We start from the raw sequence: 50,061 nt of genomic DNA, 5'->3' as shown, positions 1-50,061 counted from the left end.
GGATCTGGTACTCCGCCACCTCCTCGCGGATCATCAGTGTCGGGCAGGTCCAGATGCCGCCCCGGTGGGCCTCCTCACGGGTGCCGCGGCTGGCCCGGGTCAGAGCAGCCCCCTCGCCCCAGCGCGGCCCGAGGAAGCCGGTCGTCAGCACGTGCATGCCGTCCAGCGGGCCGACGCGGCGCGCGATGAGCAGCACCTGCTCCGGGGTGGCCGGCGCCTTCGACTTGGCGGCCTGCTTGGCCTGGTTCTTCGCCTTGATCGCCGCCGTGCGTGAACGGCGGCGCCCGGCAAGGGGGTTGGACTCCAGCTTCTTCGCGTCCACCGCACCGGTGAGCATCTGCGACATGATCGTCAGGCACTGAGAGGCAGTGCTGTCGTCGGTAGCCTCTCCCACCCGGTTGGCCCAGTTCTCCGCGTCGAACCAGTTGATCTGCCGCAGCGGCACGTGCTCCCACCGGGGCAGGATGTGGGCATCCAGCCTCTCCCACCGGGTCGTGACGGTACGTCCGCGCGGCGACTTCGCGGCCATCCACTCCCGGGCCCAGGTGCCGAACTGCAGGGTGGCGAGGTTCGGGTCGATCCAGGTGCCGGCCTTGACCTTGGCCTCCTCGGCGTTCCCCCACTCCTTCGCCAGCTTCGCGGTCGCGAAGCCGGGCTTGAAGCCGGGCTTGCCGTCGGGCTTGAGGTAGACGCACCTCCACGTGAACTGCTTGGTCTTCTGGCCGTTCCTGACCTTGTAGATCTTCTCGGCGTACGCCAAGGTGTTGACCCCCTCGGTGGGGGCGGGCGCCCACGACACCGCGAGCACCCGCCAGTTGGGCAGGGTGTGCGGTGTGGGCTACGCGCTGGGGAAGCGATCGACGAGCGTAGTGTCAGCACGCAGGAGCTGCTCAACCCGGACGGCACCCGCCTCGGTCACATGGGCAGCGTTCAGCAAGACGACCGGGTCGAATCCGGGACGTCGGACGACGGCGACAGGGCCGTCGGTGGGCAGCATGATGACGCGCTCGATCCGCATGCGCGGAAGCCCCCTACCTGTGTCGGGATTGCCCCCCTCGCAGGTGGACGAAGTCTCCCACACTCTCACCCAGAGTGCGTGGAATTGTGCCCGGCGTGTCGTCAGAGCGTGCCCTACTGGGCATCCTCCGCGAGGATCTCGCGGGCGGCGGCCTGCAGCTTCGCCCACTTGCGCGCTGCGGCCCTCCGCTGAGCCGGCGTCATGTCCGGCCGCTCGCCCCGCTTCCAGATCAGCACCACCTCGGACGGCTCTTCGCCGCCTTCGTCGTCGAGCTCGACCACGTCGGAGTCGACCACCTTCCCTCCGAGCAGGGCCAGCTTCACCCGCTCCGTGAGGTCGTCGAGGAACTCGTCAGCCTCCGAGCGGCCAGCCGCGGCCGCCGCAGCTGTTGGAGCAGGGGGCATCGGCTGGCCAACTGCGGGAAGCGGCACCGGATCGCCACCGGCGAGGACTGAAGCCACCGAGTTGGCATGCCAGCCAAGGGTGCTGGCGACGCTTCGGTGTGAGAGCTGAGGGGCGTCGAACGCCTTGCCCCGCTCGATGGCCTGCACGGCGCTCCGGCTGAGGCCGGCCGCGTCCGCGAGGTCGACCTGCGACAGTCCCGCAGCGAGGCGCGCGGCCTTCACTGCGCTGCCGAGGCGCGCCCAGTCCAAGTTCATGCCCACATCATGCCTCATCTGATGCAACCCGCAGCATCCAGATCAAGCCTTTTGACCTGCGCTTAAGGCTCACCAAGGGGGCGCACGGGTTGCATGGGGCGCCCCATGCAGACTGAGTGAGCGTGCGCGACTGTAGATTCAGTGTGCATTGATGCTTGCTCAGTGAGCGCCAATGTGGTTCTCTTCTCTCGTGACACCGAACGGCTCCGCAATCCGAAGCCTCCGAGAGGCTCACGGAGTGAGCCTCCGGCAGCTGTCCGCCCTCACGGGCCGAGACCGGGGGTTCCTCTCACGACTTGAGCGGGGCCTGACCGGCGCCAGTGACCAAACCCTTCGCGGCATCGCAGTGGCACTCAACGTGCCCGTCGCCGCCATCAACAGAGAGGAAGCGCCGTGACCGAGCTCGCCAAGCCCCCGGTTCTGACCGCCGTCGACCGGCTCCGGCTCTACACGCCGGAGGAGGTCATCGCGATGAAGCTCCTCGCCTACACAGTCCGCACGCTCAAGGACGCCGCCTACGAGCGCCGCGTCCCACACACCCGCAGCGGGGGCAAGGTGCGGTTCCGCCTGGACCACATCTTGAAGATCCAGCTGGCCGGTGACATCGACCCGGCCGACTACGGCCACCGCGCCGCCTGACGCTCCCCCAGACATGGGTTGGGCCCTCGCAGCGACACCCGGGTCGCACCCCGGACGCCAGCGAAGGCCCAGGCCCACCGAGCTACATCCCGCTTCTCAACGGAAGGAGGTGGGCTGACATGCAGCCTACCCGTTCTCACATCCCCCAGCTCGGCCCGGTGCTGGTGCTCCAGGCCCTGCTCACCGAGCACCGCGAACTCCCGCTCCTGGTCTGGCACCTGGACACCGACGGCCTGCTGAGCGCCGGCCTGAACGAGGGCGTCGACCCGCTCACCGGCCGCGAGATCCGCCAGCTGATGGAGGCCTACGCCCGGGCCCTCGGCGGCCACCTGTCCGAGCCATTCCGGTTCACGAACCGGGGTGAGTCGCGGGTGTCCCAGCGGCTGATCGTGGTGTGGCGGGGCGTGGAGGTTCGAATCGTGTCGTACGCCGGTCTGTCGGCGTACCCGGAGTTGCTGGCGGTGGCGGCGTGATCGCCAACGGCCCCGCCCCGACGCCCGAGCCGCTCCCGGTCCGCGAGAAGTACACCCCCGCCGAGATGGCCGTGTTCGAGCGCTGGTGCCGCCAGCACGGTGACGACCCCTCGGACTGGCCCGACGCGGTTCGGAAGACCTACGCCAACACGATCGCCAACATGCGTGCCGGAGGACAGCTCTGATGAACAACCAGGTGAACCCGGTCGTGCGCCGCGCGACCGCCCTCATCGCCAACACCCCCGGCGGCCCGGCCGAGATCGCGGCCGCCTTGGCGGCCCGCGGGGAGCTGGCCACCCCCGTGCACCAGGTGGCCGGCCCGTACCCGCTCGGCGTCCGCGCCAACGTCACCACCGCCGTCCTCGACCCGCACACCCTGATCGCGGCCCTGTTCCGGGGCCTGGCGCGGGAGTTCGTCGAGGACCCGGACGGCGTCGGCGAGGAGCTGACCGCCCTCGCGGAGGCCTCCGGCCCGGCGGCGGACGAGCTGATGGAGGAGCTGCTGTTGCGGCTCGGGGGGACGGAGATGGTGTTCCCGGCGTCGGCGGTGCGGGTGTTGGCGGAGCGGATGCTCGCGGCGGTCGGCCCGGCGCCGGTCCCGGTGCAGGGGGTGGCCGCGTGAGGTGGGACGTCATCGTGCACCTCCGCGCGGACATGCCCCGCGAGGAGCGCGACAGGGAGATCGGCCGGATCGCGGACGCCGTCCGTTACAGCGACCCGGACATCGACGACGTGGACATCAACTACTCGCCGGAGGACGACTCCTGATGCTGAACCGTCTGCTGAACCTGATCACCGAGTCCGCCGTGGCCCGGGCCACCGCGACCCTGCGGTTCGACCTGGACGCCGTGCTGGAGCACCGCAACGCGCTGGCCGAGCAGTTGGTGGCGGCCCGCCAGCGGATCGACGAGCTGGAGGCGGCCGCCGCCGCGGCCCCGGTCGAGCCGGAGCTGGTGCCGGACCCGTCTTGGGACCGCTTCGTGAAGGCGGGCCACTGAAATGACGATCACCGAGCTGCCGGGGGTCACCGTGCCCCCGGCCGCCGGGCCCCGCCGGAAGACCACCGCCCCCACCGGCCCGGACCGCATCCCCAAGCCGTCCGCAGGCTGGTACCGCGACAAGGTCACCGGCGCCAAGTACCGGCGCGTCACAACCATCCTCAACCTCGGCGGAACCAAGGGCGAAGTCCTCTCCCGCTGGGCCGCCGGCGTCGTCGCCGACTGCGCGTTCGCCAACCTCCCCCAGCTCGTCGCCGCCTCGCTCCGCCCGAACGAGCGCACCGAGAAGCGCGACTGGCTGTCCCGAGCAGCGCTGCGCAAGCGCGACGAACGCGCCGACATCGGCAGCGCGGTGCACCACATCATCGAGGCCCACGTCCTCGGCCAGCCCATCCCGGTCGGCCTGGTCGAGGACCCCGACATGGCCCCGTACCTGCGGCACTTCCTCGCCTTCGTCCGCGACTGGCAGGTGGAGTTCGAGGCGTCCGAGATGGTCGTCGGCAGCCCCGAGTTCGGGTACGCCGGGACCCTCGACTACCTGCTGCGCTCCCCGCTGATCTCCGCCGCCCTCGGCGTCCCCGCCAGCACCGTACTGATCGGCGACACCAAGACCGGCGGCGAGCTGGACGTCAAGGGCGTCTACCCCGAGGCCGCGCTCCAGATGAGCGCCTACCGGCGCGCGGAAATCGCGTGGATGCGCGACGGCTCCACCGTGCCGATGCCCACCGTCCACACCACCGGCGTGGTGCTGCACCTGCGCCCGGAGGGCTACCGGCTGATCCCCGTCGTCTGCGACGACCAGGTGTTCGCCGCGTTCCGCATCACCCAGCAGGCCGCCGAGTGGGTGTCCGGCCTGTCCAAGACCGTCGTCGGCACCGCCCTCACCCCGCCCACCAACTCCCGGAAGGACGCCGACTGATGCCCATCATCGACCTCCAGCGCCGCATGCGGCAGCTCGGCGAGATCCGGATCGGCCACACCGTGGCCACCGGCAACACCGACCGCAACGGCAACCCCGCCAAGCGCCCGGCCAAGCTCGACAAGTTCCGCATCACCTCCGCGTCCCAGCCGATCCTGAAGCAGGTCGCAGAGCTGTACGGCGGCACCGTACAGCCCTGGACCCCGGCCAACGGCGGCCCCGCCGAGTTCGAGGTGTACACCACCGTCGACCGGCTCCCCGTCCTCGTGCCCCCGGCGGACGCCGTCTCGCAGTGGTACGAGCTGTACCAGGGCTCGAAGTGCGTGCGCCGCTGCGACGGCGTCACCGAGCACAAGCTCGACCGGCCGTGCCTGTGCGCCCCGGAGAAGCGCGACTGCAAGATCACCACCCGGGTCAACGTCATGCTCCGCGACCTGCCCGCGCTCGGCCAGTGGCTGCTCATCTCCAAGGGCTACTACGCCGCCGTGGAACTCCCGCCGGCCGCCGAACTGCTGGCCCAGGTCGGCGGGTACGTCGCCGGGTGGCTCGGCATGGAGGCCAAGAGCGTCGTCACGGAGAAGGGCACCAACCGGTTCATGGTGCCCACCCTGGACGTGGAGATCAGCCCGACCGAGCTGATGTCCGGTCAGATTCGGGGGGCGGTCGAGCTCACCGCGGCGGGCCCGGAGCGGGCCGCGATCGAGGCCGCACCGGCGCCGGACTACGTGGCGCTCGCCAGGTTCGCCCGGGACCCGCAGACGGTGCGCGACATCTACAGCACCGCGGTGCGGGCCGGGCACATGAACCCTGCGCTGGAGGCCGCGTTGAAGGCCCGCGTCGAGGTGCTCACCCCGAAGCCGGCCACGCCCACCGCCCCGGCGGAGGAGGAGGTGATCGAGCCGGAGATCGTCGACGACGGGGACCCCACCGAGGTGTGGTTCCAAATCATCGCCGCGGCCGGGTCGCTCGGCTGGACCACCGACGCCACCGAGGCGGCGTTCGCCGAGCGCAACGCGGGCACCATGCCGGGCTCCGCTGACACCGCCCAGCTCCGGGTGTTCCTGGCCTGGCTCAAGGCCGGTGCCCAGTGAGCAAGCACACCTCCTGGCACCTCGGCCCCCTCTGCGCGTTCGACACGGAGAGCTCGGGCGTCGACACCGAGACTGACCGCCTCGTTACCGCCGCCGTCCTCCTCGTCGGCGCCGGCCAGCCCACGCAATCCCACGCCTGGATGGCCAACCCCGGCGTGGAGATCCCCGCCGGCGCCGCAGCAGTGCACGGCATCACCACGGAGCGGGCCCGCGCCGAGGGCCGCCCGCCCGCCGAGGTCCTCACCGAGGTGTCCGCCCTGCTGGCCGAGCAGGTCGTGGCCGGTGTCCCGATCGTGGCGATGAACGCCCGCTTCGACTTCACCCTGTTGGACCGGGAGTTGGGTCGTCACGGTCTGCCGTCACTGCTGGAGCAGGCCGACGGTGTGGAGCCGCTGGTCATCGACCCGTACGTGGTCGACAAGGCCATGGACAAGTGGCGCAAGGGCGGGCGTCGGCTGGTCAACATGGCCGCGCACTACGGCGTGCAGCTGTCCGAGGACGACGCCCACGATGCCCACGCTGATGCCCTCGCGGCCGTGCGGATCGCCTACCGGCAGGCGGTCAAGTACCCGGAGCTTTTGGAGGGTGACCTCGAACTGCTGCACCTTCGGCAGAAGACGTGGGCCCGAGAGCAGGCGATGAGCTTGCAGCGGTACTTCCGGGAGACGAAGGACCCGGACGCCGTGGTGGAGGGTGCTTGGCCGCTGGTGCCGAGGCAGCAGGTGGCCGAGTGAACCAGCTCGCCATCCTGCCCCCCGTCCCGGCTCCGGCCGGGGCGGGCCCGGCCCCCACCGCCTCGGCGCCCCTCGTCATCGCCCTCGACCTCGCCCTCGGCACCACCGGAGTCGCCGGCCTCGGCTGGACCGACTACCTCACCAGCGGCCAGCGCCGCGCCGAGGAGCGCCTCGACTACGTCCTCCACCGAGCCCAGTCCTTCTACCGGCTCGCGGACTTCGTCGTCATCGAGGGCCCCGCCTTCTCCCGCGCCACCCAGGTCGGACACGACGAGATGGCTGCCCTGCGGTGGATGGTCCGCACCGACCTGTGGAAGCGCCGGATCCCGTGCGCGGTCGTCCCTCCGGACAACCGGACGATCTTCGCCACCGGGAAGGCCCGGCACCGCGACGCGGAGACCCGCCGGAGCCTGACGCCGGTTCAGGTGAAGGGCCTCGTCCGGCAGGCCGTTGCCGACCAGTACGGCATCGAGTGCGACGGCCGCGCGAAGTACGACCAGGCCGACGCGTACGTGCTGCTGGCGATGGGCCTGCACCACCTCGGCCACCCCCAAGCGGCACTCCCCGACACCCACACCCGCGCCCTTGCCGGCGTCAACTGGCCCGAGAGGACCGACTCATGACCGACACCTACTGGCGCGAGCAGGCCGAATGCGTCGGCGAAGACCCGGAGCTGTTCTTTCCGGAGAGCCTCCTCTCCACCCAGGGGATGCTCCAGGCCGAAGAGGCGATCGCCGTGTGCCGCCGCTGCCCGGTCATCTCCGAGTGCCTCGCCCGCGTCATGCGCTACGAGGGCAACAAGGGCGCCAAGGCCCGCGACGGCATCGTGGGTGGCCTCATCCCGTCCCAGCGGCGGAAGTTGTACGAGAAGACCGCTGCCCCACACGACAACGCGCAGATCGAGAAGGCCGCGCGGGAGACCGCGCACCAGCTCGGCACCCGGATCGTCCGGCACGTCAACAACGGCAAGCCGTGGGGGCAGATCGCGACGTGGCTGCACAAGCCCACCGAGGTCGTCCGGCGGGCCCACGCGCTGATCCTCTCCGGTCAGGTCATCCCCGCACCGGAGCGGACCGGCCGGCCGGTGCTCGCCGCGTGAGCGTCCGCCAACGGGACCGAGCCGACCCGGTGGGCCGCATCTCCGACCACGAAGTCGTCATCGTCGCACCGCCGCTCTCCGCCGAGGCCCTCAAGGCCGCTGCCCGGTACGTGCGCCGCCACGCCGAGGGGCCCGCCGACGAGCACGAGCTCCTCGACGCCCTCGGCCTCACCCCGACCGCCTGACCCACCCTCAACGCCCAGGAGAACCAGACCACATGACCACCCACGCCCAGCCCAACACCACCACCGAGGCCGCGGAGTTCGCCGCCTTCCTCGTCGGCCACCTCGGCGGCCGCACCCACGAGACCGTCAGCGCCGAGTTCCACAAGCTCGTCGCCGCCGTCACCGAACACGGCAAGAAGGGCTCCCTCGTCCTCGCCATCACCATCGAGCCCAGCAAGGGCCACGTCGACGGCGACCCCCTCGCCATCAGCGTCGACAGCACCCTCAAGGCCCCCAAGGCCACCCCGCCGGCCTCCCTCTACTTCGTCGACGCCAACGGCAACGCCACCCGCGAGGACCCCCGCCAGATCGCCCTCGACTTCCGCACCGTCACCATCAACGAGACCTTCAAGGACGCCTGATCATGACCACCGCCGACAACCTCCAGACCGTCGTCGACACCGCCACCCGCGCCGCCGCCGGCCAGCCCCTGGCGCCCGGCAAGGTCTACGCCTTCAACACCCCCGGCGGCGTCCACAAGGTCGACCTCACCGGGCCCGAGCACACCGGCATCCCCGCCCGGAAGTCCGGCACCACCACCGTCCGCGACGCCGCCAGCTTCCTCACCTACTACGGCAAGCACAGCGACGACGAGTCCGAGGTCTACGCCGACGCCGAGCGGCTCACCGTCACCGCCGTGCTCGACGCCCACACCGCCGACACCCCCCGCTGGTCCGACCACCGCCTCCAGCTCGCCCTCCGCCCCACCAAGTCCTGGCAGGAGTGGACCGCCGCGTCCGGCCGCCTCATGGACCAGGAGGCCTTCGCGAACTTCCTGGAGGACCACCTCGCGGACCTCATGGAGCCCGACGCCGCCACCATGCTGGAGATCGCCCAGTCCATCCAGGCCGCGACCCAGGCGAACTTCCAGTCCGGCACCCGGCTCACCTCCGGCGAACGCCGCTTCGTGTTCACCGAGGAGACCACCGCCAAGGCCGGCCAGCGCGGTGAGCTCACCATCCCCGAAACGTTCGTGATCGGCCTCAAGCCGTTCGAGGGCTCGGAGGGCTTCCGGCTCACCGCCCGGTTCCGGTACCGCATCCACAGCGGCAACCTCCAGCTCGGCTACAAGCTGGAGCGCCCCGAGTACTACCAGGGCCTCGGCTTCGACGGGGTGCTGACGGAGATCGCCGAGGGCATCGGGCAGCCCGTCATGAACGGCTCCCCGCTGCGGGCCTGACGCCCCACAAGCCGCCCGGGCGGGGCCGCACCCTCCCCACGCCCCGCCCGGGCCACCAACCACCCTCCCCGCCACCACAGGAGCACCCCAGCGTGAGCAACGTCCGGCCCTTCCCGGCAGCCACCGACGAGGACGACGGCGAGTTCATCGACCGCCGCGTCCCCGCCGACAAGGCTGCGGAGCAGGCGGTGCTCAGCGCGTGCATGCACGACGGTCACGAGCAGGCCGCCGCCGCCTACACCGCCGCCGGCGCCCTCATCAACCGTGCCGACTTCTACCACCCCGCGCACCAGCTCCTCTGGGACGTCATCGGCAAGCAGATCGCAGCCGAACAGCCCACCAACCCCATCGCCCTCCACGCCGAGGTCGACAAGGTCGGCCAGCTCCGCATGATCCAGGGCGGCGCCTACCTATGGGAGGTGGCCAGCGCCCCGAGCACCGCCGTGGAGTACTTCGCTGGCATCGTCCAAGAGAAGGCCGCGGCCCGCCGCAAGGCCGAACTCGGGATCCGCCTCGCCACCGAGGTCGCCCGCGGCGCCGACCCGCAGTTCCTCGACCAGCTCCTCCGCGAGCACCTCCAGGAAGAGGAGACCCGCGCCGCGGGCGGCCGCACCAGCTCCGTCGACGCCCTCCTCGCCGAGATGCTCGACACCACCGCCCTCGACAACATGCCCGCCCTCGAACCCCTCGTCGGGGACCTCCTCCACCTCGACACCCTCGCCCGCGTCATCGGCCCGTCCGGGCACATGAAGTCCTTCGTCGTCATCGACTTCGCCGGCCACGTCGGCACCGGCAAGCGCTGGCACGGCAAGCACGTCCACCAGGGCACCGTCATCTACCTCGTCGCCGAAGGCGCCCGCGGCATCCGCAAGCGCGTCCGCGCCTGGGAACAGCACCACGGCCTGCGCATGGACAACGTCCTGTTCCTGCCCCGCCCCGTCCAGGCCATGGACCCCGAGTGGCTCACCCTCATCGAGGCCTGCAAGCGGCTCGGCCCGGTGTTCATCATCGTCGACACCCAGGCCCGGGTGTCCGTCGGTGTCGAGGAGAACTCGGCGAAGGAGATGGGCCTGGTCGTCGACCGCATGGAACAGCTCCGGGCGGCCACCGGCGCGTGTGTCCTGGTCATCCACCACACCGGGCACGTCGGCGACCACGGCCGCGGCTCCTCCTCCGCCAAGGGCGCGCTCCAGTCCGAACTCCACGTCTCCAAGCGCGGCGACCGGGCCTCCAACACCATCGTCACGATCAAGACCGGGAAGCAGAAGGACGACGAGCAGGGCGCCGACTTGGAGTTCGGGCTCCGTGTCGTCGACATCGACGGGGAGACCAAGCCCGACGGCTCCCCGCTCACCTCCGTGGTGCTCCGGCCCCTCGACCCGTCCGCGCTGCCGGCCGAACCCGGGACCGCCCGGTACGTCATCGAGGCCCTCGACAAGGCCGGCGTCCCCAACACCTACGGCCGGGACAAGCTCCGCACCGAGTGCAACCGGCTCGAACTCCCGGTCCGGAACGACGTCCTCGCCGAGGTCACCCGGCTCCGCAAGGCCCGAACCGGACAGAACACCCCAAACTACCTGTCCCCAAACCTGTCCCCGGCCTCTCCGGCGAAACCTGTCCCCATCCCCGGGACAGATCCTGACGAAATGCCAGGTCAAACCTGTCCCGGACAGCCCGGGGACAGCTTGGGGCAGGTGGAACCCGGACCTGTCCCCATGTCCCCGAACCTCGGTTCGGGACAGGTGGACGGACCACCCACCCCCACCGAACCCATCTGCACCCTCTGCACCAAGCCCATCAACCCCGACTGGGCAGCACGCGGATACACCACCTGCCTCATCTGCGACACCACCCCCAACGACACCTGACGGCCCGCCAGCGGCCGACCGGTCCACACCCGCCCCGCGCGCCTGCCCGCCCGCACACGACCCCCTGGAGCCCCTCGTGACCACCATCGACATCACCGGCCTCGACAAGGCCGCCGTCCTCGCCGCCCTCTACAACGCCAGCCAGCAGCAGGGCCTCGGGTTCCTCAACCCCCGTGGCGCCGCGCCGATCGCGGTCGAGCAGGCCCAGGAGCTGATCGAACAGGCAGGTGACCGGCTGGAGTTCGATTACGTGCACGGCCGGGCACTGAAGGTCGACATCAGTGGTGACTCCTTCAGTCCGCGGGGGTTCGACCGAGACAACGGGCCGGGTGCGGCTCGGGCAGCGCTGGCCGGCCTGCTGGCAGTAGCGGCGGCAGGGTCGTGATGGCCCGCCAGTTGCCGCCCGGGCGGCTCTGGTCGAACTGCACGCACCGCGACGGCGAGACCGGACCGACCTGCGGCACCCCCGCCACCCAGCAGCGGATCGGCCTGCACCGGTGCGACGCCCACGCCGCGGACCTGTGGCCCTGCACCGCGCCGTACAAGCTCAACGGCCGCCGGTACTGCGGGATCGACCACGAGGCGATGGGTCACATCTACGGCCCGGTGTGCCGGAACCCGGAGCCGGTCGAGGGGGTCGGGTCCTGATGCCGATCCGCCCGGAGAACCGCGACCGCTACCCGAAGGACTGGCCGGAGATCAGCAAGGCGATCCGGTTCGAGCGCGCTGGCGGCCGGTGCGAGTGCACCGGGGAGTGCGGGCGCCTGTCCCACCCCGGCCGGTGCCCGAACCGGCACGGTGAGCCTGCCTACGACTCCCGCAAGATCGTCGTCCTGACGACCGCTCATCTCGACCACACCCCGGAGAACTGCGACCCCGCCAACCTCCGGGCGATGTGCCAGGGCTGCCACAACAACTACGACGCCGCCCACCGCCGCGAAACCCGAGCCCGCACCCGGCGAGCCACGACGGAGGACGCCGGCCAGTTCACCCTCACGTTCGAGTAGCCCACCCCCGCTGACCAGCGTCAACACCCAAGGAAGGACCCCGCCGTGACCCGCCAACACCCCAAGCACAACACCATCGAGACTCTCCTCCGGCAGGGCCTCTCCAACGCCGCCATCAGCCGGCAGACCGGCGCCGACAAGAGCATCCCCGCCCGCCTCCGCGCCGACCTCGGCATCCCGCCCACCGACCCGCAGCCGCTCACCCTGGAGCAGAAGTGGACCGCCAACACGCGCGAGGTCGACGGCGGCCACCTTGAGTGGACCGGCCCCGTCACCTCCACCTCCTCCGCCACTCCCGTGATGCGCTACCGCGACCAGCTGTACACCGCTGGCCGAATCGCCTTCCGCCTCCACCACGGCAGCGACCCCGCCGGCTACGCCAAGCCCGGATGCGGCATGCGGCACTGCGTCGCCCCCGACCACCAGGTCGACACCGCCACCACCCGGCCGGTCCACGGGCCGAAGCTGGTCCACGCGACGCCGGCGTTGAAGCTCGCCGCGCAGGTCGTTGAGGAACCGGGTGGGCACGTGGGCTGGTCCGGGGCGCGGGACAAGGGTGTGCCGTTGCTGCTGCACCGTGACTGGCGTGGTCCGGCGGCGCGTTTCGTGTTCCGGGAGCGCTGGGGTCGGGAGCCGGAGGGTCTGGTGCTGGCGGCGTGTGAGTTCCCGCACTGCCTGAACGGTGACCACCTCGACGACGCTGCAAGCCGGGCAGCGCACCGCCGGGCGTTCGCCGCCCTCGGGCTGTGACCAGCGTCAACCGCCCGGAGGCGGGCACGACGAAGAGCCGCACGGCAGACACCGAGCAGCTCGCGGGGCAGGGCGGGTCAGGGCTGAGGCGGGGCTCCAGCGAGGTGATCGCGGAGAACCTGCGCCGCCCGGTCGGGCCCGCCGACCTGGTCCACCAACTCGCCGAGCTCAACCGGCACCAGCGCGGCGGCCCGCTTGCCGCGGCTGGTGAGGAAGTAGCCGCGGCGCAGGAGCCGGACGCCGGCGAGGAGTTCGCTCAGGTTGGCGCGGGCTTCAGCGATCGGGTGATCGCTCTGGTTTGTGTCCATGGAGCCGAGATTACCAAAGCGGCTTGATGTACATGAAGGCGCTATGTACATTTGAGAAGTAGGCCAAACCCTCCGCCCCACAGCCCGCCTGAAGGAGCCCGCCGTGACTGCCACCGAGATCCTTGCCGCCGGCTTGGTGCACCTCTGCACCCCCGGCCCGCAGACCGGCTGGCCCCACCGCGTGCAGGACCTGCTGGACGAGCGGGAGACCGCCGCCCAGGCCGAGCGGGCCGCCGAGTACGGCACCCCCGCCTGGCTGCACGCCAACGCCGCCCGCATCGCCGCGGAGACCCGCCTCGCCCAGCTGCTGAACGTCCCGCCCCGGCCGGCCGCGCCGCCCGGCCACGACTGGCTCCACACCGCCGCCTGACCGCCCCTCAGCCCCCGGAGACCCACGATGGCCCGCTACACCGTCACTCTCGTCACCAGCGCCAGCACCGTGGTCGAGGTCGACGTCCCCGACGACGTCACCGACCCCGAGGAGATTGCCGCCCTCGCCTTGGAGCAGAACAACGAGCCGGACCTGTGCCGTCAGTGCTCGCACGCCGGCGGCCAGGAGCTGTACCTCGGCGACGAGTGGGAGCCCAACCGCTTCGACGGCGCCCTGACCATCACCAAGATCGGATGAGCGCCGTGACACCGCCCCGCCTGCTGGACGCCTTCTGCTGTGCCGGAGGGGCCGGCCACGGCTACCACCTCGCCGGATGGGACGTCACCGGCATCGACATCGTCGACCGCCCCAACTACCCGCACCGCTTCGTCCAGGCCGACGCCGTCCAGTTCATCGCCGAACACGGCCACGAGTACCAGCTCATCCACACCTCCCCGCCCTGCCAGGCCAAGTGCGCACTCACCGTCGGCACCAACGCCTCCCGCGGCTGGGGCGCCGAGCACGAGGACCTGGTCGCCGCGACCCGGGCCGCGCTCGCCGTGGCGGGCCGGCCGTACGTGATCGAGCAGCCCGACGGTCGCGCCCCGATCCGCAAGGACCTCTCCCTGTGCGGGGAGATGTTCGGCCTCGGCGTGATCCGACACAGGAACTTCGAGCTCGGCGGCTGGTCGATGCCGCAGCCCCCGCACCTCAAGCACCGCGGCCGGGTGCGCGGCTACCGCCACGGCGAGTGGTTCGACGGCCCGTACGTCGCCGCGTACGGCAACGGCGGCGGCAAGGCCACCGTCCCGGAGATGCAGGCCGCGATGGGCATCACGTGGACCGACGTCCGCGAGGAGCTCACCGAGGCGATCCCGCCCGCGTACACAGAGCTGATCGGCCGTCACGCCCTCACCGCCCTCGCCCCGACCGCCGTCGCCGCCTGACCGCCTGGAGCCCGCCATGGACCCGATCCTCATCCACTGGGACCGCACCGTCATCGACCCCAACCCCGCCGACCCCGACGACCCGACCGTCGTGTGCTGCCTCACCAACGACGGCCAGCCCGTAGCCCTCCTCCTCGACAACGAACTGCGCGAGGCACTCGGCCTGCTGCTCGTCGACCCCGACCCCGCCAACTAGCCGCTGGAGCCCCGCCATGAGCGCCGAGACCTACCTCGCCCGCCGCTGCGACCACCGCGACGAGAACGACGAGCGCTGCGACACCGAGTGGGGCCACCCAACCCGCGTCGACACCCAGCGCGAACTCCGCCGGTACCTGAAGGAGCGCGGTTGGACGTTCGGCCGCCGCGGTGACCGCTGCCCCGACCACGTGCCCGCCTGACCGCCTGTCACCCCGCCGGCCGGGCGCCCGCCGCCCGGCACCACCCCCAGGAGACCTCTCGTGCCCCGTAGCCCGCAGGATCGCGACACCGACCACCTCATGACCGACGCCATCGAGCACGGCCTCTGGCAGTCCCTCGCCGACGCCCTCCGGGCCCTGGAGGACTGGGGTCTCACGCCGCTTGGCGCCATCCGCGAGATTGACGCCGGCCCGGTCATCCACGGCGCGGGGGTTCGTCCGCCCGGCGGCTACCTCCTGCGCTACCAGCCCGCGTTCACGCCGGATCCGGACCGGCCCGGCCACGACCTGCCGTCCGGCTGGCAGGTCACCGTCCGCCCCGCCGCCCCGACCCGCTGACTCACCCCCAGGAGACCCACGTGAACACCACCACGCCCGCCGAGCTCGCCACCCTCCGCGACGAGCTGGCCGCCGCCCGCCGCCAGCTCGACGCCGTCAAGACCTGGGCCGGCGCCCACCTGCCCTGCGGCGTCTGCTGCTCGCACGCCCAGGCCAGCGTCCGACGGGTCCTCGCCGACCCCACCTCGTCCACCAAGGAGGTCTGATCGTGACCACCGCACCTTCCGCCAGCATCACCCCGGACCTTCCGCTCTGGACCTCCGACGACCGGCCCCGCACCACCTTCCAGCTCAGCGTCACCGAATCCACCGGCCCCTTCGTGGACGACAACGGCTGGGAGCAGGGCCAGACCTGCCCCGGCTGCGACCTCCGGCCCGCCGACGGCGAGGAGATCCTCCGCTTCGGCGACCAGTGGTGGCACCTCACCTGCACCCGGACCCGGATGCGCACGGGTGGCGCGGACGCGGCGTGGCTGATGCTCGGCGCTGACCTCGCGGCCCGCCCGTCCCGCTACTCGGTGGCGGAGACCCGGGCGATCGTCCGCAACCTGCTCCGCCTGACCGCCGTCCCGTCCGCCCCGGAGGCCTGACCATGCCCCAGCAGCCCGACACTCTGTACACCGACGCCGTCAACCAGGCCCCGGTCACCATCACCCCCGACCAGTCCGGCTGGTGGCTCCTCAACGCCCACGACGTGTTCATCAGCCCCGCCATGGCCGCCGCCCTGGAACAGCTCTTCGCCACCCACGGCCCCGAAGCGCACGCCGTCCAGGCCCTCCAGGACCACGCCGAGCAGATCGGAGACCTCGGATGATCCAGCCCATGGACAGCCGCCCGCTGGACGAGCACGTGAGGGACGTGGTCCGCGCCGCGTCCACCAGGCCGGACACCTACGTTGAGGTCCCCGTCCAGCTGGACGGCGGCGGCGAGTTCACGCTGACCTTCGAGCGGCCGGCGATCGGGACGCCGACGGTGAGCGAGCACCGCGCCGAGCTGCTGGCCGAGGTCCGCCGCCTGCGCGAGCTCGTCCGCGACACCACCGTCTCGCTGGAGACCATCAACGACCGGCTGGTGTTCGAGGAGCCCGACGCCGCCGACGCCATCCAGGCCGTCATCGACCGGCTCAACCACCGCACCGCCGAGGGGGTCTGACCGTGGACCAGCAGCCCGAGCTCCCGGACCGGTGCCCCCGCTGCTGGTGCGACGACTGCGGCGGCACCCTCGCCGAACACACCCCGGCCGGCTGCCAGTGCGAGAACTGCACCGAGTACTCCAGCACCCCGTGCCTCACCTTCGAGCCGTCCGAGCGGATCGCGATCCTCCACCAGCAGCTCGCCCCGCTCCTCTCCGCCCACCTCGACGCCCGCTCGGCCCGCCGCTGCACCGCGATCGCTCACGCCGCGCACCACGCCCTCATCGACTACGACCACCCCGCCCCTGCCGCCCGTCCGGCCGACTGACCAGGAGACCACCCACCATGACCAACCTGCCCTTCCACACCCCCGCCGACCCGGACCCCGACTTCCCCGCCACCTGGCAGGGCGGCCACGCCCTCATCCTCGGCTACGGCGACTGCGAGTTCATCGCCCAGTGCCAGTGCGGCCAGGACCTGGGCACCGGCCGCCCGGACACGCCGCTCGGCCGGTTCGCCACCGCCTGGGAGCGCCACGTGATGGCCCTGCCCGCCGTCTGACCGTCCGTCACGCTGGCCGCCGCACCCCACGGCGGCCGGCCCCAACCCCCGGAGCACCCGATGACCGACCGCACCCCCGCCCAGACCCTCCGAGCCGCCGCCAAGAAGCTCCGCCAGCAGGCCGACGGCGTCACCGCGGGCCCCTGGACGCACGACCCCGACGTCGTCTGGAACGCCCACCCCCACTTCAACCGGGAGTTCGTCGGAGCCCCCGCCGAGTACGGCAACGCCATCGTCGCCTCCACCGGCACCCCTGAGGACCCTCAGGCCCTGGTCGACGCCGACTGGATCGCCCTGATGCACCCCGGCGTCGGCACCGCCCTCGCCGACTGGCTGGACTCCGCCGCCGAGGACGCCGAGCAGGTCGGCCCCGACCACCACGCCCTCGCCGTCGCCCGACAGCTCCTCGCCGAGGTGGCCGAGTGACCCGCCCGCTGATCGTCCGCGTCCGGGGCGGCCACCACGCCCACGCCGCCCAACCCTCCGCCACCATGCCCGGCCGCCTCACCACCCTGTGCGGCAAGACCAAGTGGGCCTTCCGGATGCACCCCGTAGGCGGGCCCGTCACCTGCCCCAACTGCTTGAAGGGCGAGACGAAATGACCCGCGTCCTCGTCACCGGCGCCCGCAACTGGCCCAACCCCACACCCATCCGCCAAGCCCTCGATGCCCAACTCGCCACCCACGGCGACAACCTGATCATCGTCGTCGGCGACTGCCCCACCGGAGCCGACCACCACGCCCGCCAGTGGGCCACCGACCACCGCGTCCCCCTCGACGTCCACATCGCCAACTGGAACGCCCACGGCCCGGCCGCCGGGCCCCTGCGCAACCACGCCATGGTGGCGGCCGGCGCGGACCTGTGCCTCGCGTTCCCCCTCGGCCGCTCACCCGGCACCCGCAACTGCATGCGACGCGCCACAGCCGCCGGCATCCCCGTCCACGAGCCCGCGGAGGTGACCGAGTGAGCCCCTTCGAGCCCGGCACCGGCTGGGGCAACCTCCAGACCCACGACGGCACCAACTGGGTTCCCGTCACCGGCATCAGCGAGATCACCGTCCACGTCGACCAGCCGACCACCACCGAAGACCTGGACTGGCCGATCCGCCACCTCCGCACCCGCAGGCCCGGCCTCCCGCGCCTCGACAAGGCCGCCCGCCTCGCCATCGCCACCCACATCGCCCGCCAGGAGACCAACCGATGAAGCTCCACGACCGCGCACTCCAGAAGGCCACCGACTGGGCCGAGCGCGCCGACGACGCCGCCCGCCACGCCACCAACCACGTCTCGTACAGCCCCGACGACCGGGACCAGCTCCGGTACGCCGCCGAGGCGCGCGACAACGCCCAGGTCGCGGTCGCCCTCGCCCAGGCGTGGGCCGCGATCGCCCTCGCCGCGAAGGGGAACCCGCAGTGACCCGCCGCCGCCCCACCACACCCCCGCTCACCCGCACCGAACGCGAAGTCCTCGACCGCCTCGTCCGCCGCGGCGCCGGATCCATGAACGCCTCCGACGGCAACCACCTCATCCACCTCTGGCAACTCGACCAGGCCGACCGTGAACGGGACCGCCGCAGCGCCGGCGGGGCCGAGCGCGCCAACAGGGAGCTCAAGCACCGGGCCGAGCGCGCCGAGGCGGACGCCGCCCGCTACTGCGCGGCGTGGGCCTCCGCCCGCACCCGGGCGAAGCAGCAACGCAACATCGTCGAGGCCCACCGCGCCGAGTGCCTCGCCCAGCCCACCTGCTGCGAGGTGTACGACGGCGAGCACTGGGTGCCCGCCGTCCCGTGCGCTCCCATGTTCGCCGCTCAGGTCTACAAGGCGATCGGTGCGGCCCCGCCCGAGCCGACGCACAACTCGTACACCTTCGAGGACGACGGCGAGTTGAACGTCAGCTGTGAGGACTGCTCGGCGTACTCCGACAACGTCGGCGACCACGACGACGCTCGCCGTTGGGCTGAGGCGCACAAGGCCGATCCGTACGGGGAGCGGTCGTGAGCGGCTGGTGGACGGCCGGCCTCTGGGGCGGAGGCCTCACCGTGCTGGTCCTGCTCCTGGCCCTCATGCGCGCTGCCGCGCTCGGCGACCGAGACCCCGAGGAGTAGACCGTGGCCACCGAGCACACCCCGCGCCCGGGCCTGACGTGGGGCACCCACTATGCGACCTGGGACTGCGAGCAGGGCCGTATCGAGCGGGTTGTCCCCGACGACGCACCCGAGCCCCGGCCGAACCGCGCCGCACGCCGAGCAGCAGACCGAGCCACCCGCCGCACCAACACCCCGAAGGAGACCACCCCGTGACCACACCCAGACAGCGCTACGAGGCCGCCCTGAACGGCATCCAGGTCATGCTGGGTCAGCTCGCCGCCGACCTCGCCAAACTGGCCTTCCCGCAGCCCGCAGACGGACCCGAGCCTGCCCCGGAGTGCGGCACGTTCACCTCCTGCGACGGCCACTGTTGCGAGAAGCCCGACCCGGCGCCGCACTGCTGCGAGTGCGGCAGCCTCGACCCCGGCCGTCCGACCTTCTACGAGAACTTCCTCGGCCACCTGCTGTGCTGGCCCTGCGCGGACGGCGACAGGCTCTGCGACTGCCACCAGCCCCCCGCCCGACTCAGCCAGCACGTCCAACCGCCCAACGCGGAGGAGCGGTTGAAGGCCGCCGAAGCCACGATCGGCGCGGTCCGTGAGGCGCGCGATCGGTGGCGTGGGCGCGGCGACAGGAACGCCGACTTCGAGGGGCTCTGGACGGCGATCGGGGAGGCACTCGGCCGGTACTCCAAGCAGCCCCCGGTCGGCAGCCTCAAGGCCGAGTGGGTGCCGAACGACCCCTCCGAGAAGTGCCGTTGCAGCCACGCCTCCGCCGCGCACACCCCCGACGCCTGCCGGACCTGCGCGGAAGACGGCCTCGGCACCCTCCACAAGCACCCGTTCATCGCCCGTTGACGCACGTCAGGAGCCCACCATGCCCAGCAGCATCGCCGCCCTCGCCTTCGCCCTCATCGCCCTCGCCACCGTCATCGTCTCCGCCACCCGGACCGCCCGATCCGCCCGCGAGGCCCAGCGGCACCGGGACCAGGTCGAGCGGATCGCGCGCCGAGTCACCGAGATCAACCAGGCGCCCACGCCCGGCCGTTGCGCGGCGCCCCTCCTGCCCCCGCGTGTCGGCATCGGCTGCCTCTACCTGCACGGCCACAGCGGGGCCCACGCCGACAGGAGCGGCACCACCTGGCTCGACCCGGCCAGCTGACGCACGTCCACGCCCCAGGAGACCATCATGCTGAACGCCCCCATCATCATCCCCACCCCCGTCCACACCCCCAGCAACAGCGGCGACATCCCGAACTCGTACGCCATCGCCTACATCGCTGCCGCCTTCCTCGTCTGGATCGGTGTGGCCGTCTTCGCCGCCCGCCACACCGACCAGCAGGGCAAGCCCACCACCGACACCATCGAGGCTGTCCTCATCGGCGCCGGGGCGTGCATTCTCTGGCCGGTGTCCGCCGTCGCCCTCGGTATCTGGTGGGTCGCCAAGCGCGCCACCCGGCCGAAGACCACCGCCGAGAAGACCGGCCCGCGCACCGCCCAGCCCGGTACATACATGGCCTGCGCCGGGTGCACGCAGCCCGTCCACCCCGGCCGCCCCTGCCCCCGCTGACGCACGTCAACGCCCCAGAGAGGCCACCATGACGACCCAGCCCACCTCCGCTGAAGTGATCGCCCGCATTCGCCGCCACCGCCTCGCCGACGGCATGAGCGCACAGGCCCTAGCCGACGCCCTGACCGCCAACGGCCACCCCATCGCCCGCTCGACCATCGCCAAGCAGGAGACCGGCAAGGCAACCGCGATCACCGTCGACCAAGTAGTCGCCACCGCTCAGGTGTTCAAGATCCCGCCCGAGGCTCTGCTCAGCGACATGCCGTGCGCCATCTGCGAGGGCGAGCCGCCTGCTGGCTTCGCCTGCAACCTCTGCGGCGCCGGAACACCGAACCCCCACTGACCCCGGACACGACAGCGGGGCGCCCCCTCAGCCTGCCAGCCAGGGACGCCCCACACGGTGCTCACACCCTACGCCACCAGCACAGGAGTACGACGTGACCACCAGCACCACCCCCCAGGCCAACCTCCGCACCATCGCCGACCGTTGGACCGACCTCCGCGAACTCCTCCAGACCCGCACCCCCCAGACCTGGCCCCCCGCCGGCCGCCTCGCCGACCACCAGGCCGACCTCGACCAGGACGACCCGGACGCCACCGAGCTGCTGCACCAGCAGGCCGCCGTCGAGCGCGCCGAGCGAACCGCCCTCGCCCCCGGCACCCGGCCGGCCCCGCTCCGAGTCGGCGTGCTGGACGCCCTGGTGGAGATGGAGGCCGAACTGCTGGAGCTCGCCGACCAGATCGCGAGCGCCGTCCAGCGCGCCCCGTTCACCCTGCACGCGGCTTCGCCGTTCGACGAGCGGGCCCGCGACATCGCGCTGGCCACCGCCGCGATGGCCGAGCGGGACCGCACCGACGCGCGCCGCTGGCGCTTCAACCTCGGCCCCCGCACCGCCGAGCACGCCGCCGCCTGGCTCGCCGACCGCCTCGACGGCCCGGCCGGCCCGCACCGGGCTCTGACCTACGCCGAGGGTCGGCAGGTGGCGTACGTGGCCCGCGCGGTGCGGCAGCGCCTTGACCGGGCCCTGGGTGAGACCGAGCGCCGGGCGGTCACCAACTTCCCGTGCGGGTGCGGCGGGCAGCTCGACATCGTCGCGGGCGCGGGCGGGGAGGACCGGCTGGAGTGCCAGCAGTGCGGGGCGACCGCGACGATCGCGGGCATGATCGACCAGATCACCGCCGCCTGACGTGCGTCAACGGGCCCGCCAGCGTGGTGCTGGCGGGCCCCACCCCAACACCGCACCGCCACTGCGAGGATGACGACATGAGCAACGACCTGGCGGCGTTTCTGCAGGCCCGCCTCGACGAAGACGAGCAGATCGCGCGAACCGCGAGCAGGAACGCGAGCGCCGCCTGGCATCTGGACGAGGAGTTCGGCGAGACGGTGCTCTGGTGGCCGCCCGAGTTCCACACGCCCTACGAGCGGGATCGGCACTGGCGTGGGCAGGACATCGAGTTCAGCGGGCAGGCCATCGCTCCGCACATCGCCCGCCACGACCCGGCCCGGGTCCTCGCCGAGGTCAAGGCCAAGCAGTACATCCTCACCATGTGCGCGGACATCGCCACCCGCGGGGCGGAGCCAGAACGCCAAGCGCAGGCCGAGCTCACCCTGCGCGCGCTCGCGTTCCCCTACCGCAGCCACCCCGACTGCCACCCCGACTGGGTGCCCGATCTCTGACCACCCCCGCCCCAACACCCCTGCACCGCTGAGAGGATGACGGTATGAGCAACGACGACTTGGTGGCGTTCCTGCGGGCCCGCCTCGACGAGGACCACCTGACCGCCCACACGGCCGAAGGGGCCGAATGGACGATCGAGGACGCGAAGAAGACCCGCGACATCGAGCTGCACAAGAATCCCAGGGCGATCGGCTTCGGCGTCTGGGTCGTGACCGGCGAGAACGGCTCCGACGGCATCGCCGAGACGACCGACACCGCCCATGCCCGGCACATCGCCCGCTGGGACCCGGCATCCGCTCTCGCCGAGGTCGACGCCAAGCGGCGCATCCTCGCCGAGTACGAGCACTGGGCCCGAAGGAACGCCGGACCGTCGCTCCCGGACGGAGTCGATGGCGGCCAGGAGTACGGGCTGGAGCACGCCATCCGGTGCCTCGCCCTGCCGTACGCCCACCACCCCGACTACCGCACCGACTGGGCACCCGGAGCCTGAACCACCGAACCACCCACCCAGCACGACCAGTTCGGACAGGATGACCCCATGGCACGCATCACCCGCGACTTCACCATCGCCGAGCTCCGCGCCCTCGACCTCCCCCCGGACGACCCCGACGAGCCCGACGAGTTCCCCGAACACGTCCTCGCGGACGAGCACCTCGGAAACCTCAAGTACACCGCCAGCCGCCGCGTGATCTTCCAGCACGACGGCCGGACCTGGGCCGTCGAATACGAGGCCCGCATGGACGTCGGTGACCACGAGTTCGGCGACTACGACCCCGACGACCACGGCTGGTGGGGCGACACCGTCACCGCCACCGCCGTCGAGGAACGCGAGGTCACCGTCACCAAGTGGGTTGAGGCCGACGCCTGACCCAACGCGCCCGGCCTGCTGAACTCCGCAGCAGGCCGGGCATGTTGACGCACGCCACCGGTACGATGTCGGCACACACGAAGCGGGCCCACCTGGGAGACTCGAACTCTCCCGGCGGGCCCTAACCACCGGAGACGCAACTCCCATGGCTACCGCACACCCTACGGCCACCCCCGACCGCGCCCGAGCCGCCCTCGGCCTCGCCATCGCCGCAGCCCTCGCCACCATCGGCCTCACCGCCGTCGCCTTCTGGCTCTCCTACGAAGCCCTCCACGACCTCGCGACCGACCACCACCTGAGCGGGCCCCGCGCCTGGGCCTGGCCGGCCACCCTCGACAGCTTCATCGTCGTCGGCGAACTCCTCGTCCTCCGCGCGAGCCTGCTCCGCCGCGTCGACTGGTTCGCGATCGGCCTCGTCGCCCTCGGCTCCGCTGGCTCCATCGTGCTGAACGTCGTCTCGGTGGGGAAGGTCGACCCGATCACCCAGGTCGTCGCCGCGATCCCGCCGACCGCGGCACTGCTGGCGTTCACCGCGCTGATGCGGCAGATCTTCCGGGCGCTCGCCGCGCCCGCGCCGGCCCCTGGGCCGAAGCCCCGCTGGTGGTCCCGCCGGAAGCCCGCCGCGTCACAGCTGGACCCGGCCACCACCGAGTTGACGCAGGCCAGCGCCCCCGCGATCCCCCCGATGCCCGCGCGGAAGCCGATCGCTTACCGGGACGACCGCGCCGCCGTCGTCCGCCCGCTCTACGACAGTGGATACCGGCCCGGCACCGCCGAGATGCGTGCAGCCCTCCAGGCCGCCGGTCACGGCCAGCTGACCGGCGGAACGATCCGAGGCAGGATCCGCGCCGAGGTCGAGGAGCACGAGCCGGAGCTGGCGGACTACCCGGAGCGCCAGTTCGCTATCGCGGGCTGATCAGTTGAAGTCCCGCTGATCATCTCGTACCCTGGCCCCACGTCCCGCGTGCCCGGACACAACCGGGCGGACGACAGACCACAGACCGAGGGCCCCGCAGCTGAGCAGTAGCTGCGGGGCCCTCGCCGTTCCCAGCCTCGGCCCGCCGTCACCCCCCTGCGGCGGGCCGCCCCATGCAGGCGGCGCGGACCAGCTGATGCAGCGTCCGGACAGCGCAGGAGTACGCACCCTGCCCGCGCCGCCACCAACTTCCGGAGGACCGCCGTGCAGCCCACCATCGGACGCACCGTCCACTACACCAGCCACGGCAGCCCGATCCTCCCCGACGGCACCCAGCGCTACCGGCCCCTGCCGCGCGCCGCGATCATCACCGCCGTCCCCGAGTACCTGACCGCCGAGCCCTACGACGGCTGTCCCAACGGCACCCTCGACCACGAGGGCCAGCCGCAGTGGATCGCCAGCCTCGCCGTGCTCAACCCGACCGGCCTGCTCTTCGACGAGGACGTGCCCTACGCCGCCGAGCCCACCCCCGGCCACTGGTCCTGGCCACCGCGCACCTGACCGCACCCCGCCGAGGAGGAACCCGTGGCCGCAGCAACCGGCAGCATCCCGGTCTACCTGCGCGTGGGCAGCGGCGCTGAGCATGAGATCGGCACCATCGAGCTCGAAGCCGACGCCAACGCCAACGCCAACGGCATGATCACCCTGACCACCCTCGACATCGCCGACGCCCTGGAACAGGCAGCCGCCAACCTCCGCGCCAGCTACGAGGGGTGAGGCACCATGTCGCTCCCGCCTGGCGTCGCCACCGTCACCATCACCGGCCACGTCGACCACCCCGCAGGCGCCCCCTGCACCGGCACCGCCTACCTCACCCCCGACGCACCCCTGCTGTCCCTCGTGGACGACACGCTCCTCCTGGCTGGCGGCGTGGCCGCACCACTCGACGCCGACGGCCGGTTCAGCGTGGTCTGGCCCGCGTGCGATCAGCCCGGCATCCAGCCGACCGGGGTGACCACGCACCTCGTCGTCATCCTCGACGGCTGCCAGCTGATCGACCGTCACCTCCTCATCACCGCGGACCTCGCGCCGACGGTGGACATCTGCCAGCTCATCTCGGTGGACCCGGCGACCGGGGACTACGTGTTCGCGCAGGGCCCGCCCGGCGCCACCGGACCGGCCGGCCCGCAGGGACCGGCAGGGGCGACCGGTCCGGCCGGAGCAACGGGGCCCGCAGGTCCGAAGGGCGACACGGGGGCCGCAGGGGCGACCGGCGCGACCGGTGCGCAAGGCCCCCAGGGCAACGCGGGCGCGACCGGCGCCACGGGCGCCCAGGGCCCGAAGGGCGACACCGGCAACACTGGGGCAACCGGCAGTCAGGGGCCGCAGGGCAACCCCGGATCCACAGGCGCGACGGGCGCCACCGGAGCGACCGGTTCGCAGGGCCCGCGCGGCAACGCCGTCCTCAACGGCACCGGCAATCCGGGCTCCGGGACCGGCATCGACGGGGACTGGTACATCGACACCGCGGGCTCCGGGTTCATCGTCATCTGGGGCCCGAAGGCGAGCGGCAGTTGGCCTGGGTCCGGCCTCAAGGTCGCGACCACACCCAAGATCACCGTCGCGTCGTCCGCCCCATCGAGCCCGACCACCGGGGACGTCTGGATCGACACCACGTAGGCGGTGAGCCATGACGGAGGTCCGCGTCTACTCCGGGTTCACCGGCCCCGCCAACTGGGCCAACGACGGCGCCGCCGCCAACGACGGCATCAGCGTGGGCATGGAGTTCCGCGTCAGCACCACCGCCTGGGCCACCAAGCTCTGGTTCTGGCGCGCCAACACCGACGGCGACAACAACGTCCGCCGCGGCGGCATCTACCGCCTCTCCGACGGCGCCCTCCTCACCCCCGACACGAGCTTCGGCGTGGTCGGAACACTCGGCGCATGGAACTCCGTCACCCTCGCTACCCCGCTCGCCCTCACCACCTACGACGGCACCGACGCCACCCGGTACATGGCGGTCATCTACCACCCCGGCGGCGGCTTCACCTTCACCCAGAACACCATGACCGCCGATCGCACGGTGGGGATCATCACCGCACCAGCCAGCGGCAACGCCAAGTACGGCTCGAACACCTACCGCGAGTCGCCGAACACCCTGTCGCTGCCCACCGACACGTTCAACTCCTCGCGGTACTGGCTCGACGTCTCCGTGGACGACACCCCGCCCGCCAGTCCCGGACGGCCCGTCAAGGTCTGGTCCGGCTCGGCCTGGCAGACCAAGACCCTCAAGACCTGGAACGGATCCGCCTGGGTCACCAAGCCGACGAAGGTGTGGGGAGGCAGCTCATGGGCGTAGACGAGCCGGCCAGGCCCGACCGCCACGCCCCACTCACCGAGGCGGAACAGGCCTTGATCCTCGAACTCCACGCTGAGGGTGTCTCCCGGAACGACATCAACCGCCAGACCAAAATCGGCGCTGGCACCATCTCCCGCGTCGTCGCCGACGCTGGCGGGACCTTCGAGCGAGCACCCGAGGTCATCGCCGCCACCCGGGCCATCCAGATCGACCACAAGATCAGACGGCAGGCGATCGTCGACCGGCTGTACCGCCGGTCCGAGGCCGTCCTCGACCGCCTCGAATCCGACACGTACACCTACCACCTGTCCGGCCCCGAAGGGCCCGAGGAAGTCGAGGCGCCGAATCCGCCGGCGCAGGACGAGCGCAACCTCGCCAACTCCATCAGCAGCTACCTCGCCTCCGCCGCGAAGCTGGAGGCCGTTGACGCTGGTGACGGCGCGTCCGAAGCCCGCTCTGTGCTCGGCGCCCTGGCCGAGGGCATCCGCCGGGTTGTGGAGGAGGCCGACGCCGGGGAGGACTGATGCTCGACCAGTTCGTCCTCTCCGCCAAGCAACTCCGCTCGATCGCGCACGCCACCGCCCGCATCAACGTCTGGTCCGGCGCGGTCCGCTCCGGCAAGACCATCGCATCGCTCCTGGCGTTCTTGATCGCCGTCGTCACAGCACCGTCGTCTGGCCTGATCGTCATGGTCGGCAAGTCGTTGCAGACCATCGAGCGCAACGCCCTCGAACCCCTCATGGACGAGGCCCTGTTCGGGCCGATCGCCCGCCAGATCAAGCACACCACCGGCGCCCCCACTGCGGTCATCCTCGGCCGGGTCGTGCACCTCATCGGTGCCAACGACAGCAGGTCCGAGGGCCGACTCCGTGGCCTCACCGCCTCGTTGGCGTATGTGGACGAGGCCACGCTCATCCCGGAAGGGTTCTGGAACCAGCTCCTCGGCCGCCTGAGCGTGCCGGGCGCCCGGCTGTTCGCCACCACCAACCCGGACGGCCCCGGGCACTGGCTGAAGAAGAAGTTCCTCGACCGCGCCGGCGAACTCAACCTGCGGTCCTGGCACTTCACCCTCGACGACAACCCCTCGCTCGCCCCCGACTACGTCGCCTCCCTCAAAGCCGAGTACGTGGGCCTGTGGTACCGCCGTTTCATCGACGGCGCCTGGGTCCAGGCCGAAGGCGCGATCTACGACATGTGGGACCCCGACCACATGGTCGTCGACCTGCTGCCGCAGATCACCCGCTGGATGGCCGTCGGCATCGACTACGGCACCGTCAACCCGCTCTCCGCGCTGCTGCTCGGCGCCGGCGCGGACGGGCGCCTGTACATCACCTCGGAGTACCGGCACGACTCCCGCCTCGCCCGCCAGCAGCTGACCGACGCCCAGTACTCCACACAGGTCCGCCGCTGGCTCAACGAGCAGGCCGCCAGCCCGGAGTGGGTGTTCGTCGACCCGTCGGCCGCGTCGTTCTCCACCCAGCTGTGGGCGGATGGGGTGCCCGGGGTCGCGCCGGCCGTCAACGACGTGCTGGACGGGATCCGCTCGGTGTCCGTGGCGTTGGCCTCGGGGCTGGTGTCGGTCCACCGTTCCTGTGCCGGTCTGCTGGACGAGCTGCCGGGCTACGCGTGGGATGACGCGGCGGCCGAGCGGGGCGAGGACAAGCCATTGAAGATCAACGATCACTCATGTGACGCACTTCGATACGCCCTGCATTCAACCTCGCACACCTGGCGCGGCCTCATCCCCAACGACCTGGAGGCCGCCGCATGACCGCCCAGTCCTACGAGGAGTTCAGGAGCTCCTACGCGCGCACCTACGGTGAGGATCAGGCCCTGGCCCAGTGCCCTCCGTTCATGCGGCGGGTGGCTGCTGGCCTTAGGCAGATGGCGGCCACCGAGCCTGATCCCGAGAACGTCGCAGCGCTGACCCGGCGCGCGGACCGGATGGACCCCGACCTGCGTCAGGAGGTGCCCGGTGCCGCTGCCTGACCGCGACCAGCACTGGCCGCCGACCGACCCGGTCATCCTCAACTCCTACGCCGACTGGGCCGCCTGGTACTCCTCCAACCCCGACCTGATCGCCGACCGCTACACCAACCGCGCGGTCAAGGGCGCCGTCAACCGGCCCTCGCAGTACCGCGGTGGGATCGTCGGCCGCTTCTCCCGCTGGTTCTGGGGCCAGCCCACCGCCGCCGGCGAGCGCCGCGCCAAGCTCCACATCCCCCTCGCCGCCGACATCGCCCGCACCTCCTCCGACCTGCTGTTCTCCGAACCGCCGAAGCTCACCGCCACCGCCACCGCCACCCAACAGGCGCTCGACGACCTGATGGACGGCAGCCTGTTCCCCACCCTGGTGGAGGGCGGCGAGCGCTCGGCCGCGATGGGCAACAAGTACTACCGCGTGGTCTGGAACCAGGCCGTCCGCCCCACGCCCTGGATCAGCGTCGTCGGTGGGGACTGCGCCATCCCCGAGTTCACCTTCGGCGTCCTGACCGCCGCCACGTTCTGGCAGGTCGTCGCCGTCGAGGGCCAGACCGTGTGGCGCCACCTGGAGCGGCACGAATCCGGCGTGATCCTGCACGGCCTGTACGAGGGCACGGAGGATCACCTCGGCATGCCCCAGCCGCTCACTGCCCAGCCGGCCACCAAGGACCTCGCCCGCGAAGTGGCCACCGGGACGAAGCTCCTGACGGCCGCTCACGTCCCCAACTGCCGCCCCGCCAGGGGCTGGCCCGGGATCCCGCAGGCGGAGTACCTCGGCCAGTCCGACTATCAGGGCATCGAAGGGATCTTCGACCAGCTCGACGAGACCTGGTCCAGCTGGATGCGGGACATCCGCCTCGGCAAGGGCCGGATCCTGTTGGACCAGCAGTACCTCACCAGCAACGGCCCAGGGCGGGGCGTCAGCGCGGATCTGGACCGCGAGGTCTACGCCGAGCTGAACATCCCGCCCACGGCTGGCGCTGGCATCACCCTGTCCCAGTTCGCGATCCGGGTGGCTGAGCACGAACGGACCGCGCAGGCTCTCACCGAGCAGGCGGTCCGTCAGGCCGGCTACTCGGCGGCGACGTTCGGACAGGTCAGCGACGGGCAGGCGGTCACCGCCACCGAGATCAAGGCCCGTCAGGGACGCTCGATGTCGACCCGGGCCCGCAAGGCCCTGTACGAGCAGTACGGCCTCGCGCAGATCACCGCGGCGTGGCTCGGCGTGATGGCCGGCGACCAGTTCAAGGTCGCCGGCCTGTCGCTGGAACCGCCGACGGTGACGTTCGAGGACTCCGTGCAGGAGGACCCGAAGGTCGTGGCGGAGACGCTGAGCCTGCTGGAGCAGGCCCGGGCGGCATCGACGCAGGTCAAGGTGCAGATGCTGCACCCGGACTGGGACGACACCGCCGTCAAGGAGGAGACCGACCGGATCACCGCCGAGCAGGGCCTCGGCCCGGAAGCGGACCCGGTCCTCCTCGGCGCTGGCGGCGCTGGCCTGACCTGACCGACAGGGGGTGGCCGGCGTGCCGATCTCCCCGGCTGACGGTGAGGACCTCGCGCGCGAGGTCGGCGAGCTGTACGCGGAGGCCGAACGGTCGCTGCTGGAGCGCCTCGCGACCGCGCTGGCGGCCGGGATCGGCTTGCCCGGGTGGGCCGAGGCCAAGCTCCGCACCCTCGGCGCCCTGCGGGCCGCAGTTGGCCGGACCGTCGACGCGCTCCAGCGGGACGCCGACGGGGCGATCCGCGACGCCGTCACCGAGGCCTACCGGCGCGGTGACCGGGCGGCGGTGGCCGACATGATGCTCCCGGAGGGTCAGCGCGCGGCGGCCCTCCGGGACCTGCCAAACGCCGCAGCCGCCGACCGGCTCGCCAACGCGGCGGTGGCCGAGCAGCAGCCGGTGTACCGCAGGATCCTGCGGGCGGTCCCGGACATCTACCGGGCCGTCATCACGCGGGCGTCCGGCACGGTGCTGCTGGGCACACAGACCCGCCGCCAGGCCGCCCAGCGGGCCCTGAACGGGTTCGCCGCGCGCGGGGTCACCGGGTTCACCGACCGGGCCGGCCGGAACTGGGGCATGGCGTCGTACGCGGAGATGGCGGTCCGCTCGGCGACTGGCCGGGCTGCGATCGAGGGTCACACGGACCGGCTGCGGGCCCTTGGCCAGCGTCTGGTGATCGTGTCGGATGCGCCGCTGGAGTGCCCGCTGTGTGCGCCGTGGGAGGGCAAGGTCCTCACGCTGGATGGGCCGGACGGCCCGCACACGGTGACGGTTGAGCACGCGATCGAGGACGGCCGCCAGGTGACCGTCACGGTGGCCGGCTCCCTCGCCGAGGCGCGCGCGGCTGGGCTGCTGCACCCGAACTGCCGCCACAACATCAGCCTGTACCTGCCCGGGGTCACGAAGCCTCCGGCTCGGGTGTCGCACCCAGGCGGTGCGACGTACGAGGACACCCAGCGTCAGCGGTATCTGGAGCGGCAGGTCCGGTCCTGGAAGCTGCGGCAGGCAGCCGCGCTGGACGATGACGCCCGCCGCGCGGCCGGCGCCCGGGTGCGCGCGTACCAGGCGCGGATCCGGGAGCTGACGGCGGCGAAGCAGCTGCGGCGCAAGCCCGCGCGCGAGCAGATCGGCGCTGCCCGCTAGCCCGGGTCCCGGGTGTGCGTTCCTGGGTCAACGATCTCGTCGAGAGCCATCGCTATCGCGCCGTACGCCAATCCCACCAGAGCGCCACTGAAGCGGCTGCTGGGATCTGCCGCAGCTGGGCCCTGGCTGGCTTCCTGCTCCGCATGGTCCGCCATGGCTCTCGCCCAGCCACGAGCCTTCCGGATGCGTTCCAACAGCTCTTCTGCGCTGATCTCGCTCATGTCTCGACGGTAGGCCCGTCGTCTCCAACTCGCCCGCCGGGTGCGGGCGTTCCCTGCGACCGACCCCAGGAGGGCCGATCATGCATGCCCCTTTCCGCCACCCGCTCGCCCGGCACGCTGCCGGGACGGTGCTCGGCTTCCGTGCCGACGGCCGTCCCATCTACCCGATCGCGGGTGGCAACGGCGAGGGCGAAGGCGCCGCCGCTGGCACCCCCGCCGCGCCGGCCGCTGAGCCGCAGACGCCGGCCGCCCCGGTGGCCGAGCCGCCGAAGCCCGGCCCGCCGCCCGCGTCCCCGGCCGCACCCGCGGGCGAGTCCGACGCCGACAAGATCGCCCGCCTGGAGCGGGACCTCACCGCCGCCCGCGGCGAGGCCGCCAAGGACCGCACCACCGCGAAGGCCAACGCCGCCCAGGAGGCGCGCAACACCCTCGCCCAGGAGATCGGCAAGGCGCTCGGCCTCGTCAAGGACGACACCCCGCCCGACCCGGCGAAGCTCGCCGAGCAGATCAGCACTCAGACCGGCCGCATCGGCGAACTGGAGACCGCGCTCAGGCAGCGCGACGTCGAACTCGCCGTCCACACCGCCGCAGAGAAGCACGGCGCGAAGACCGCGGCCCTGCTCGACTCCCGCGCGTTCGCCAAGGCCATCAGCGCCCTGGACCCGGCCGCCAAGAACTTCGCCACCGAGCTCGACACCGCCATCAAGACCGCGGTCGAGGCCAACCCCAACTTCCGCACCGTGCCCCAGGCGGGCCGCAGCGGCACCGACCTCTCCGGCGGGACCGGCGAGGCCACCACGAAGCAGCGCCCCACCTCCCTCGGGGCCGCACTCAAGAGCCACTACGGCACAACCTGACAGGAGGGCACCCATGCCCGTCACGCTCGCTCAGGCGGCGGTCAACACCCAGTCCGACGTGGACTACGCCGTCATCGACAACCTCCGCCGCTACAGCTGGTTCCTGGACCAGATCGTCTGGGACGACACCGTCACCCCGGGCACTGGCGGCGGAACCCTGACCTACGGCTACACCCGGCTCACCGCCGCCCGGCCGGCCCAGTTCCGCAAGTTCAACGAGGAGTACCCGGCCGCGCAGGCGACCCGGGCCCGCTACACCGTCGACCTCAAGCCCCTCGGCGGCTCGTTCAACATCGACCGGGCCCTGGCCCGCCTCGGCGACGCCGCCACCAACGAGATCAACTTCCAGACCCAGCAGCTCCTCACCTCGATCCGCACCCGCGCCCAGGAGCAGTTCATCTCCGGGGACACCTCCACGGACGACGGCTTCGACGGCCTCGACAAGCTGCTGACTGGCCAGTCCACCGAGTACCTGCCGCTGAACAACGGCACCACCTCGGGCTACCTGGACTGGACGCCGGGCACCATCAACTCCCAGCCGCTGGCCATGCAGGCCCTCGACCAGCTCGACGGCTGGCTGTCCAGCATCGTCCCGTCCCACACCGGCGGCGGCGACGCGGGCATGCCCGGTGCCCTCCCGCCCGGGGTGAAGGCGATCTGTGGCAACACCACCAGCATCACCCGCGTGCGCGCCCTCGCCCGCTGGGCGGGGATGTACACCGCCACCCAGGACGATCTCGGCCGCAAGATCGAGCAGTACGGCCAGTGGTTCCTCTACGACATGGGCGACAAGTCGACCGGCTCCGGCCCGATCATCCCGATCAGCACCCGGGACCCCGACGGCGCGGGCGGCGGCGGCAACATCACTGGCCTCACCGACCTGTACGCGGTGAGCTTCGGCCTGGACGCGCTGCACGGCGCCGCCGTGGCCGGCCAGCCGCTGATCAACGCCTACATGCCCGACCTCCAGGCCCCGGGCGCGGTCAAGACCGGCGAGATCGAGATGGGCCCGGTGGCGGGCGTGGTCCGCAACACCCGCGCGTGCGGCGTGATGCGCAACCTGAAGGTGAGCTGACCATGGCCGAGTTCACCGTGACCCACCCCGATCCGGGCTTCAAGGGCGACATCGTCGGGATCACCTTCACCGCCGGGTCGGCCAGCGTCGACACCGGGGCGGAGGGTGGCCTGGCCGCCTACTCGTACTTCCAGCGCGCCGGCTACGGCCTCACCGAGGTGGCCGCGCCGGAGCCGGAGCCCGCCGAGTTCACCGAGTTCGACCCCACCGCCCACGGCGTCAAGGACGTCCTCGCCTACCTCGCCAGCCTCGACGACGAGGACGAGCGGGCACGGGTGCTTGCGGCCGAGGCCGCCGGCCAGGCCCGCAAGGGCGTCCTCGGCGACCAGCAGACGACCAGCACCGAGACCGGCGGCCCGGCCGCCAACGACCAGAAGGAGGAAGGGCAGTGACCGTTCTCGGCGCGTTCCGCGGCAACGTCCGCGACGACCTGTCCTGGCTGAACACCGCCGGCCGCCCGGACCCGACCCAGACGTTCTACCGGGCGAACCTGGCCCGGGTCGGCCTGGACGACACCGCGGCGCTGACCACCCAGGTCATGACGTCGGTGCCGGTCTACCTCTACGAGGGCGACCTGGTCACCAACCTGACCTTCATCTCCGGCGGCACCGCGGCGGGCACCCCCACCAACTACTGGGCGGCGCTCTACAGTCCGGCCGGCGCGCTGCTGTCGCAGTCCGCCGACAAGACCTCGACCGCATGGGCCGCGGACACTGCGGTGACCTTCGCCCTGGGCACCGCCCAGCGGATCACCAAGTCCGGGATCTACTACGCCGCGATCCAGGTCAAGGCCACCACCGTCCCCACCCTGGTCGGCACCCAGACCGCCAAGCCCGTGCTCTCCGGCGAGGGCAACCTCGCCCAGACGTCCGGCTCGTCCCTGACCGCCACCGCACCCGCCACGATCGCCACCCCGGCGTTCCAGCGCGCGTGCCCGCTGGTCATCGTCACCTGAGAGGAGGGGCAGCATGCCGCTCATCGGTACCCAGCTCAGCGTCAGCCTGAGCACCCTGCTGACCGGCGTCGCCGCGCTGACCGGGCAGGCCCCGCGTCAGCCGGTCGCCTACCAGCAGACCCTCAACCTGGGCTCCGGCACCGGCGCCGGGCAGGTCGACAAGCTGTGGGTCGCCACCCGCACGATCGCGGCGTCCGGCACGGACGACCTCGACCTGGCCGGCACCCTCACCGACGCTTTCGGCGCCGTCTTCACTCTGGCCCGGGTGAAGGGCATCATCGTGGCCGCCTCGTCGGCGAACACGAATGTCGTGCAGGTCGGCGGCGCCGCGTCCAACGCGTTCGTCAACTGGGTCGCGGACGCCACCGACAAGGTGGTGCTGCGGCCTGGCGGGTTCATGGCCGTCGCCGCGCCGGACGCCACCGGCTATCCGGTCACCGCCGGCACCGGCGACCTCCTGCGGATCACCAACGGCGGCGCCGGCACCTCGGTGACCTACGACATCTGCGTTCTCGGCGCGTCCGCGTAGGAGGTCCCATGTCCCGCGTGTACGCCACCTCGGCGGACCTGGTCGCGTACACCGGCCAGGCCGCACCCGGGAACGCCGACAGTCTCCTCACCAAGGCGAGCAAGTTCCTCGACTCGCAGATCCTGCGGGCCTGTTGGTACGCCGTGGACGAGGACGGCATGCCCACCGACCCGCTGGTGATCGCCGCGTTCCGCGACGCGACCTGTGCCCAGGTCCAGTGGCGGGACGAGGTCGGCGACACCACCGGGGCGGCCGGCGTCGGCTGGGGCTCGGTGGAGATCGGGTCGGTGCGGCTGGGGCGGTCGGTGACGGCCGTCAGCGGTGCCGACAGTCCGGCCCGGCAGGTCGCGCCGGAGGTCTGGGACGCGCTCCAGTCCCCGGACCTGACGCCCGATCGGTTCGTCCTCGGGGCGGTGTGCTCCTGATGGGCACCGTCCCGGGCTGGCTGCTCCGGCACCAGATCACCATCGAGCCGTACCTCGGCGATGCGGCGTACGGGCCGGTCTACGGGCCGCCCGTCACCGTGCGGTGCCTGCTGGAGGAGAAGACCCGCGAGGTCCGCTCGTCCACTGGCGAGCAGGTCATCTCCAGCTCGACGGCGTACTGCCCCCCGGGCACCACGGGCCCGCCCAGCAGCAGGGTGACCCTGCCCGACGGGCGTCTGACCAGCGTCATCGCCAAGCTCGACCGCTCCGCACCGGGCCTGCCGACGCCGGACCACGTAGAGCTCCAACTGACCTGACGCGGGGGTGATCTGGTGGCGCCTCAGCGCATGCGCGTCAGCCTGCGGTTCGCAGCGGTCCGGGCCGAGCTCCACCGGGCCGCCGCGCGGGGGTTGGAACTCGGGATGGAGCACGTCCTGACCGAGGCCAACAAGACCGTCCCTCTCGACGAGTCGACACTGGAGCGCTCCGTCGTCTCCTCCACCGACGACATCGCCCTCAAGGGGGCGGTCAGCTACGACACCCCGTACGCGGTGCGCCAGCACGAAGAGCTGACCTACCGGCACGCGCCCGGCCGGCGCGCGAAGTGGCTGGAGCTCGCGGCGATCGAGGAAGCGCCAGTGGTGCTGGCGCTGATCGCGGCCGAGCTCCGCCGGGCCACGCGCGGGGGCCGAGGTGGCTGACCTCCTCGACGGCCTCGCCCTCCTCCTCCAGGACAACGGCCTCGCCGACTACCGGCCCACGGGCCTGGGCGGTGACCTGTTCCTGGAGGCCATGCCGCCCAAGCCCGACGCGTGCACTGTCCTCACCGGCTACGGCGGGCCCGAGCCGGACGCCCAACTGCCCTACGAGGAACGCCGCGTCCAGGTCCGCTGCCGCGGCACCCAGGACCCCCGCGTCTCCCGCGCCCGCGCGCAGGACGTCTACAGCCTGCTGCACGGCATGGTCGCCACCACCTTGCCGGACGGCACCTACATCGTCCTCGCCGTCGCCTTGGCCCCACCGGCCTCCATGGGCCTCGATGACCAGCGTCGACACGAGCACTTCTTCAACCTCCGCCTCGACATCGGGGCCCCCACCACCCACCGCCCCGCAGAGTAGGAGGCACCCATGGCCGTCCGTCCGATTGACGCACGTCGCTGGCTGTTCGAGATCGAGGACCTGACCGGCACCTGGCTGCCGATCAAGGGCAAGACCTCGTTCACCCTCAACCCCGGTGAGAACCGCGAGAACACCGAGATCACGGACTTCGACTCGGGAGGCTTCTACGAGGAGGACGTCATGCAGGTCGGCGCCTCGCTGGCGCTGGAGGGCCGGTACGAGGCCGACCCGGTCACCGGGGCCCAGGACCCGGGGCAGGCGTACGTCGCCGCGATGGCCCTGCGGATGTCCACCGACTCCCACAACCGCATCCGCTACCGCCACGAGACCGTGCTGACCTGGGCGGTGTGGGACGCCACCGTGAACCCGGGTGAGCAGGGCGGCGGCAACAACGACAAGACGAGCTGGTCGGCGACGTTCACGCGCAACGGCCCCGCGACCTCGATGGCGGTGTGAGCATGACCCACGACACCACCGAGCTCGCCGACTTCGACGAGTTCTTCGCCGAGCGCAAGGCCCAGCGCGGGCCCGGCCAGCCCCTGCGCCTGGCCGGCCGGACCTACAGACTGCCCACCCAGACGCCTCTCGCGTACACCCTGCTGCTGGAGGCGAACGACGACCGCTCGGACGCCCAAGCCATCCGCGAGGTCCTCACCCCGCTGTTCGGGGAGAGTGCGCTCGACGACTGGGTGAAGGCCGGGATGGGCGACGAGGACTTCGAGATCGTCCTCGCGTGGTCCATCGCGAACATGCGCAACCCCGGGTCGATGAGCATGGCCGAGGCCGCCCGGCGGGTCACGGAGGCGGAGGCGGGAAAAGCCCAGGCGCCGAGGAACCGGGCCGAGCGGCGCGCCAAGCCGAAGCACGGGACTTCTGGCAAGCGGTCCTGATCAACTGGGGCCCGCTGGAGGCGGATTTCCGCCGCGAGTACCACATTGACGCAGGTCAACTGTGGGATCTGACGACCCGCGAGTTCATGAGTCTGCTGGCCGGGTTGAGTGCCGAGTCGCTGTGGCGACGCGCCTACGAGCGAACCCCCCGTGAGGCGATCGGCGACGCCGAGATCAACCGACTGATGGGGCTGCCCGCCTCCTCCTGACCAACTACGGGACGGGGGTGGTCTCGTGGCGCTCCGGGTTGGCGAGATCGTCGCGGAGTTCGATGTCGAGACCGGCGACGGACTCGACCGGGCCGAGCGCCTGGTGGAGGGCTTCACCCGGAGTGCGGACGGCCGGATCCGTGACCTGCGGGGCCGGTTCGCGTCCGAGTCGCAGGCCATCGCCCGCGAGTTGGGCGATGGGTTCGAGCACGGTGCCGAGCGCGCGGGCTCCGCCCTGGATGGGTTCTGGCGGGACGCGAACGGCAGGTGGAGGGACCAGCGCGGACGGTTCGTCACCGCCGGTGAGCTGGCCGCCCTCGGCCTCTCGAACGGTCTCCAGCGGGGTACCGACCGGGGCCTGTCGCGGTGGATCGACGGCATGCTCGGCCGCCTGCGGCGCCTGGGCTCCGTCGTGGGCCCGGCGCTTGGGAGCGTCGCGGTGTCGGCGGCCGGGATCGGTACGGCGCTGGGTGCTGCCCTGCCTGCTGCGGCGGGTCTGGCGGCGGCGCTGGCCAACGTCGCGCCGGCTGCGGGGCTGGGTGCGACGGCGGTGTTCGCGCTGGGGCAGGCTGTGGCCTCGATCAAGCTGGGCACCAGCGGGATCGGCGACGCGCTTAAGGCGGCGTTCGCCGGAGGCGGCGGTGGCGGTGGCGGGGGCGGCGGTGCTGCGAAGGCGGCTGCTGCGGCACGTCAGGCCATCGCGGACGCGACCGAGCAGGCCGCGCGCGCCAACGAGCGCGCGATCAGGGCGGTTGCGGACGCGGAGCGGAACCTCGCGGACGCCCAGAAGGACGCCCTGCGGGCTCAGAACGACCTCAACGAGGCCAGGGGTCAGGCGTCGGAGGACCTGGAGGACCTCAACAACCGGCTCGCCGACGCGGAGCTGGACCAGCGCGACGCCGTCCTCGATGTGGCGCGGGCCCAGGAGCGCCTCGACGAGGTCCGCAAGGAGGGCGCGAAGTCCACCGAGCGGGACGTTGCCGAGGCGGAGCTCGGGTACGAGCGTGCGGTTCAGCGCCTCAAGGAGCAGACGACCACCACGGGTCGGCTTCGGGCTGAGACGGCGGCCGCGAACCGGGCCGGCGTGGAGGGCTCGCGGCTGGTGACGGACGCTCAGGAGCGCCTGGCCGAGGCTCAGCGGACCGTTGGTGACCGGACCCGGGATGTCCAGGACGCGCAGACGGAGCAGGCCCGCACCGCGCGTGAGGGCCTGGAGCAGATCAAGCGGGCTCAGGACGCCCTCAACGACTCCGTCAGCTCGGGTGCGGGTGGGGTCGACAAGTTCGCCGAGGCGATGGCCAAGCTCAGCCCGGCCGCGCGGGCGTTCGTGCAGGAGGTCATCCGCCTCAAGCTGGCCTGGGACTCGTTGAAGCTCGACGTTCAGGAGCGCCTGTTCCAGGGCCTCGCGGGTGAACTCCGGTCCACCGCCACTGCGGTGATGCCGACCCTGCGGGCCAACCTGGTGGGTACCGCCGGAGCCTTCAATGACATGGCGAAGGGCGTCGGCTTGGCGGCGCGCGAGCTCGCCGCGTCCGGCACGCTCGGTGCCGCGATGGGCTCGGCCACCAAGGGCCTGGAGAACCTGCGCCGGATCCCGGGGCAGATCGTGGACGGCCTCGGCAAGGTCGCGGCGGCCGCCGGACCCTCGTTCGACCGGCTGACGGACCGTGCGGGCGGGGCAGTTGACCGCCTCGCAGGCCGGCTGGCGGGTGCGTTCGCGTCCGGCGGCATGCAGCGGGCCATCGAGCGGGCGATCAGCCTGATCGGTGACCTGGTCGACGTCGCCAGGAACGTCGGCGACATCTTCGGGTCGGTGTTCGACGCGGTGCAGCTCGGTGGTGGCGGCTCGGTCAGCGTCCTCAAGGACATCACCGCCCAGATGGCGGCCGCGTTCGCGAGCCCGCAGATCCAACTGGGCCTGCGGGCCCTGTCGGAGACCGTGGGTGTCCTCGGTCGCACGGCCGGGCCCCTGCTCGCCGAGGCCCTCAAGGGCATCGGCCGGTCGCTGGACATCATCGCCCCATCCGTCCAGCTCCTGATCGAGAAGCTCGGCGAGGCGCTGATGCCGATCGTGGAGGCCCTCGGTCGGGACGTGCTCCCGGTCGTGTCCGACGCGTTCGCCAAGGTCGTCGCCGAAGTCGCGCCGCTGCTCCCGCAGTTGGGGCAGCTCGTCGCCGACATCCTCACGAAGCTGACGCCGGTGCTGGCTGAGCTCGCCCGGGTCATGACCACCGAACTGGCCAAGCAGGTCCGGGACATCGCGATCCCGGCGCTCCAGCTCCTCGCCGGGATCTTGAATGGTGACGCCCGCCAAGCGGTCGAGGGGTTCAAGGGCCTGTTCGTCGGGTTGGCGAAGACGGTCGTACGCGAGCTCTTCATGCTGCCGGGCGAGATCGGTAAGGCGGTTGGCCCCCTCGGAATCGAGCTCTTCAAGTTCGGCGAACAGCTGATCTGGGAGCTGCTCAGGGGCATCGGCCAGGCCATCGACCGGGCCGACGACTGGATGTGGGACGCAGGCGCCAACCTGCTCGACTCCCTGATCGACGGCGTTATGTCCAAAGTGCCCGACTTCAAGGGCAGTCTCCAGTGGCTCACGGGGATGATCCCGGAGTGGAAGGGCCCCCGCGAGCGTGACCGGGTGCTCCTGCGGCCGGCCGGGCGGATGCTCATGGACGGCCTGATGGGCGGCATCTCCGACCGGGTCCCGGACCTGCGCGGCCAACTCGGCGGTCTGACGGCGGAGATCGGCGGGATGCAGTTCGCCGGAGCTGCGGGCGGTGGTGGGTTCGGGTCGCCGTTCGGCGGCCCGGGCGGCGCTGCGCTGCACGTCGAGAACTACTACGAGGCCCCGACCGGCTCCGCGCGGTCCACCGCCGAGGAACTGGCGTGGATGGCCAAGGGGAGGGGGTGACCTGATGGCGGGTGAGCTCGTCACCGGCCCCGGCCTCATCCAGTGGGGCACCCTCCTCCTCGGCCGCTCGCGCGCCGGCGGGGTGGCCACCACCTCCTACCGCTGGTCCAGCATCAGCGGCTGGGAGGACACCCCGTCCCTGGACTCCGGCACCCAGCTCCGCGCGCAACAGCACGGAGCCTGGCCCGGCCGGCAGTTGGCCCAGACCCGGATCATCACCCTGGACGGGCTGATGGTCCGGGTCCCGGCCGGCCAGATCGGCACCGCGGTGCAGGCGCTGTCCGCGGCAACGCCGATCGGCGTGGACGACGAGGCTCCGCTCGTAGTGCAGCTGGATGAGCGGGGGCCACTGCTGGTCTACGCCCGTGTGATCCGCCGTCAGCTCCCGGTCGACCCGCGCTGGCAGCTCGGCCACTCCGCCGGGGGCGCGATCCAGTTCGAGTGCACCGACCCGCGCCGCTACAGCCTGACCGAGCAGGTCGCCACGACCGCCCTCCCGCAGCCCGAATCCGGCCTGTCGTGGGGCTCCCCGTCGGAAACCGGCCTGGCCTGGGGGTCACCGTCGGAAACCGGCCTGGTGTGGGGCACGCCCGGCTCGACCGGGGACCTACTCTGCCTCAACTCCGGTGACGCGCCGGTACATCCGGTGATCGAGATTCGGGGGCCGGTGACAACTCCGGCGCTCACCCTGCTCGGCACCGAGGTCGTGCTGGAGTACGACCTCGTCCTCGGCGCGAGCGATGTCCTGGTTGTCGACACGTGGGCGCCGTCGGTGCTGCTCGGCGGCCAGTCCCGGATCGGCTACGCGACCAGCCGCTCCCAGCCGGAGGGATCCCTCACTCTGCCACCCGGCACCAGCACGGTGACGTTCCGCTCCGCCGACCCGATCCCCGACCCCGCCGCCAGCGCCACCGTGCGCTGGCGCTCCGCCTACTGGTGACCAGGAGGACCCTGTGACCATTCGCACCGCCTGGCACCCCAACCCCGGGCAGACCAGGGCCGACACCCGGCTCGCGCCGATCGGCCTGATGACCCCCACCGGGCAGCTCACCGTCCGCTCCGGGGTCATCCCCGGCGGTACCCCGCTGCTGCTGACCGGGACCGGCATGTCGGGCAGCATCTCCACCGGCCGTGCAGTGATCCAGGGGTCCGGGTCGCAGGGCGCGTACCCGGTGGCGGTCACGGCCGCCGAGGCGATCACCGTGGCCAACGGGCATGCGAGCCTGCCGCGCATCGACAGCGTGTTCCTCGTCGTCAACGACCAGCTGTACGACACCTCCGGGGCGACCAGCGCGGTCGTTACTTACGTGCAGGGCACCGCCAACGCCTCCCCGGTGGCGCCGTCCGCGCCGGCCACCACCAACTCGGCGCTGCGCCTGTGGGACATCCTGGTGCCGGCCGGTGCGTCGGCGGGTGCGCCGATCAACTGGGGCACGGCGTTGACGGACCGTCGGGTGTACACGGTCCCGGCGGGCGGCATCACCCCGGACGGCACCACCGCCGGGTCGTACGCCGGGCAGTGGCGAGACGGCGGCGGCCAGTTCGGGATCCTGGAGCGCTACACCGGCGCGTTCTGGGAGTCGGTGATGCGCCTGGGCACCGCCGGCAAATTCGAGCTCGGCGACACGTCGCTGACTCGCTCGGCCACCAGCACCATGCAGGTCAACGGGAACCTGACGGTAACCGGTATCGGCGGCACCGTCTTCGCCCGCCGCACCTCGGACCTATCCAGCTCGACCACCACCATGGCCGATGACGACCAGATCCAGCTCGCGGTGGCCGCGAACGCCGTCTACGAGGTGTCGGGCCTGCTGGTGTACAGCGCGCACCAGGACGCGGACATCCGCATGGGCTGGTCCGCCCCGGCCGGCGTCACCTACACGTGGATCGTCCACGCCCAGCTCACCACTGTGGCCAGCACGGTCTCCTCCGGCGGTGTCGTCTTGGACCGCCAGGACATCACCAGCACGAGTTTCCCGCTGGGCGGCGCCGCAGCGAACAACACCACCGTCATGACCGGCACCCTGCGCGGCCTGCTCGTGACCAGCGGCACCGCCGGGACACTCACCCTCCGCTGGGCCCAGTACGTCGCCAACGGCACCGCGAGCATCATGAGGGCGGGCACGTACGTAGTCCTGCGGCGGCTCGCCTGATGCCCTCTCAGGACGCCTACCAGCTGCGGGTGTGCGACCTTCGGACAGACGCGACCCTCGCGATCCTCCCCGTCGAGGGCGCCTCGTACGACGACTACATCGGCCGCACCGGCTCCCTGTCCGCGACGGTGCCGATCCCGACCGAGGACCTCGCCCGCGAGGCCCGCGAGTCGCTCATCCCGGGCCGCACCATGCTGCACCTGGAGCGGGCGGGGCAGATCGCGTGGGCTGGCCCGCTGTGGACGATCACGCCTGCCCTGAATCAGCGCACCGGGCCCCAGCTCCAGATCCAGGCCGCCTGTCTGGAGTCCATCTACCGGTCTCACCGCTACTTCGACATCACCGCCGGGTACACCGACGCCGACCAGTTCGAGATAGCCCGCAGCATCATGTACTACGCGCAACTCGGCGCCCCGGGCGGCGATCTGGGCCTGGAGGCCGACTTCTTCCTGATGTCCGGCGTCCTCCGTGACCGTACCTACGAGGCGACCGACCTCAACTACATCGGTGTCCTCCTGGACCAACTCGCCGCCGTTCAGAACGGGTTCGAGTGGCGAATTCAGGTGTACGCGGACTCGGCCGGGGTCCGCCACCGCTACTTCCGGCTCGGCTACCCCAAGCTGACGACCAGCAGCGAGACGGTCCTCTCGCTGCCGGGCCCGGTGCTGGCGTACGCGCTGCCGCAGGACGCCACCACGTTCGCCACCAAGTGGCAGAGCCGCGGGGCGTCTGTCAACGACGACCAGACCCAGCGGTCCTACCCCATGCTGACCGACCCGGTGACCCGGGACGACCTCATCGCGCTGGGCTGGCCACTCCTGGACGGCTCGTCGGACTACAGCTCGGTCGAGGACCCGGCGGTACTGCTGGAGCACGCGACGGCGGATCTCGCCCGGGCCTCGACCCCTTTGACGATCCCGTCCGTGACGATCCGCACCGACCCCGGCCAACAGCCCGCGCTGGGCAGCTCCGTGCGGCTGCGGATCACCGACACCTGGAACCCCGCCCCCGGCCTCAACTCCCGCTACCGGGTGGTGGGCTACCGGGTCTCACCCGAGGAGCGCGGCCGTCCTGAGACCGCCGAGCTCTACCTGGAGGCCGCCTGATGCCACCCAACGTCCCCACCGACCTGCTCGATCGGATCCGCGCGCTGGAGGACCGCCTCCGACTGGTCGAGGGCCGCTCACAGACCCGGCCCGCCCTGTCGGCGATCACGGGGGACGTCACGATCACTGACGGCGGCCAACTGATCGTCAGGACGCCCGGGGGCCAGAACATCCTGTTCATCGGCCGCGTCGCACCCGACCACCCCGACACCAGCCCCCAACAGGGGCTCCTCGTCCGTCGGGAAGACGGCACCCTGGCCCTCTCGGTCTGGTCCGCGTCAGGCTCCGGGGCACAACCGGTGCAGGTGTTCGACAAGAACGGACAGATCCTCTTCGCCGACGACATCACCGCCGGCGGACTGGCCCGGCCCTACCTGTCGACCGACGCCTGGTTCAGCGCCACCGCCGCCCCGACCGACACCACCTCAAGCGGCAGCTTCGTGACGCTCCAGCACCTGATGTGGAAGCGCCACCACCCGCGCGTGACCGCCGGCTACCTGGTGCAGACGAGTGTCGGGACGACCGGGGAGATCCGCCTGACGGACGACGCCGCGAACGTGGTGGCCGGTCCCATATCGATCAGCTCGGGCACCTTCACCTGGAGCAGTGTCACGGGCACGCTGCCCGGGACGTTCCTGATGGACACCAACCTGCACTGGCAGGCCCGCGTCACAGGTGGCGCCGGGACGATCGGTGTCCGTGGCCTGTCTACGTGGGGCGTTCAGTCCTGAGCCGACGGCGACGGCGACGGCGACGGGCTTGCGCTCGGAGGAGTGTTGGCCTCCTTGTTGGGCGGGCCGGTGGGCGCGTTCGGGTCGGCCGGCCCGCGGCTCGGGTAGGGGCCGTTGTCTGCGGTGCCGTGGCCGCCGTTGTACTGGCCTGCGGTGGCGGGGTCGGTGTTGGTCGGGTCCTGCGTGTGGGTGGGCTCCGCCGGGGTGGTCGGTGTGGTGGGTGTGCTCACGGTGCTGGCCTTCGTCGGAGTGGGCGCGGAGCTGGCGGAACTTGCCTCGGTGGTCGGTGTGGTCGGGGTGGCGGTCGGGCTGCTGCTCGGTTGTGGCGCGCTCGGGCTGGTCGAGGGCGTGGTGCTGGGCTCCAGCGTCGTGCTCGCGCTCGCCGCCGTGCCCTGCTGGTTCGTGATGGGCGTTCGGGGGCTGGCGTTGCTGAGTGCCCAGGCGCCCATGCTGCCCCCGAGGACGACGGCCACGGCTGCCCCGATCGAGGCGACCTGCTTTCTGATCTTCAACTCTTCATCCCCCCAGGCTCATTGGTGCCCACCACGGTACCGCCACAGCCCGACACGTACTCGCCTCCGCGCCTACTGGCCCGGGGGCTTTCTCATGCCCAGGAGGCGCCATGGACCTCGTCCGACGCAGCAACTGGGGTGCAGCCGAGCCCAAGCGGCCGCTCACCCCGCTCACCGACCGTCCCAAGGGCGTCAAGATCCACTACGAGGGGACCGCCGTCCCCGCCGACCTTGCCGGACCCGACCAGCACCACCGATGCGCCGCCCGGGTCCGCGCCATCCAGGCCAGCCACATGGCCAACACCGCCGAGGGCTACGTAGACGGGGCCTACACCGCCATCGTGTGCCCGCACTCGGCCGTCTACGAGATGCGCGGCGCCGGGATGCAGTGCGCCGCCAACGGCAACGGTGCCCTCAACAAGGCGCACTACGCGGTGTGCGCGATGCTCGGCGACTCCGGGCTGACCGAGCCCACCGAGGCCATGCTGAACGGCTTGGTCGACGCGATCGAGTGGCTGCGGCGCGACGGCGGCGCCGGCCCGGAGGTCCGCGGGCACCGCGACGGCTACGCCACCTCCTGCCCCGGCGAGCCGCTGTACCGGTGGGTGCAGCAGGGTGCGCCGCGCCCGGCTGGCCAGACCCCGCCGCCGGTGGTCCAGCCGCCGCAACCCCCGGCCCCGCCGCAGCAGCCGAACGTCCTCAAGGCCTACCCGGGCCACGTCATGGGCTACGCGCCGAACCGGCGTGACCCCGATGTCCAGGCCTTCCAGCAGCGGATGCGGGACCGCGGCTGGGGCGGGATCGGCTCCGCCGACGGCTACTTCGGTCAGAAGACCCTCGACACCGTCCGCGCCTTCCAGGCCGAGAAGGGCCTCGACCGGGATGGCCTGATCGGGCCCGCCACCTGGACCGCCGCCTTCCGTACCGACAACATCACCTGATCGGAGATCACTATGACCGACGCTCGTCGCAGAACCATCCGCACCTCCGTTCAGGGCCTCCTCGGCCTCCTGGCCGCGATGCCCCTGATCGTCAACGCCTCCGGCATCCCCGAGGCCACTCCCGGGGTCGGCGTGTTCCTGGCCGTCGCCGCCGGCGTCACGAGGGTGATGGCCCTCCCGTCCGTGGACCGTCTGCTGCCGTCGTGGCTGCGGGCCCAGGCGGACCCGGACGCGGAGGCCTGGCGTCGGGCGGCCACCGAGTGATGGGGCCGGAGCCGGGGTCGGCTACCGCGCTCGAACTGGAGAAGCTGAGGGGCGAGCTGAGTACGGGTTTTGCCGAAATCAAGGGCAGCCTGCAACTGCTGGTGCAGCGCTCGGATCAGACCGACCGCTCTCTCGGTGAGCACCGGGTGGAGCTGGTCGACCTGGACAAGCGGCTCGCGGCACTGGAGCAGGCCCGGGCCGCTGATGCCGAGCTGGGGCAGGAGTCCCGCCTCCGGTCGTTGGAGGCCTCCCGATGGCCGCTCGCATCGGCGGGCGGGCTGGTGGGTCTGGCTGGTTTGGCGCTCGGCGTCTACTCAAACTTCAGCCGCTGAACCGCGCCCCCGCTCGGCCTTCGGGCCGGGCGGGGGCGGTTTCGTGCTGTCGGGGGTCCGCGACGGTCGGCTCGTGGCAGTACGGCAGCGTCTACTGGTGGCCGTTAGGAGTCGTCCTTGCCGTCGTTCGGCAGTTCGGTCGGGGCGGGCGCCTTCGCCGGCGGCCGCGCGCTCGGCACCGAGGAGGTGGACGTGAAGGCCGGGAACCACGAGGGCTGGTCCCCCAGCAGACCGTCAAGAGCGCTTCCCAGCTCGGCCGCCCGGCCGCGGCCAACGACCCGCATCGTCAGGTTCGCCACGTGCCCCTGGATCACGATCTCGTCAGTGCCGTTGGAGTACCGAGTCATCATCTCCACCACCCGCAGCAAGCCCGCCCCCCTGAGTGCCTCGCGGGCGCCGGGGTCGAGAAGGGCACGGCGCAGGGCCAAGGCGTCGGCAACGCGCCGCCACTCGGCGTTGGTGCTGCGCTGGAGGACGGCCAGAGCGTCGGAGAGCTCCGGCAGGTGGCCAAGTCGCTCGTCCGCTTCGAGGCGGTCCGAGAGCCAGCGGGCCACGATGATGTTCGCCAGCCGGGCGGAGTACTGGATTTCGCTCATGGCGCCGGGGCGCCCGTGATCGGCGGTCAGGGACCAGGCGGTGCGGGCCATGCCCCAACGTCCCTGCATGCGCCGCTGCGCACTGCGGTGGTGGATGGCGTGCGACAGCAGGGTGTAGAGCTGGCCCCCGTGCAGGGGCTGGAGGCGTTTGGCGAGGCAGGCCTCAGGGTCGAGGAGACTCGGGGTGAGCACGCGTTGGAGCGCGGCCCATGCCTGTTCGTGCGTCCCGCCGGTGATTGCAGGGTCGGTCTCGGTAGCCGCGTTCATGTGGCGGGGCCCCCTTCAGCAGCGAGCTGGTGGATCAGACTGTCGACGCTGTCCTGAAGTTCGTCGATCGGCGGCTCGGCCTCGTCGTCAGCGGTGGGCTGCTGCAGCGGCGCCAGGAAGTACCTCTCAATGCTGCCGCTGCCGTACAGGGTCGGCGGCTTTCGAGTGAAGAGACACACCACCATCCCGGAACCAAGGTGATCGAGAGCCCGGGCCGACAACAGCGCGGCCAGCAGCTCACGGACCAGCCGGCCCCGGATGAGAACCGGATCGCTGGAGGTGGTGAATGATGCGGCGGTCTTGACGACGTCGTAAATGCCAGCGTCGCGCAGGTCACGCTCTGCGGAGTCCAGCAGCTTGCGCAACGTCCGGGCTGCCTGGAACCGGTCAGAGGGGAAGTGCATGGCCTTGAGCCGTTTGTAGAACTCCTCGTCCTTCGGCCCGTCGTAGAGGTGGTGCGCGCAAACTGCCTCGATGCTGCTCCGGAACGACCAGTTCTTGTGCAGCCAAGGGTGCCGCTCCGCCAGGGTGAGGTGCAGGGCCACGAAGCCGGCACGTGCGACGTGGGATGCCAGATCAGCCCGGCGCTTCCGATCAGAGCCCTCCTCGACGTACGTCCGGCTCCGAAGCCAGTTGGCCAACTGGAACTCGTTCCGCCCGGTGAGACGGGCCGCCCCCTGAAGGCCGGTCACCAACGCCAGCTCCACATCACCCCCGTACAACGGGATCTCGCGCACAATGCGCTGGAGGTGAACCAGCGCCGCCCTGTGGGCGGGGTAGACCTCGTCTTCCTCGAACGGCCACAGGTCGGGCAGAAAGTCGGTGGTGCGGCTCACGCGGTCCACTCCTTCGGGTCCGGCAGGACGGGGACGGTGCCGTGGGTACGCAGGTGCAGGTAGGCGTCCGCAACGGCCCGCTGGACCCGGGCGGCCAGCTGGGCGGCGGCCCGCTCGGGCCCGTCCAGGCTCGGGGCGTCGGTGCCTTCGGCGGCGGCCCTGCGCAGCATGACGATCTGCGCGGCGATCCAGGCGTCGGGGCCGGACTCCCACGCCAGCGGGTCGGGGGTGCCCGGGTCGGGCTGCGGGGCGGAGTCGTCGCCCACGCAGGCCTCGACCCACTCCTCAGTGGTGGCGTAGTCCTCGCGGCGGGGGGCGGGCGGGGCGAGCGCACCGGGGGCGCAGTTGCGGGTGAACGACTCCGCGGCGAACGACCACAGCCGCTGGGTGAGGATGTCGACTCCGGGGTTCGCTTCGAGGGTCTGCACGTAGGCGTGCAGGGCCCGGGCGGTGTCCTCCAACGTGTCGAGCAGCAGGTCGACGTCGACCCCCACCGTGATCGGCTCGGCGGGGGCGAGGCGGGCGATCACCTCCGGGGCGATGCCGGTGCGGCGCCAGATCGCCTCAGGACTCAGGCCGGCCGCGAGCGCGCCGAGGACCAGCTGGTCGCGCCGGTCGGCGAGGTCCTGTGCGGCGAGGGCGTACATCCGCAGTTCGCCGTCGGCCTGGTCGACGTTGCGGAAGAACAGGGCGGGCTGCTGCTGGGGCTGGCCATCGGCTGCCTCGGCCGAGCGGCCCTCGCGGGCGGCCAGGCGCTTCCTGACGGCCTGCGGCGTGACGCCGATCTCGCGGGCGGCGGCGGACTGGTTCCCGCCGTGGGCGTCGACGAGCGCCTGCAGGGCGTCGGTCTGGGCGGCCGCGAAGTAGGCGGCGGCGGTCCCGGCGGCCTGGTAGCGGCGGAGCGGGTCGCGGCTGACGAGCGCGGTCGTGATCGCGTCGGGAGCGGGCGGCGAGGTCAGGTCGGGGGACATCGTCGGGGCCTCCGGTAGCTGGTGCGGACGGGGCGCGGGGGCGGAGTACGAGCCCGCCCCCGCGGTGGGCGGCGGGTCAGTTGCTGGCCTGGCGCTGCTCCTCGGCGTAGTCCTCCTCCATCCGCTGCTCCCAGCGCTCGCGCTCCGCGTGGTCGGCGGCCTGGAGGTCGGCGACGAACTCGGCGACGTCCTGGTCGGTCACCTCGGGGGCCTCCAGCTCGGTGGTGGCCTCGGCCTCCTGGCGGCCGTCCACGACGATGCGCACGCGCACCCACCGGCCGGTGCCCGGGTCGAGCTGGGGCACGCCGGCGCGGCGGCACAGCTCGGCGAGGCGGTTGGCCTCGCTGACCGGGTCGGTGGCGATGTCGAGCAGGGTCTGGGCCGCGTCCTGGTAGCTGGCCACGGTCAGGTCGTTGTCGTCGAGGCGGTGCTCGGTGGACTCGATCGCGGTCCAGCCGAGAGCGGGGTCCTCGGTGCGCTCGATGTGGGCGGCGTAGTGGGCGAGGGTGAGGCCGTTGACGTCGGTCTCGTCCCAGCCGGCGCTCTCGTCCATCTCGCGGGCGGTCTTCTCGTAGTAGGCGGTGGCCTCCGCCTCGTCGTCGGTGTCGAGGAGGTCCTCGCCGTCGCCGTCGGTGCAGGCCACGGCGTGCCGGGTGGTGCCGTCGGGGGCGGCGTAGGTGGTGAGGGTGAGCTCGCGGGTGGTGCGGCCCCACTGGTCGGTGTCGCGGCTGACGCGGTCCGCTCCGGCGGCCTTCACGGCGGCGGTGAGGGCCTCCGCCGCGTCGGTGTCGACGGTGGCCGTGCTCCAGCTGCTGTGGATGGTGCGCATGTGGGATCCTCCCCTGGTGGGCCCCGGTGGTTCGGGGTCCGTGGTGTCGGGGTGGCTGCCCCGACACCACAATTACAACCCAGGGTTGGGCATGATCACAACCCTGGGTTGTAATTTCACTCGCAGGGGTGACGCGGCCTGACGGTTGGCCAGATCGCACGCACGTTCGATACTGGCGACGTGAGCACCACCCCACCCCTCCCCACCTACGCCCGCTGCACCCCCGGCTACACCTCCAGCTGGCTCGACGCCCGGCCAGTCGACCCGAGGGACCTGGAGCGCGCCGGCGCCCTGGTCGAGCGATTCCGTCCGGTGTGGGTCCGGCGGTGGGGCTGCTGGCACCCAGCACTCCTACGAGGCTGGCGACGCCTCCCCCGCGGCGGGTGGGCAGCGTGGCTGCGGATCTCGGTCTGGGATGACGTGTGGGTGCACTACCAGGACACCTGCCTCCGCCCGATCCGCCCGCTCACCGCCGACCGGCACGCCGCCGCCTACCG

General features: G+C 71.8%; 88 protein-coding genes (2 of these 88 running past the window's edge). 78 read left to right on the top strand and 10 right to left on the bottom strand.

Annotated elements, in window-relative coordinates; all coding sequences use genetic code 11:
• The 3 genes from ACWEPF_RS16325 to ACWEPF_RS16315 all read right to left on the bottom strand — a co-directional run.
• Positions 1-799, bottom strand: partial view of a phage integrase central domain-containing protein gene (locus tag ACWEPF_RS16325; RefSeq protein ID WP_452173067.1) — the 5' portion only. The gene continues 512 nt to the left of window position 1, outside the view; 799 of the gene's 1,311 nt are visible here — the first part of the coding sequence; its start codon is at positions 797-799; the stop codon falls past the left edge of the window.
• 39 nt (positions 800-838) lie between these two features.
• Positions 839-1,018 carry a hypothetical protein gene (locus tag ACWEPF_RS16320; RefSeq protein ID WP_452173066.1) on the bottom strand — a complete coding sequence of 60 codons (180 nt, stop codon included), beginning with the start codon at positions 1,016-1,018 and terminating at the stop codon, positions 839-841.
• Between the two features lie 113 nt (positions 1,019-1,131).
• Positions 1,132-1,677 (bottom strand): helix-turn-helix transcriptional regulator, encoded by a 546-nt coding sequence (locus tag ACWEPF_RS16315; protein WP_452173065.1) that lies wholly within the window; start codon positions 1,675-1,677, stop codon positions 1,132-1,134.
• A 172-nt stretch (positions 1,678-1,849) separates the two neighbouring features.
• On the opposite strand from ACWEPF_RS16315, the gene ACWEPF_RS16310 reads away from it, so the two are divergent.
• The 20 genes from ACWEPF_RS16310 to ACWEPF_RS16215 all read left to right on the top strand — a co-directional run bounded on the left by ACWEPF_RS16310 (position 1,850) and on the right by ACWEPF_RS16215 (position 12,659).
• Positions 1,850-2,074, top strand: coding sequence for a helix-turn-helix domain-containing protein (locus ACWEPF_RS16310; RefSeq protein WP_452173064.1), 225 nt, complete (start codon positions 1,850-1,852; stop codon positions 2,072-2,074).
• On the top strand, positions 2,071-2,316 hold the full coding sequence (locus tag ACWEPF_RS16305) for a hypothetical protein (protein ID WP_452173063.1): 246 nt from the start codon (positions 2,071-2,073) through the stop codon (positions 2,314-2,316). Before ACWEPF_RS16310 ends, ACWEPF_RS16305 begins: the two co-directional genes overlap by 4 nt.
• 119 nt (positions 2,317-2,435) lie before the next feature.
• Entirely contained in the window at positions 2,436-2,789 is a 354-nt protein-coding gene (locus ACWEPF_RS16300; protein ID WP_452173062.1) for a hypothetical protein, read from the top strand.
• A complete protein-coding gene (locus ACWEPF_RS16295; protein WP_452173061.1) occupies positions 2,786-2,974 on the top strand; it encodes a hypothetical protein in 189 nt (62 codons plus the stop codon). The genes ACWEPF_RS16300 and ACWEPF_RS16295 overlap by 4 nt, the downstream gene beginning before the upstream one ends.
• Complete coding sequence (locus tag ACWEPF_RS16290; protein ID WP_452173060.1) at positions 2,974-3,411, top strand: hypothetical protein; 438 nt, start codon at positions 2,974-2,976, stop codon at positions 3,409-3,411. The genes ACWEPF_RS16295 and ACWEPF_RS16290 overlap by 1 nt, the downstream gene beginning before the upstream one ends.
• A complete protein-coding gene (locus ACWEPF_RS16285) occupies positions 3,408-3,557 on the top strand; it encodes a hypothetical protein (RefSeq protein ID WP_452173059.1) in 150 nt (49 codons plus the stop codon). The genes ACWEPF_RS16290 and ACWEPF_RS16285 overlap by 4 nt, the downstream gene beginning before the upstream one ends.
• Positions 3,557-3,787 (top strand): hypothetical protein, encoded by a 231-nt coding sequence (locus ACWEPF_RS16280; protein WP_452173058.1) that lies wholly within the window; start codon positions 3,557-3,559, stop codon positions 3,785-3,787. Before ACWEPF_RS16285 ends, ACWEPF_RS16280 begins: the two co-directional genes overlap by 1 nt.
• Before the next feature lies 1 nt (position 3,788).
• Entirely contained in the window at positions 3,789-4,706 is a 918-nt protein-coding gene (locus ACWEPF_RS16275; protein ID WP_452173057.1) for a hypothetical protein, read from the top strand.
• Positions 4,706-5,797, top strand: a complete 1,092-nt coding sequence (locus tag ACWEPF_RS16270; RefSeq protein WP_452173056.1) for a recombination directionality factor — start codon at positions 4,706-4,708, stop codon at positions 5,795-5,797. The genes ACWEPF_RS16275 and ACWEPF_RS16270 overlap by 1 nt, the downstream gene beginning before the upstream one ends.
• On the top strand, positions 5,794-6,531 hold the full coding sequence (locus ACWEPF_RS16265; RefSeq protein WP_452173055.1) for an exonuclease domain-containing protein: 738 nt from the start codon (positions 5,794-5,796) through the stop codon (positions 6,529-6,531). The genes ACWEPF_RS16270 and ACWEPF_RS16265 overlap by 4 nt, the downstream gene beginning before the upstream one ends.
• Entirely contained in the window at positions 6,528-7,154 is a 627-nt protein-coding gene (locus ACWEPF_RS16260; protein ID WP_452173054.1) for a hypothetical protein, read from the top strand. Before ACWEPF_RS16265 ends, ACWEPF_RS16260 begins: the two co-directional genes overlap by 4 nt.
• Positions 7,151-7,630: a WhiB family transcriptional regulator gene (locus ACWEPF_RS16255; RefSeq protein ID WP_452173053.1), complete on the top strand. Its 480-nt coding sequence runs from the start codon at positions 7,151-7,153 to the stop codon at positions 7,628-7,630. The genes ACWEPF_RS16260 and ACWEPF_RS16255 overlap by 4 nt, the downstream gene beginning before the upstream one ends.
• A complete protein-coding gene (locus ACWEPF_RS16250; protein ID WP_452173052.1) occupies positions 7,627-7,815 on the top strand; it encodes a hypothetical protein in 189 nt (62 codons plus the stop codon). The genes ACWEPF_RS16255 and ACWEPF_RS16250 overlap by 4 nt, the downstream gene beginning before the upstream one ends.
• A 32-nt stretch (positions 7,816-7,847) precedes the next feature.
• On the top strand, positions 7,848-8,216 hold the full coding sequence (locus ACWEPF_RS16245; RefSeq protein WP_452173051.1) for a hypothetical protein: 369 nt from the start codon (positions 7,848-7,850) through the stop codon (positions 8,214-8,216).
• A gap of 2 nt (positions 8,217-8,218) precedes the next feature.
• The gene (locus ACWEPF_RS16240; protein ID WP_452173050.1) at positions 8,219-9,034 is read left to right on the top strand and encodes a DUF2303 family protein; all 816 of its coding nucleotides are present in this window, start codon (positions 8,219-8,221) and stop codon (positions 9,032-9,034) included.
• A gap of 92 nt (positions 9,035-9,126) precedes the next feature.
• Entirely contained in the window at positions 9,127-10,902 is a 1,776-nt protein-coding gene (locus tag ACWEPF_RS16235) for an AAA family ATPase (RefSeq protein WP_452173049.1), read from the top strand.
• 76 nt (positions 10,903-10,978) lie between these two features.
• Complete coding sequence (locus ACWEPF_RS16230) at positions 10,979-11,287, top strand: hypothetical protein (protein ID WP_452173048.1); 309 nt, start codon at positions 10,979-10,981, stop codon at positions 11,285-11,287.
• Positions 11,287-11,550, top strand: coding sequence for a hypothetical protein (locus ACWEPF_RS16225; protein WP_452173047.1), 264 nt, complete (start codon positions 11,287-11,289; stop codon positions 11,548-11,550). Before ACWEPF_RS16230 ends, ACWEPF_RS16225 begins: the two co-directional genes overlap by 1 nt.
• Positions 11,550-11,909: a hypothetical protein gene (locus ACWEPF_RS16220; protein ID WP_452173046.1), complete on the top strand. Its 360-nt coding sequence runs from the start codon at positions 11,550-11,552 to the stop codon at positions 11,907-11,909. Before ACWEPF_RS16225 ends, ACWEPF_RS16220 begins: the two co-directional genes overlap by 1 nt.
• A gap of 45 nt (positions 11,910-11,954) precedes the next feature.
• Positions 11,955-12,659: a hypothetical protein gene (locus ACWEPF_RS16215; protein ID WP_452173045.1), complete on the top strand. Its 705-nt coding sequence runs from the start codon at positions 11,955-11,957 to the stop codon at positions 12,657-12,659.
• Between the two features lie 77 nt (positions 12,660-12,736).
• On the opposite strand, the gene ACWEPF_RS16210 is transcribed toward ACWEPF_RS16215, so the two are convergent.
• Entirely contained in the window at positions 12,737-12,967 is a 231-nt protein-coding gene (locus ACWEPF_RS16210; RefSeq protein WP_452173044.1) for a type II toxin-antitoxin system prevent-host-death family antitoxin, read from the bottom strand.
• A 103-nt stretch (positions 12,968-13,070) separates the two neighbouring features.
• Here ACWEPF_RS16210 and ACWEPF_RS16205 point away from each other — a divergent pair, with 103 nt between their 5' ends.
• The 37 genes from ACWEPF_RS16205 (at position 13,071) to ACWEPF_RS16025 (ending at position 30,835) form a co-directional block, all read left to right on the top strand.
• On the top strand, positions 13,071-13,337 hold the full coding sequence (locus tag ACWEPF_RS16205; protein ID WP_452173043.1) for a hypothetical protein: 267 nt from the start codon (positions 13,071-13,073) through the stop codon (positions 13,335-13,337).
• 27 nt (positions 13,338-13,364) lie between these two features.
• Positions 13,365-13,595, top strand: a complete 231-nt coding sequence (locus ACWEPF_RS16200; RefSeq protein ID WP_452173042.1) for a hypothetical protein — start codon at positions 13,365-13,367, stop codon at positions 13,593-13,595.
• The gene (locus ACWEPF_RS16195) at positions 13,592-14,284 is read left to right on the top strand and encodes a DNA methylase (RefSeq protein ID WP_452173041.1); all 693 of its coding nucleotides are present in this window, start codon (positions 13,592-13,594) and stop codon (positions 14,282-14,284) included. Before ACWEPF_RS16200 ends, ACWEPF_RS16195 begins: the two co-directional genes overlap by 4 nt.
• 16 nt (positions 14,285-14,300) lie before the next feature.
• Positions 14,301-14,480, top strand: a complete 180-nt coding sequence (locus ACWEPF_RS16190) for a hypothetical protein (RefSeq protein ID WP_452173040.1) — start codon at positions 14,301-14,303, stop codon at positions 14,478-14,480.
• Between the two features lie 16 nt (positions 14,481-14,496).
• Entirely contained in the window at positions 14,497-14,682 is a 186-nt protein-coding gene (locus ACWEPF_RS16185; RefSeq protein ID WP_452173039.1) for a hypothetical protein, read from the top strand.
• Positions 14,683-14,781: 99 nt separating this feature from the next.
• The gene (locus tag ACWEPF_RS16180) at positions 14,782-15,039 is read left to right on the top strand and encodes a hypothetical protein (protein WP_452173038.1); all 258 of its coding nucleotides are present in this window, start codon (positions 14,782-14,784) and stop codon (positions 15,037-15,039) included.
• 20 nt (positions 15,040-15,059) lie between these two features.
• Positions 15,060-15,245 carry a hypothetical protein gene (locus ACWEPF_RS16175; RefSeq protein ID WP_452173037.1) on the top strand — a complete coding sequence of 62 codons (186 nt, stop codon included), beginning with the start codon at positions 15,060-15,062 and terminating at the stop codon, positions 15,243-15,245.
• A 2-nt stretch (positions 15,246-15,247) separates the two neighbouring features.
• Positions 15,248-15,628 carry a hypothetical protein gene (locus ACWEPF_RS16170; protein WP_452173036.1) on the top strand — a complete coding sequence of 127 codons (381 nt, stop codon included), beginning with the start codon at positions 15,248-15,250 and terminating at the stop codon, positions 15,626-15,628.
• A gap of 2 nt (positions 15,629-15,630) precedes the next feature.
• On the top strand, positions 15,631-15,852 hold the full coding sequence (locus tag ACWEPF_RS16165) for a hypothetical protein (RefSeq protein WP_452173035.1): 222 nt from the start codon (positions 15,631-15,633) through the stop codon (positions 15,850-15,852).
• Positions 15,849-16,190, top strand: coding sequence for a hypothetical protein (locus tag ACWEPF_RS16160; protein ID WP_452173034.1), 342 nt, complete (start codon positions 15,849-15,851; stop codon positions 16,188-16,190). Before ACWEPF_RS16165 ends, ACWEPF_RS16160 begins: the two co-directional genes overlap by 4 nt.
• Before the next feature lie 2 nt (positions 16,191-16,192).
• A complete protein-coding gene (locus ACWEPF_RS16155; RefSeq protein WP_452173033.1) occupies positions 16,193-16,498 on the top strand; it encodes a hypothetical protein in 306 nt (101 codons plus the stop codon).
• A 17-nt stretch (positions 16,499-16,515) separates the two neighbouring features.
• On the top strand, positions 16,516-16,731 hold the full coding sequence (locus ACWEPF_RS16150; RefSeq protein ID WP_452173032.1) for a hypothetical protein: 216 nt from the start codon (positions 16,516-16,518) through the stop codon (positions 16,729-16,731).
• 60 nt (positions 16,732-16,791) lie between these two features.
• The gene (locus ACWEPF_RS16145) at positions 16,792-17,157 is read left to right on the top strand and encodes a hypothetical protein (RefSeq protein ID WP_452173031.1); all 366 of its coding nucleotides are present in this window, start codon (positions 16,792-16,794) and stop codon (positions 17,155-17,157) included.
• On the top strand, positions 17,154-17,333 hold the full coding sequence (locus ACWEPF_RS16140; RefSeq protein ID WP_452173030.1) for a hypothetical protein: 180 nt from the start codon (positions 17,154-17,156) through the stop codon (positions 17,331-17,333). The genes ACWEPF_RS16145 and ACWEPF_RS16140 overlap by 4 nt, the downstream gene beginning before the upstream one ends.
• Positions 17,330-17,698, top strand: coding sequence for a DUF2493 domain-containing protein (locus ACWEPF_RS16135; RefSeq protein WP_452173029.1), 369 nt, complete (start codon positions 17,330-17,332; stop codon positions 17,696-17,698). Before ACWEPF_RS16140 ends, ACWEPF_RS16135 begins: the two co-directional genes overlap by 4 nt.
• Positions 17,695-17,934: a hypothetical protein gene (locus ACWEPF_RS16130; RefSeq protein ID WP_452173028.1), complete on the top strand. Its 240-nt coding sequence runs from the start codon at positions 17,695-17,697 to the stop codon at positions 17,932-17,934. Before ACWEPF_RS16135 ends, ACWEPF_RS16130 begins: the two co-directional genes overlap by 4 nt.
• Positions 17,931-18,146 (top strand): hypothetical protein, encoded by a 216-nt coding sequence (locus ACWEPF_RS16125; RefSeq protein ID WP_452173027.1) that lies wholly within the window; start codon positions 17,931-17,933, stop codon positions 18,144-18,146. The genes ACWEPF_RS16130 and ACWEPF_RS16125 overlap by 4 nt, the downstream gene beginning before the upstream one ends.
• Positions 18,143-18,727, top strand: a complete 585-nt coding sequence (locus ACWEPF_RS16120; RefSeq protein WP_452173026.1) for a hypothetical protein — start codon at positions 18,143-18,145, stop codon at positions 18,725-18,727. Before ACWEPF_RS16125 ends, ACWEPF_RS16120 begins: the two co-directional genes overlap by 4 nt.
• 110 nt (positions 18,728-18,837) lie before the next feature.
• Positions 18,838-19,029, top strand: coding sequence for a hypothetical protein (locus ACWEPF_RS16115; protein ID WP_452173025.1), 192 nt, complete (start codon positions 18,838-18,840; stop codon positions 19,027-19,029).
• Positions 19,026-19,673, top strand: a complete 648-nt coding sequence (locus ACWEPF_RS16110; protein ID WP_452173024.1) for a hypothetical protein — start codon at positions 19,026-19,028, stop codon at positions 19,671-19,673. Before ACWEPF_RS16115 ends, ACWEPF_RS16110 begins: the two co-directional genes overlap by 4 nt.
• A 19-nt stretch (positions 19,674-19,692) precedes the next feature.
• The gene (locus ACWEPF_RS16105; protein WP_452173023.1) at positions 19,693-19,977 is read left to right on the top strand and encodes a hypothetical protein; all 285 of its coding nucleotides are present in this window, start codon (positions 19,693-19,695) and stop codon (positions 19,975-19,977) included.
• A 27-nt stretch (positions 19,978-20,004) separates the two neighbouring features.
• Positions 20,005-20,385 (top strand): hypothetical protein, encoded by a 381-nt coding sequence (locus tag ACWEPF_RS16100; RefSeq protein ID WP_452173022.1) that lies wholly within the window; start codon positions 20,005-20,007, stop codon positions 20,383-20,385.
• 28 nt (positions 20,386-20,413) lie between these two features.
• Complete coding sequence (locus ACWEPF_RS16095; protein ID WP_452173021.1) at positions 20,414-20,728, top strand: helix-turn-helix domain-containing protein; 315 nt, start codon at positions 20,414-20,416, stop codon at positions 20,726-20,728.
• 94 nt (positions 20,729-20,822) lie between these two features.
• Positions 20,823-21,572 carry a hypothetical protein gene (locus tag ACWEPF_RS16090; RefSeq protein WP_452173020.1) on the top strand — a complete coding sequence of 250 codons (750 nt, stop codon included), beginning with the start codon at positions 20,823-20,825 and terminating at the stop codon, positions 21,570-21,572.
• A gap of 77 nt (positions 21,573-21,649) precedes the next feature.
• The gene (locus tag ACWEPF_RS16085; RefSeq protein WP_452173019.1) at positions 21,650-22,063 is read left to right on the top strand and encodes a DUF6221 family protein; all 414 of its coding nucleotides are present in this window, start codon (positions 21,650-21,652) and stop codon (positions 22,061-22,063) included.
• 44 nt (positions 22,064-22,107) lie between these two features.
• On the top strand, positions 22,108-22,554 hold the full coding sequence (locus tag ACWEPF_RS16080) for a DUF6221 family protein (RefSeq protein ID WP_452173018.1): 447 nt from the start codon (positions 22,108-22,110) through the stop codon (positions 22,552-22,554).
• A 48-nt stretch (positions 22,555-22,602) separates the two neighbouring features.
• The gene (locus ACWEPF_RS16075) at positions 22,603-22,932 is read left to right on the top strand and encodes a hypothetical protein (RefSeq protein WP_452173017.1); all 330 of its coding nucleotides are present in this window, start codon (positions 22,603-22,605) and stop codon (positions 22,930-22,932) included.
• A 145-nt stretch (positions 22,933-23,077) separates the two neighbouring features.
• On the top strand, positions 23,078-23,848 hold the full coding sequence (locus tag ACWEPF_RS16070; protein WP_452173016.1) for a DUF2637 domain-containing protein: 771 nt from the start codon (positions 23,078-23,080) through the stop codon (positions 23,846-23,848).
• 264 nt (positions 23,849-24,112) lie between these two features.
• Complete coding sequence (locus tag ACWEPF_RS16065; RefSeq protein ID WP_452173015.1) at positions 24,113-24,409, top strand: hypothetical protein; 297 nt, start codon at positions 24,113-24,115, stop codon at positions 24,407-24,409.
• 24 nt (positions 24,410-24,433) lie between these two features.
• Positions 24,434-24,625: a hypothetical protein gene (locus ACWEPF_RS16060; protein ID WP_452173014.1), complete on the top strand. Its 192-nt coding sequence runs from the start codon at positions 24,434-24,436 to the stop codon at positions 24,623-24,625.
• Between the two features lie 6 nt (positions 24,626-24,631).
• Complete coding sequence (locus ACWEPF_RS16055; protein ID WP_452173013.1) at positions 24,632-25,528, top strand: hypothetical protein; 897 nt, start codon at positions 24,632-24,634, stop codon at positions 25,526-25,528.
• Positions 25,529-25,538: 10 nt separating this feature from the next.
• On the top strand, positions 25,539-26,207 hold the full coding sequence (locus ACWEPF_RS16050; RefSeq protein ID WP_452173012.1) for a DUF4082 domain-containing protein: 669 nt from the start codon (positions 25,539-25,541) through the stop codon (positions 26,205-26,207).
• Positions 26,198-26,731 carry a helix-turn-helix domain-containing protein gene (locus tag ACWEPF_RS16045; RefSeq protein ID WP_452173011.1) on the top strand — a complete coding sequence of 178 codons (534 nt, stop codon included), beginning with the start codon at positions 26,198-26,200 and terminating at the stop codon, positions 26,729-26,731. Before ACWEPF_RS16050 ends, ACWEPF_RS16045 begins: the two co-directional genes overlap by 10 nt.
• Positions 26,731-27,978 (top strand): PBSX family phage terminase large subunit, encoded by a 1,248-nt coding sequence (locus tag ACWEPF_RS16040; RefSeq protein WP_452173010.1) that lies wholly within the window; start codon positions 26,731-26,733, stop codon positions 27,976-27,978. Before ACWEPF_RS16045 ends, ACWEPF_RS16040 begins: the two co-directional genes overlap by 1 nt.
• Positions 27,975-28,196 carry a hypothetical protein gene (locus ACWEPF_RS16035; RefSeq protein ID WP_452173009.1) on the top strand — a complete coding sequence of 74 codons (222 nt, stop codon included), beginning with the start codon at positions 27,975-27,977 and terminating at the stop codon, positions 28,194-28,196. The genes ACWEPF_RS16040 and ACWEPF_RS16035 overlap by 4 nt, the downstream gene beginning before the upstream one ends.
• Positions 28,183-29,697 carry a phage portal protein gene (locus ACWEPF_RS16030; protein WP_452173008.1) on the top strand — a complete coding sequence of 505 codons (1,515 nt, stop codon included), beginning with the start codon at positions 28,183-28,185 and terminating at the stop codon, positions 29,695-29,697. Before ACWEPF_RS16035 ends, ACWEPF_RS16030 begins: the two co-directional genes overlap by 14 nt.
• Positions 29,698-29,716: 19 nt before the next feature.
• Positions 29,717-30,835, top strand: a complete 1,119-nt coding sequence (locus ACWEPF_RS16025) for a phage minor capsid protein (RefSeq protein ID WP_452173007.1) — start codon at positions 29,717-29,719, stop codon at positions 30,833-30,835.
• Here ACWEPF_RS16025 and ACWEPF_RS16020 read toward each other — a convergent pair.
• Complete coding sequence (locus ACWEPF_RS16020) at positions 30,832-31,056, bottom strand: hypothetical protein (protein WP_452173006.1); 225 nt, start codon at positions 31,054-31,056, stop codon at positions 30,832-30,834. The two genes, ACWEPF_RS16025 and ACWEPF_RS16020, sit on opposite strands and share 4 nt — an antisense overlap.
• 80 nt (positions 31,057-31,136) lie before the next feature.
• Between ACWEPF_RS16020 and ACWEPF_RS16015 the strand changes: the two genes are divergently transcribed.
• The 17 genes from ACWEPF_RS16015 to ACWEPF_RS15935 all read left to right on the top strand — a co-directional run bounded on the left by ACWEPF_RS16015 (position 31,137) and on the right by ACWEPF_RS15935 (position 44,016).
• Entirely contained in the window at positions 31,137-31,913 is a 777-nt protein-coding gene (locus ACWEPF_RS16015; protein WP_452173005.1) for a hypothetical protein, read from the top strand.
• 13 nt (positions 31,914-31,926) lie between these two features.
• Positions 31,927-32,988, top strand: coding sequence for a major capsid protein (locus ACWEPF_RS16010; protein WP_452173004.1), 1,062 nt, complete (start codon positions 31,927-31,929; stop codon positions 32,986-32,988).
• 2 nt (positions 32,989-32,990) lie between these two features.
• Complete coding sequence (locus tag ACWEPF_RS16005) at positions 32,991-33,380, top strand: hypothetical protein (RefSeq protein ID WP_452173003.1); 390 nt, start codon at positions 32,991-32,993, stop codon at positions 33,378-33,380.
• Positions 33,377-33,943 (top strand): hypothetical protein, encoded by a 567-nt coding sequence (locus ACWEPF_RS16000; RefSeq protein ID WP_452173002.1) that lies wholly within the window; start codon positions 33,377-33,379, stop codon positions 33,941-33,943. Before ACWEPF_RS16005 ends, ACWEPF_RS16000 begins: the two co-directional genes overlap by 4 nt.
• Positions 33,944-33,956: 13 nt before the next feature.
• Complete coding sequence (locus ACWEPF_RS15995; protein WP_452173001.1) at positions 33,957-34,472, top strand: hypothetical protein; 516 nt, start codon at positions 33,957-33,959, stop codon at positions 34,470-34,472.
• A gap of 8 nt (positions 34,473-34,480) precedes the next feature.
• The gene (locus ACWEPF_RS15990) at positions 34,481-34,897 is read left to right on the top strand and encodes a hypothetical protein (RefSeq protein WP_452173000.1); all 417 of its coding nucleotides are present in this window, start codon (positions 34,481-34,483) and stop codon (positions 34,895-34,897) included.
• Positions 34,897-35,214, top strand: a complete 318-nt coding sequence (locus ACWEPF_RS15985; RefSeq protein WP_452172999.1) for a hypothetical protein — start codon at positions 34,897-34,899, stop codon at positions 35,212-35,214. The genes ACWEPF_RS15990 and ACWEPF_RS15985 overlap by 1 nt, the downstream gene beginning before the upstream one ends.
• A 30-nt stretch (positions 35,215-35,244) precedes the next feature.
• Complete coding sequence (locus tag ACWEPF_RS15980) at positions 35,245-35,598, top strand: hypothetical protein (protein ID WP_452172998.1); 354 nt, start codon at positions 35,245-35,247, stop codon at positions 35,596-35,598.
• Positions 35,591-36,016 carry a minor capsid protein gene (locus tag ACWEPF_RS15975; RefSeq protein ID WP_452172997.1) on the top strand — a complete coding sequence of 142 codons (426 nt, stop codon included), beginning with the start codon at positions 35,591-35,593 and terminating at the stop codon, positions 36,014-36,016. The genes ACWEPF_RS15980 and ACWEPF_RS15975 overlap by 8 nt, the downstream gene beginning before the upstream one ends.
• Positions 36,017-36,025: 9 nt before the next feature.
• Positions 36,026-36,472, top strand: a complete 447-nt coding sequence (locus ACWEPF_RS15970) for a phage tail tube protein (protein ID WP_452172996.1) — start codon at positions 36,026-36,028, stop codon at positions 36,470-36,472.
• Between the two features lie 2 nt (positions 36,473-36,474).
• Positions 36,475-36,906, top strand: coding sequence for a hypothetical protein (locus tag ACWEPF_RS15965; RefSeq protein ID WP_452172995.1), 432 nt, complete (start codon positions 36,475-36,477; stop codon positions 36,904-36,906).
• A gap of 86 nt (positions 36,907-36,992) precedes the next feature.
• Positions 36,993-37,115, top strand: coding sequence for a hypothetical protein (locus tag ACWEPF_RS15960; protein WP_452172994.1), 123 nt, complete (start codon positions 36,993-36,995; stop codon positions 37,113-37,115).
• 25 nt (positions 37,116-37,140) lie between these two features.
• Complete coding sequence (locus ACWEPF_RS15955) at positions 37,141-40,026, top strand: phage tail protein (RefSeq protein ID WP_452172993.1); 2,886 nt, start codon at positions 37,141-37,143, stop codon at positions 40,024-40,026.
• A 4-nt stretch (positions 40,027-40,030) separates the two neighbouring features.
• On the top strand, positions 40,031-40,966 hold the full coding sequence (locus ACWEPF_RS15950; RefSeq protein WP_452172992.1) for a phage distal tail protein: 936 nt from the start codon (positions 40,031-40,033) through the stop codon (positions 40,964-40,966).
• Between the two features lie 13 nt (positions 40,967-40,979).
• Positions 40,980-42,179: a hypothetical protein gene (locus ACWEPF_RS15945; RefSeq protein ID WP_452172991.1), complete on the top strand. Its 1,200-nt coding sequence runs from the start codon at positions 40,980-40,982 to the stop codon at positions 42,177-42,179.
• Positions 42,179-43,285, top strand: coding sequence for a hypothetical protein (locus ACWEPF_RS15940; RefSeq protein ID WP_452172990.1), 1,107 nt, complete (start codon positions 42,179-42,181; stop codon positions 43,283-43,285). The genes ACWEPF_RS15945 and ACWEPF_RS15940 overlap by 1 nt, the downstream gene beginning before the upstream one ends.
• Positions 43,285-44,016: a hypothetical protein gene (locus ACWEPF_RS15935; RefSeq protein ID WP_452172989.1), complete on the top strand. Its 732-nt coding sequence runs from the start codon at positions 43,285-43,287 to the stop codon at positions 44,014-44,016. Before ACWEPF_RS15940 ends, ACWEPF_RS15935 begins: the two co-directional genes overlap by 1 nt.
• Here the strand turns inward: ACWEPF_RS15935 and ACWEPF_RS15930 are convergent.
• On the bottom strand, positions 44,007-44,528 hold the full coding sequence (locus ACWEPF_RS15930; RefSeq protein ID WP_452172988.1) for a hypothetical protein: 522 nt from the start codon (positions 44,526-44,528) through the stop codon (positions 44,007-44,009). The two genes, ACWEPF_RS15935 and ACWEPF_RS15930, sit on opposite strands and share 10 nt — an antisense overlap.
• A 110-nt stretch (positions 44,529-44,638) precedes the next feature.
• Here ACWEPF_RS15930 and ACWEPF_RS15925 point away from each other — a divergent pair, with 110 nt between their 5' ends.
• The 3 genes from ACWEPF_RS15925 to ACWEPF_RS15915 are packed head-to-tail and all read left to right on the top strand — an operon-like array spanning position 44,639 to position 46,065.
• Positions 44,639-45,469, top strand: a complete 831-nt coding sequence (locus tag ACWEPF_RS15925) for a peptidoglycan recognition protein family protein (RefSeq protein ID WP_452172987.1) — start codon at positions 44,639-44,641, stop codon at positions 45,467-45,469.
• 12 nt (positions 45,470-45,481) lie between these two features.
• On the top strand, positions 45,482-45,733 hold the full coding sequence (locus tag ACWEPF_RS15920; protein ID WP_452172986.1) for a hypothetical protein: 252 nt from the start codon (positions 45,482-45,484) through the stop codon (positions 45,731-45,733).
• Positions 45,733-46,065, top strand: coding sequence for a hypothetical protein (locus tag ACWEPF_RS15915; protein ID WP_452173088.1), 333 nt, complete (start codon positions 45,733-45,735; stop codon positions 46,063-46,065). The genes ACWEPF_RS15920 and ACWEPF_RS15915 overlap by 1 nt, the downstream gene beginning before the upstream one ends.
• A 104-nt stretch (positions 46,066-46,169) precedes the next feature.
• Here ACWEPF_RS15915 and ACWEPF_RS15910 read toward each other — a convergent pair whose 3' ends face one another.
• The 4 genes from ACWEPF_RS15910 to ACWEPF_RS15895 all read right to left on the bottom strand — a co-directional run bounded on the left by ACWEPF_RS15910 (position 46,170) and on the right by ACWEPF_RS15895 (position 49,564).
• Positions 46,170-46,928 carry a hypothetical protein gene (locus ACWEPF_RS15910; protein ID WP_452172985.1) on the bottom strand — a complete coding sequence of 253 codons (759 nt, stop codon included), beginning with the start codon at positions 46,926-46,928 and terminating at the stop codon, positions 46,170-46,172.
• On the bottom strand, positions 46,925-47,764 hold the full coding sequence (locus ACWEPF_RS15905; RefSeq protein WP_452172984.1) for a hypothetical protein: 840 nt from the start codon (positions 47,762-47,764) through the stop codon (positions 46,925-46,927). The genes ACWEPF_RS15910 and ACWEPF_RS15905 overlap by 4 nt, the downstream gene beginning before the upstream one ends.
• A complete protein-coding gene (locus ACWEPF_RS15900; RefSeq protein WP_452172983.1) occupies positions 47,761-48,735 on the bottom strand; it encodes a helix-turn-helix domain-containing protein in 975 nt (324 codons plus the stop codon). Before ACWEPF_RS15900 ends, ACWEPF_RS15905 begins: the two co-directional genes overlap by 4 nt.
• A 76-nt stretch (positions 48,736-48,811) precedes the next feature.
• Complete coding sequence (locus tag ACWEPF_RS15895) at positions 48,812-49,564, bottom strand: hypothetical protein (protein WP_452172982.1); 753 nt, start codon at positions 49,562-49,564, stop codon at positions 48,812-48,814.
• Positions 49,565-49,744: 180 nt separating this feature from the next.
• On the opposite strand from ACWEPF_RS15895, the gene ACWEPF_RS15890 reads away from it, so the two are divergent.
• Positions 49,745-50,061 carry the 5' portion of a hypothetical protein gene (locus ACWEPF_RS15890; protein ID WP_452172981.1) on the top strand. 7 nt of this gene lie beyond the right edge of the window, so the window shows 317 of its 324 coding nt (coding positions 1-317); its start codon is at positions 49,745-49,747; its stop codon lies beyond the right edge, outside the window.

This window comes from Kitasatospora sp. NPDC004289 (genome assembly GCF_053602875.1).
This window is presented reverse-complemented; position numbering and strand designations above follow the sequence as displayed.

Coding starts and splice junctions, on each gene's coding strand:
- ACWEPF_RS16320 (WP_452173066.1), bottom strand. CDS start 1,018: ATGCGGATCGAGCGCGTCATCATGCTGCCCACCGACGGCCCTGTCGCC.
- ACWEPF_RS16315 (WP_452173065.1), bottom strand. CDS start 1,677: ATGAACTTGGACTGGGCGCGCCTCGGCAGCGCAGTGAAGGCCGCGCGC.
- ACWEPF_RS16310 (WP_452173064.1), top strand. CDS start 1,850: ATGTGGTTCTCTTCTCTCGTGACACCGAACGGCTCCGCAATCCGAAGC.
- ACWEPF_RS16300 (WP_452173062.1), top strand. CDS start 2,436: ATGCAGCCTACCCGTTCTCACATCCCCCAGCTCGGCCCGGTGCTGGTG.
- ACWEPF_RS16290 (WP_452173060.1), top strand. CDS start 2,974: ATGAACAACCAGGTGAACCCGGTCGTGCGCCGCGCGACCGCCCTCATC.
- ACWEPF_RS16280 (WP_452173058.1), top strand. CDS start 3,557: ATGCTGAACCGTCTGCTGAACCTGATCACCGAGTCCGCCGTGGCCCGG.
- ACWEPF_RS16275 (WP_452173057.1), top strand. CDS start 3,789: ATGACGATCACCGAGCTGCCGGGGGTCACCGTGCCCCCGGCCGCCGGG.
- ACWEPF_RS16270 (WP_452173056.1), top strand. CDS start 4,706: ATGCCCATCATCGACCTCCAGCGCCGCATGCGGCAGCTCGGCGAGATC.
- ACWEPF_RS16255 (WP_452173053.1), top strand. CDS start 7,151: ATGACCGACACCTACTGGCGCGAGCAGGCCGAATGCGTCGGCGAAGAC.
- ACWEPF_RS16245 (WP_452173051.1), top strand. CDS start 7,848: ATGACCACCCACGCCCAGCCCAACACCACCACCGAGGCCGCGGAGTTC.
- ACWEPF_RS16240 (WP_452173050.1), top strand. CDS start 8,219: ATGACCACCGCCGACAACCTCCAGACCGTCGTCGACACCGCCACCCGC.
- ACWEPF_RS16225 (WP_452173047.1), top strand. CDS start 11,287: ATGGCCCGCCAGTTGCCGCCCGGGCGGCTCTGGTCGAACTGCACGCAC.
- ACWEPF_RS16220 (WP_452173046.1), top strand. CDS start 11,550: ATGCCGATCCGCCCGGAGAACCGCGACCGCTACCCGAAGGACTGGCCG.
- ACWEPF_RS16210 (WP_452173044.1), bottom strand. CDS start 12,967: ATGGACACAAACCAGAGCGATCACCCGATCGCTGAAGCCCGCGCCAAC.
- ACWEPF_RS16200 (WP_452173042.1), top strand. CDS start 13,365: ATGGCCCGCTACACCGTCACTCTCGTCACCAGCGCCAGCACCGTGGTC.
- ACWEPF_RS16195 (WP_452173041.1), top strand. CDS start 13,592: ATGAGCGCCGTGACACCGCCCCGCCTGCTGGACGCCTTCTGCTGTGCC.
- ACWEPF_RS16190 (WP_452173040.1), top strand. CDS start 14,301: ATGGACCCGATCCTCATCCACTGGGACCGCACCGTCATCGACCCCAAC.
- ACWEPF_RS16185 (WP_452173039.1), top strand. CDS start 14,497: ATGAGCGCCGAGACCTACCTCGCCCGCCGCTGCGACCACCGCGACGAG.
- ACWEPF_RS16180 (WP_452173038.1), top strand. CDS start 14,782: ATGACCGACGCCATCGAGCACGGCCTCTGGCAGTCCCTCGCCGACGCC.
- ACWEPF_RS16165 (WP_452173035.1), top strand. CDS start 15,631: ATGCCCCAGCAGCCCGACACTCTGTACACCGACGCCGTCAACCAGGCC.
- ACWEPF_RS16160 (WP_452173034.1), top strand. CDS start 15,849: ATGATCCAGCCCATGGACAGCCGCCCGCTGGACGAGCACGTGAGGGAC.
- ACWEPF_RS16150 (WP_452173032.1), top strand. CDS start 16,516: ATGACCAACCTGCCCTTCCACACCCCCGCCGACCCGGACCCCGACTTC.
- ACWEPF_RS16145 (WP_452173031.1), top strand. CDS start 16,792: ATGACCGACCGCACCCCCGCCCAGACCCTCCGAGCCGCCGCCAAGAAG.
- ACWEPF_RS16135 (WP_452173029.1), top strand. CDS start 17,330: ATGACCCGCGTCCTCGTCACCGGCGCCCGCAACTGGCCCAACCCCACA.
- ACWEPF_RS16125 (WP_452173027.1), top strand. CDS start 17,931: ATGAAGCTCCACGACCGCGCACTCCAGAAGGCCACCGACTGGGCCGAG.
- ACWEPF_RS16105 (WP_452173023.1), top strand. CDS start 19,693: ATGCCCAGCAGCATCGCCGCCCTCGCCTTCGCCCTCATCGCCCTCGCC.
- ACWEPF_RS16100 (WP_452173022.1), top strand. CDS start 20,005: ATGCTGAACGCCCCCATCATCATCCCCACCCCCGTCCACACCCCCAGC.
- ACWEPF_RS16095 (WP_452173021.1), top strand. CDS start 20,414: ATGACGACCCAGCCCACCTCCGCTGAAGTGATCGCCCGCATTCGCCGC.
- ACWEPF_RS16085 (WP_452173019.1), top strand. CDS start 21,650: ATGAGCAACGACCTGGCGGCGTTTCTGCAGGCCCGCCTCGACGAAGAC.
- ACWEPF_RS16080 (WP_452173018.1), top strand. CDS start 22,108: ATGAGCAACGACGACTTGGTGGCGTTCCTGCGGGCCCGCCTCGACGAG.
- ACWEPF_RS16075 (WP_452173017.1), top strand. CDS start 22,603: ATGGCACGCATCACCCGCGACTTCACCATCGCCGAGCTCCGCGCCCTC.
- ACWEPF_RS16070 (WP_452173016.1), top strand. CDS start 23,078: ATGGCTACCGCACACCCTACGGCCACCCCCGACCGCGCCCGAGCCGCC.
- ACWEPF_RS16055 (WP_452173013.1), top strand. CDS start 24,632: ATGTCGCTCCCGCCTGGCGTCGCCACCGTCACCATCACCGGCCACGTC.
- ACWEPF_RS16050 (WP_452173012.1), top strand. CDS start 25,539: ATGACGGAGGTCCGCGTCTACTCCGGGTTCACCGGCCCCGCCAACTGG.
- ACWEPF_RS16045 (WP_452173011.1), top strand. CDS start 26,198: ATGGGCGTAGACGAGCCGGCCAGGCCCGACCGCCACGCCCCACTCACC.
- ACWEPF_RS16040 (WP_452173010.1), top strand. CDS start 26,731: ATGCTCGACCAGTTCGTCCTCTCCGCCAAGCAACTCCGCTCGATCGCG.
- ACWEPF_RS16035 (WP_452173009.1), top strand. CDS start 27,975: ATGACCGCCCAGTCCTACGAGGAGTTCAGGAGCTCCTACGCGCGCACC.
- ACWEPF_RS16020 (WP_452173006.1), bottom strand. CDS start 31,056: ATGAGCGAGATCAGCGCAGAAGAGCTGTTGGAACGCATCCGGAAGGCT.
- ACWEPF_RS16015 (WP_452173005.1), top strand. CDS start 31,137: ATGCATGCCCCTTTCCGCCACCCGCTCGCCCGGCACGCTGCCGGGACG.
- ACWEPF_RS16010 (WP_452173004.1), top strand. CDS start 31,927: ATGCCCGTCACGCTCGCTCAGGCGGCGGTCAACACCCAGTCCGACGTG.
- ACWEPF_RS16005 (WP_452173003.1), top strand. CDS start 32,991: ATGGCCGAGTTCACCGTGACCCACCCCGATCCGGGCTTCAAGGGCGAC.
- ACWEPF_RS15995 (WP_452173001.1), top strand. CDS start 33,957: ATGCCGCTCATCGGTACCCAGCTCAGCGTCAGCCTGAGCACCCTGCTG.
- ACWEPF_RS15990 (WP_452173000.1), top strand. CDS start 34,481: ATGTCCCGCGTGTACGCCACCTCGGCGGACCTGGTCGCGTACACCGGC.
- ACWEPF_RS15985 (WP_452172999.1), top strand. CDS start 34,897: ATGGGCACCGTCCCGGGCTGGCTGCTCCGGCACCAGATCACCATCGAG.
- ACWEPF_RS15980 (WP_452172998.1), top strand. CDS start 35,245: ATGCGCGTCAGCCTGCGGTTCGCAGCGGTCCGGGCCGAGCTCCACCGG.
- ACWEPF_RS15970 (WP_452172996.1), top strand. CDS start 36,026: ATGGCCGTCCGTCCGATTGACGCACGTCGCTGGCTGTTCGAGATCGAG.
- ACWEPF_RS15965 (WP_452172995.1), top strand. CDS start 36,475: ATGACCCACGACACCACCGAGCTCGCCGACTTCGACGAGTTCTTCGCC.
- ACWEPF_RS15960 (WP_452172994.1), top strand. CDS start 36,993: ATGAGTCTGCTGGCCGGGTTGAGTGCCGAGTCGCTGTGGCGACGCGCC.
- ACWEPF_RS15950 (WP_452172992.1), top strand. CDS start 40,031: ATGGCGGGTGAGCTCGTCACCGGCCCCGGCCTCATCCAGTGGGGCACC.
- ACWEPF_RS15940 (WP_452172990.1), top strand. CDS start 42,179: ATGCCCTCTCAGGACGCCTACCAGCTGCGGGTGTGCGACCTTCGGACA.
- ACWEPF_RS15935 (WP_452172989.1), top strand. CDS start 43,285: ATGCCACCCAACGTCCCCACCGACCTGCTCGATCGGATCCGCGCGCTG.
- ACWEPF_RS15925 (WP_452172987.1), top strand. CDS start 44,639: ATGGACCTCGTCCGACGCAGCAACTGGGGTGCAGCCGAGCCCAAGCGG.
- ACWEPF_RS15920 (WP_452172986.1), top strand. CDS start 45,482: ATGACCGACGCTCGTCGCAGAACCATCCGCACCTCCGTTCAGGGCCTC.
- ACWEPF_RS15915 (WP_452173088.1), top strand. CDS start 45,733: ATGGGGCCGGAGCCGGGGTCGGCTACCGCGCTCGAACTGGAGAAGCTG.
- ACWEPF_RS15910 (WP_452172985.1), bottom strand. CDS start 46,928: ATGAACGCGGCTACCGAGACCGACCCTGCAATCACCGGCGGGACGCAC.
- ACWEPF_RS15900 (WP_452172983.1), bottom strand. CDS start 48,735: ATGTCCCCCGACCTGACCTCGCCGCCCGCTCCCGACGCGATCACGACC.
- ACWEPF_RS15895 (WP_452172982.1), bottom strand. CDS start 49,564: ATGCGCACCATCCACAGCAGCTGGAGCACGGCCACCGTCGACACCGAC.